Here is a 57,348-nt window from a genome sequence, read left to right as displayed (position 1 = left end):
GCTCGGTGGCGCCGTGCTCGTCACCATCGCCGCCTCCACCGTCGCGTCCACGACGGTCGGCTGGACGGCCCGGCAGATCGGTATCGACGAGGACGGCTGGGGCGGGGTCCTTCTGCAGGGCGCCGCGTTCGCCGTCGCCGTACTCGCCGACTTCCTGCTCCTGCTGTACGTCCTGACGCTGCTGCCCGGTGTCGAGCCGCCGCGGCGTCGGCTCGTCGTCGGAGCGGTGATCGGCGCCGCCGGTTTCGAGCTGCTCAAGCTGCTGCTCAGCAGCTATATGCAGGGGGTCGCGTCGAAGAGCATGTACGGGGCCTTCGGGGTGCCCATCGCGCTGCTGCTGTGGATCAACTTCACCGCGAAGCTTCTGCTGTTCTGCGCCGCCTGGACGGCGACGCAGAGCGCGGAGGACGAGCCCGATGCGGGGGAGGAGGGGGCCGAGGTGGAGGCCGAGGAAGGGGTCAGCGGCGCCGGCGCATCAGGTCCGGCAGCGGCCAGCGGCGGTTGACCAGGAAGCCGCCTGCCGCGATCAGTACGAGGAGGCCGCCCGTGATGGCCAGGGCGATCCCCATGCCGCTCGAACCGTCGCTCGCGTCCGCCGACGCCGCCACCGGCTTCGTGGACGCCTCGCCCGAGCTCTTCGCGCCCGGAGTGGTCGCGTTCGCGCCCGGCTGCGCGCTCGAGTCGACGCCCTGCGGCGGCACCAGCTCGCCCACCGGCTCGACCTTGCCCGCCGCATTGAAACCCCAGTCGAGGAGGGCGGCCGCCTCCTTGTAGACCTCGTTGTGCTCGTCCTTCTCCGGGTTCATGACCGTGACCAGCAGCACCTTGCCGTCGCGTTCGGCGACGCCGGTGAAGGTGGCGCCCGCGTTCGTGGTGTTGCCGTTCTTCACACCTGCGATGCCCTGGTACTGCGAGATGTCGCTGTCACCGGTGAGCAGCCGGTTGGTGTTCTGGATCTCGAAGGACTCGCGGGTCGTCTTGCCCTTCTCCTTCGTCGTCTCGCCCGGGAACTTCGCCGACACCGTCGACGCGTACTCGCGGAAGTCCTTCTTCTGCAGCCCGGAGCGGGCGAACAGCGTCAGGTCGTACGCCGATGACACCTGGCCCTTCGCGTCGTAGCCGTCGGGGCTGACCACGTGCGTGTCGAGGGCCTGGAGCTCCTCGGCGTGCGCCTGCATGTCCTTGACCGTCTGGTCGACGCCCTTGTTCATCGCCGACAGGACGTGCACGGCGTCGTTGCCCGAGCGAAGGAAGACGCCGAGCCACAGGTCGTGGACCGTGTACGTCTCGTCCTCCTTTATCCCCACCATGCTGGAGCCGGAACCGATGCCGGCCAGGTCGGAGGGCACGACCTTGTGCTCCGTCGTCTTCGGGAACATCGGCAGCAGCGTGTCGGCGAACAGCATCTTCAGGGTGCTCGCCGGGGGCAGTCGCCAGTGCGCGTTGTGCGAGGCCAGGACCTCGCCGGACTCCGCGTCGGAGACGATCCAGGAGCGGGCGCTGAGGTCCTTGGGGAGCACGGGGGCGCCGGTGCCCAGATTCACCTGGGTTCCGGCCTGGCCGAGCTGCTCGCCGCCCACCGTCGACATGTTCGCCGGGGGTGTGGCCGACGGCGAGGTGGTGGCCGACGGGGTGGCCGACGGGCTCGCATCCGCGAAGGCGGGGGCCGTGAGCGAAAGGGACAACAGGGTGGCGGAAGTGACCAGCAAGGATCGCGTGACGGTCTTATTGGTGGCGGGCACGGTCGAGAAAGTACAGGGCGCCGGGCGCGAAGTCCCAACCCCCTCCCCACCCCGGCGCCGGGTACCGGCCGGCGACGGCGATACTGAACCCATGAAGCTCACCCGCCCCGTCTCCTGGTTCCTGCTCGCCTTCGGGGTGTGGAGCTGGGTCATCTGGATCACTTTCATCAAGAATCTGTTCAAGGACGGCAGCGGGCTCGCGTTCGACGACGCGGGGGATCCGACGGCGTACCTCTGGGTGCACCTGACGCTCGCCGTCGTCTCCTTTGTGTTGGGGACGGTTGTCGGGGGCATCGGGTTGCGCGGGGTCCGCGCCTTGCGCGAGACGGCGTCGTCTCAGACGTCGTCGTCATAACCGGGGGTACGAGACCGTGGTCGTCGTCTTTGTGATCATCCTGGTGGCTGTGGTGGCCGCCATCGTGGCACTGCACTGGTACGAGTGGCGCCGCCTGGTGCGCGACACGACCCGCGGGCCGGGGCTTGCCCGCCGTGCGGGTGCCGTCGTGTTCGTCGCCGGGCCCGTGCTGATGGTCACGGCTCTCGTCGCCGAGCGCGGCGGTGCGCCGTTCTGGCTCCAGCAAACCTTGGCCTGGCCCGGGTTCCTGTGGCTGGCGCTGTTCATCTACCTCGGTCTTGCCCTGTTCGTGGGGGAGGTCGTACGGCCGTTGCTGCGGCGGTTCCTGGAGCGGCGGGGGACTGCTGCCGAGCCTGACGTGTCTGCCCCGCCCGCGGTTGTCGTCGGGTCGGGGCCGCACCGGAGCATCCGTCCTCGGTCTGGCGCGGAATCGGTTGCTCAAGAGGGGGGCGGTGTTGACGCGCCAGCCGCTGCGGGCGGACGTTCCGGTACGTCCCCTTCTGGCGGTTTTGCGGGGGGCGGGCCGTCTCGGCGTCTCTTCGTCTCCCGGGTGGTGGGGGGTGTCGCGGCTGCTGCGGCGGTAGGGACTGTTGGGTACGGGACGTACGGCGTTCTGCGTGGGCCCTCGGTCAAGCGGGTGACCGTGCCGCTGGCCAAGCTGCCTCGGTCCGCGCACGGGTTCCGGATCGCGGTGGTGAGCGACATCCATCTGGGGCCGGTTCTTGGGCGTGGCTTCGCGCAGCGTGTTGTCGACACCATCAACTCCACCCAGCCCGATCTCATCGCGGTGGTCGGTGACCTGGTCGACGGCAGTGTGAAGGATCTCGGGCCCGCGGCTGCTCCTCTCGCCCAGCTCAAGGCCCGGCACGGGGCGTTCTTCGTCACCGGCAATCATGAGTACTTCTCCGGTGCCGAGCAGTGGGTCGAGGAGGTACGACGGCTCGGTCTGCGCCCGTTGGAGAACGCTCGCGTGGAACTGCCCGCCTTCGACCTCGCCGGGGTGAACGACGTGGCTGGCGAGAGCGAGGGCCAGGGCCCCGACTTCACCAAGGCGCTCGGCGACCGGGACACGTCACGGACGAGCGTCCTACTGGCCCACCAGCCGGTCCAGATCCACGACGCCGTCGAACACGGCGTCGACCTCCAGCTCTCCGGCCACACCCACGGAGGCCAGCTGTGGCCGGGCAACTTCATCGCGGACCTCGCGAATCCGACTCTGGCCGGGCTGGAGCGGTACGGGGACACGCAGTTGTACGTGAGCCGGGGTGCGGGGGCGTGGGGGCCGCCTACGCGGGTCGGGGCGCCGTCGGACATCACGGTGGTGGAGCTGGCTTCGCGGCAGGCCTGAGGCTCTGCCCTTTCATAGGGTCCTGGTCTTTGATTGCGCCTTGTGACCAAGCCCAGAAGGATCATGCTCTCGTCCGCAGCGGGAAGGCTGAGCCTCGGCTGGCTGCTGGCGGCGCTATTCGTAGTGTTCTGGACGTTCTACAGGGTGTGGCATCTCCCAGGCGGACAGTCGTCCACGGAACAGCACCTTCGTGACTACGGGGATGCGGCCCGGCTCGCCCCCATCGCAATGTCGATTCTGCTTGTCGTCCACGCAAGCGGGACCCTGCGCCGCGCGACCTCCGGGTGGGACAGGGTGATCAGGACCTGCTGCCTGTCGGGTGGGGTGATGTGGGCCGGGTCCTTCGTATGGATGTGGACGTCCTGGCAGCAGGCGGGATCCGGTCCGAGGGCGCTGGCCATCGTCGCGCTTTGCCTGTGCCTGGCCGGTGCCGCGCTCTGGTACGCCCATGAAGCCCGGGCTCGGGGTGAGGAGGGGCAGCCTCCGCTGCTCGACGTGCGAGAGGTGTACAGCAGCCTGCTTGCCCTGCGTACTTCGGGTGAGGGCCGGTTCGCCGTCGTACTGGCCCCTTTGGCTCTGGTCGGTTGGATCTACTCCCTCATCCTGCGGTGGACGGGGTGGACCGGTCTGCTGGGACTGCGGGACGGGATGGAGAAGGATCTGTTCGAGCTCGTCAGCCGCTCTGTCGGGGCTCTCGCGGTGCTGCTTGCCTTGGTTCACTTTGTGAACCGCGAGCGCCGGCGCTGAGTCGCAGCGACGCCGTCCTCTCCTGTCCGGAGGGGAAACCCTCATGACTCTCCGCGGTAACTCGCTTGCCCACAAGCCTATTTGAGCCATCCGATACCTCTTCCCTCGGTTGAAACTCCTGTGGTTAGGTGACCCGCGTCACTGGGGAGTGACGCGGGGGTGGGGCCTGGGGAGGCAACCGATGCGATCCGTTCGCATACGGATTCTTGCGACGTTGTTGGTGTTGGCGGGCGCGGGAGTCGGCGGCTGGCAGTTGTTGCCGTCGCAGGGGGACAGGAACAGGACGATCACGGTCGGGACGACGGATGTGGTGACGTCGCTCGACCCGGCGGGGGCGTACGACGCCGGATCCTGGGCGTTGTTCAGCAATGTGTTCCAGACGCTGCTGACGTTCGAGCCGGGCGGTGCCACCCCCGTGCCGGACGCGGCGGAGAGCTGTGGCTTCGTGGGGAGTGGGCTGCGGACGTACCGCTGCACGCTGCGCGACGACCTGACGTTTCCGAGCGGGCTCAAGATGACCGGCGAGGACGTGAAGTTCTCCTTCGACCGGGTGAAGGACATCAACTCCGAGGTGGGTCCCGCCAGTCTCTTCGGCACGCTCGGTTCGGTGGAGGCCAGTGGGCAGACGGTGACCTTTCATCTGTCCTCGCCCGACGCGACCTTTCCGTTCAAGGTGGCCACCGGCGCCGGGTCGATCGTCGACCACACCCGCTATCCGAAGGACGGCCTGCGCACGGACACCGGCGCGGACGGTACCGGGCTGTATGTGCTGAAGAGGTATACGAAGAACTGGCGCGCCGTTCTGAATCCCAACCCGCGTTACAAGGGCGCCGTCAAGGACACCGGCCGGCCCATCGAGCTGCGCTACTACGCCGACTCGCAGGCGCTGAACAGGGCCTGGAAGGCGGAGGAGTTCGATGTCGTCACCCGTCAGTTGCCCCCCGAGGTGCTCTCCGAACTCACGGCGAGCGATCCCAATCAGCGGGTCACGGAAGCCGACAGCCCCGAGAGCCGCAATCTCGTGCTGAATGTCCGCGCGGATTCGCCACTGCACGACCGCCGCGTACGTCAGGCCATCGCCGCGCTGATCAACCGCGAGCAACTGGTCAGCGAGACGTACAAAGGGACCACCGATCCGCTGTACGGGCTCGTCCCCACCGGCATCACCGGCCACTCGACCTCGTTCTTCGACGCCAATCCCAAGCCCGACGCGAACAAGGCGCGGGCGCTGCTGGAGGAGGCCGGGGTGCAGCTGCCGGTCCGCTTCACCTACGGGTACGCCGAGGGGCGGGGCGTCGCGAAGGAAGAGGCCGCCGAGCTGAAACGGCAGCTCGAGGCGGGCGGGCTCTTCGCAGTGGAGACCAAGGGGTACGAGTGGACCGACTTCCAGAAGCGTTACGCGGACGGGGAGTTGGACGCATGGGCGGTCGGCTGGGTCGCCGACTTCCCGGACGCGGACACCTTCAGCGCCCCGCTCGTCGGTACCGGCAACAGCATGAAGAACGGGTACAGCAGCAAGGACGTCGACCGGCTGATTCTGGCCACTCAGAAGAACGAGGACCGGAGCGTCACCACCGCCGACTTCCGGGAGTTGCAGGACGTCGTGGCCCGCGATGTTCCGCTGATTCCCCTGTGGCAGCGCAAGGAGTACGTGCTCAGCAGTGAGGACGTCGGCGGTGGCCAGTATCTGTCGGACGGGACCGGTGTATTCCGCCTCTGGCGGCTGAGCTGGATATGACAAGCGGCGCGATCTCCCGAGTATGACAAGTGTCGTGATCCCGTGGGTCGGTACTCACCCGAGTGACAGCGCACCCTCGCTCAACGCAGCATCATGTGTCGGAGATGTGTGCGGGGTGAGGAGTCGATGTGCTGAGACGCAACTCGTTCCGGCTGCCCCGGCATCCGGCATCCGTCGGTCTCGCCCGGCACCGGGTGCGGGACCATCTGGCCGACTGGGGCCACAGCATCGACGACCCGGTCCTCGCGGACGCCGTCCTGCTCGTCTCCGAGCTGGCGACCAACGTGGTGCGCCACGGCCCGCTCCTCGAGCGGGAGTTCGAGGTCGCTGTGACCGCCCTCGCCGACGGCTCCTGCTTCATCGAGGTCTCCGACGAAGGCTTCACCGAACCCCGGCTGCGGACGGTCGCCGAGTGGGAGGAGACCGGCCGCGGGCTCCACATCGTCGAGAGCATCGCCGAGGCGTGGGGGGTGTGGAGCCGGGGGCGCTACGGGAAGACGGTGTGGGTGGTCGTGGCCGCGTCGTCCGCGTGACGGCCCTCATCCGACCTTTCACCAGGGCGCGTGGCGACGACAACCACGTGATCCGTATTTAGTCAGGCGAACTCGCGCAGGCCGAGCAAGGGCCCGACAAGCGCGCTCAAGCCCGCTGCCGCGCCGGCAGCGACACCGTCACCGCCAGCCCCGCACCCGGCGACGTCCGCACCGCCACCTCGCCCCCGTGCGCCGTCACCACACCCTGCACGATCGCCATGCCGAGCCCGCTGCCCGCCCCGCCGCCCGCCCGGAAGAACCGGTCGAAGATACGCGCCGCGTCGTCCGCCGCGAGACCGGGACCCTCGTCCGCGACACACAGTCGTACGACACCGTCCTCGCGCTCCAGACCGAGCCGCACCGGCACCTCCGCGGGCGTATGGGTGCGTACGTTGCCCACGAGGTTGCCGAGCACCTGCCGCAGCCCCGACTCGTCGGCGTGCACGAGGAGCGTGCCGTCGGCGCCGACGGTCACCGGGCGGCCCGGCTGCTGGGCCCGCAGATCCTCCGCTGCGTCCCGGACCAGACGGCTCAAGTCGACGTTCTTGAAGCGCAGTTCGGGCCGCTGGTCGAGCCGGGCCAGGGTGAGCAGCTCGTCCACGAGGCGCCCCATGCGGTCGGCCTCCGCGTGCATCCGGTCCCAGGCCCGCCTGCGCTCGGCCGGATCGGGCAGCATGCCCTTCTCGATCAGCTGGAGATAGCCGCGTATCGCCGACAGCGGTGTGCGCAGCTCGTGCGAGGCGTCCCCGACGAACCGGCGCAGCTGGGCCGCGCTCTGCTCACGCGTCCGGTGCGCCGACTCGACCTGGTGGAGCATGGAGTTGAGGGCGATCCGCAGCTGCTCGACCTCCTGGGTCGGATGGCGGTTGGAGGGCACCCGCCGGGTCAGATCCCCCTCGGCGATCGCCGACGAGGTCTCCACCATGTCCTCCAGCGGCCGCATCCGGCGGCGCACGCTGAACATCGTCAGGCATCCGAGCAGCGCCAACAGCAGTGTCCCGAAGGCCACATCGAGTTTGAGCGCCTTCGCGATGCCCGTGTGCAGTCCGTCTGTGGAGTTGGCGAGCAGGACGTACGTGCCGTCCGCGAGCCGCGTCCCGGTCGCCCGGTAGTCGGCGCTGTTCACGTTGATGTCCTGCGGTTCGGTGTCGTCGGCGAGTGCGCGCGGGTTGTCCACGGCAGCGGCCAGTGCGCGTTGGGCGTTGGTCGGCTTGATGCCGCCTATCGCGATGACCGCCCCGTGCGTGTCGACCGCCGCGTAGATCGAGTCGGGCTTCGGCGACTCGTCCGTCTGCGGTACGAGCCGGTCGCGTATGAACGCCAGCGCGCTCAGCGAGTCGATCTGCCGCATTGTGAGCTGCGAACTGCCCAGCGAGTCGCGTGTCTTGACCAGCTCGGCGTCGACCTGGTCGAGCAGATAGTGCCGCATGCCCATCAGGCTCACGGCGGTCGCCATGATGATGCCCAGGGCCAGCAGCGCCACGTTCGCGAGCGTCAGTCCGCCGCGCAGCGAGTGGATCCCGTGGTGGCTGTGCGGACGGCGGATCCGCACGGGCGGTATCACCACGCGCCAGACACTCATGCGAGCCCGTATCCGACGCCCCGCCGGGTCTGTATCACCGGCGGCCCCAGCGGTTCCAGCTTGCGGCGCAGATAACTGATGTACGTCTCCACGACGGTCGACTCGGCCGAGTGCTCGTACTGCCATACGTGGCGCAGGAGTTGCTCCTTGGGGACGATCCGCCCGCCGTTGCGGACCAGGAAGCGCAGCAGGGCGTACTCGGTGGGGGTGAGCTCCACCGTGCGGTCCCCGCGGTGCACGCGGTACGTCGTCTCGTCCAACTCGAGATCGCCGTACCGCAGGGGCGGCCGCTCCGGCAGGATGTCCGCCGGGCGCGTGCGGCGCAGTACGGCGGTGATCCGGGCGACGACCTCGTCGATGTTGAACGGCTTGGTGATGTAGTCGTCGCCGAAGCCGAGCGCGCCCACGATCTCGGCCGGCGCGTCCCGCGCGGTGAGGAACACGATCGCCAGGTCCGGCTGCCGCAGGCGCAGTTCACGGCCCAGCGCCCGCCCGTCGCCGTCCGGCAGCATCACGTCGAGCAGCGCCGCGTCGGGGCGGGTGCGCTCGGCGAGCGTGAGCGCCTGGCGGACGGTGCTCGCCACCATCACCTCGAAGCGGTGGTAGCGCAGGGCGATGGTCAGGACGTCGGCGATGCTCGGCTCGTCCTCGACGACGAGGACGGTGGCCCCCTCCAGAGCGGTCATGCCCCCAGTATCCGCGCCCCCACTGACAACGGGCCCGTTCCCTCTCCTTGGAGTTCCTTGAGAGTCATGGGCGGGCGGTGCCCTGCGGAGGGAGCTGCGGAGATCCTGAGGGCTCAGGACCCGGGGGACCCGACGAAGGAGCGTTGAGCGTGGCGACATTGGCACGGTGGTGCTATCGGCACCGGCTGGTGGTCCTGTTGCTGTGGGTGGGGGCGCTGTTCGGACTCGGCTTCGCGGGTTCGGCCGCGGGCACGAACTATGCGGACACCTTCTCTCTTCCCAACACGGACTCCAAGAGCGCGTACGACCTGATGGAGAAGGCCTTCCCGGAGCGGGCGGGCGACACCGACACGGTGGTGTGGAAGGTCGACAGCGGATCGGTACGGGACGAGTCCGTACGGTCCCGGATCGAGCCCGCGCTCGTCGAGATCGGCAAGATGAAGGGCGTCGGCGACGTCACGAACCCGTACGCGGCCGGGGGCGCCGCGCAGATCAGTGAGGACGGGCGGATCGCCTACGCCCAGGTCACCTTCGCCGAGCAGGCGAACGCGGTGCCCAAGGAGCTCGTCCAGGACGTCGTCGACACCTCGCAGGACGCCGAACGCGCGGGCCTCGAGGTGGAGTTGGGCGGTCAGGCGATCCAGCGGGTCCAGGAGCCGCCGACCGGCCTCGCCGAGCTGGTGGGCGTCGCCGCGGCCGCGATCGTCCTGTACCTGGCCTTCGGCTCGTTCCTCGCGATGCTGCTGCCGATCGGCATCGCCATCTTCGGCGTGGGCACCGGCATGTTCTCGACCCAGCTCCTCAGCCATGTCACGAACGTGCCCGAACTCGCCTCGCTCCTCGCCACGTTGATCGGTCTCGGCGTCGGCATCGACTACGCGCTGTTCATCGTCACCCGGCACCGGCGCGGCATCATGCGCGGCGAGAAGCCGGAGGACGCGGCGGTCACTGCCCTCAACACCTCCGGCCGGGCAGTGCTGTTCGCGGGCGGCACGGTGGTCATCGCGCTCGCCGGAATGCTCGTGATGAACATGCGCTTCCTGGACGGCGTGGTCGTCGGCACGGCGGTCACCGTCGTGCTGAGCGTCCTCGCGGCCATCACCCTGCTGCCCGCACTGCTCGGCCTGCTCGGCACCCGGGTGCTCAGCCGCCGCCAGCGGCGCAAGCTCGCCGCCGAGGGACCGCAGCCCGACCGTACGAGCGGCCTGGCGGTGCGCTGGTCCGCGAACGTCGAGCGGCACCCGCGAAAGGTCGCCGCGCTGGCCGTGGTCGTCATGGCGGTCCTCGCGCTGCCTCTGCTGTCGCTCCGGCTCGGCACGACCGACCAGGGCAACGACGACGCGTCGTCGACGACCCGGCAGGCGTACGACCTGCTGGCCGAGGGCTTCGGCCCCGGCTTCAACGGCCCCCTCCAGGTGGTCACGGAGAGCCCCGACACCACCGCCCTGGTCACCGGCATCCGCGAGACCGAGGGCGTCGCCCAGGTGGTCGCCCTGCCGCCCGGCCAGGGCGTCACGGTGATCCAGGTGGTGCCGGCCACGTCACCGCAGTCCGTCGAGACGGACGAGCTCATCGACACTCTGCGCGACCAGGTGATCCCGGACGCGGGCGTCACCGCCCATGTCGGCGGCGTGACAGCGGTCTCCAAGGACTTCTCGTCCGTGACCGCGGACCGGCTGCCGTACTTCGTCCTGGCGATCATCGGCCTGGGCTTCCTGCTCCTGATGGTCGCCTTCCGCTCGATCGTCGTACCGCTGACGGCGGCGGTGATGAACCTGATCGCGGCCGCCGCGTCCTTCGGCGTACTCGTCGCGGTCTTCCAGTACGGCTGGGGCCTGGATCTGCTGGGCCTCGGCAAGGAAGGCCCGATCAACTCCTTCCTGCCCGTCATCATGCTCTCGCTCCTCTTCGGCCTCTCGATGGACTACCAGGTGTTCCTGGTGAGCCGGATGCACGAGGAATGGGTGCACACGAAGGACAACGCACGGGCGGTCCGCGTCGGCCTGGCGGAGACCAGCCGCGTCATCAACTCCGCCGCCCTGATCATGGTTTGCGTCTTCCTGGCCTTCGTACTGAGCGGCGACACGGGCGCCGCGATGGCGGGAGTCGGCCTGGCGGCGGCGGTCGCCCTGGACGCCTTCATCCTCCGTACGGCCCTGGTGCCGGCCGCGATGCATCTGCTCGGCAAGTCCAACTGGTGGCTGCCCGCCGGTCTGGAGAAGCGGCTGCCGCATCTGGCCGTGGAGCCGAAGGAGGACGGTTCGGGGCCCGCCCCTGCAGCGGCCTCGTCCGGCGCGACGGTGGTCCACGGCTTCGTCCGCGACGGGGAGGGCGCCCCGGTCGACGGCGCAGTCATCCTGCTGCTCTCCAAGGGCGGCCGCCAGCTCGACCGCGTGACGTCCCTGGCGGACGGCTCGTACATCGTCTCGGTCCCTGTCCCGGGCACCTATCTGGTGGCCGCGACGGCTCCTTCGTACGCGCCCCGTGCACGGCATGTGGTCGTGACCGATGAACCGCTGGTGCACGACGTGGAGTTGGCGGACGGGGAGGTCGACGCCGTCAACTGAGGGGGTTGGCCGAAGTGCAGGGGCGTGCTCCGGAGGGTTGTTCTCCGGAGCACGCCCCTCAGCGCTTCTTCGCGGGGTCCGGCAGCGCGTTCGTCATCCCCGGCAGGAAGTCAGTGAACAGCTCGTGCACCTCGTGGACGAGCGGCCGCAGGATGCGGAAACGGGCGAGGGAGACACCGCGTGCGGTGAGGCGGGCGCCACGCTCGGCGAGCCGGTAGCTGCGCTCGCGTCCCTCGGTCCGGTCGAAGACCCAGTACAGGACGAGTCCCATCTGGGAGAGCCACATCAACTCGGGGAGCGCGTCGCGGAGTTCCTCCGGCACCTTGGTCTTGGCCCCGGCGAGCGCCTCCCGGTGAACGCTGATGGCCTCCTCGCGCGCGTGCTCCGACTCGGGGGAGAAGGGGCTGAGCGGGCTGTCCGGGTCGGCGGCGTTCTTGAAGAACTGCACCGCGAACTCGTGGTACGGCGTGGCGATGTCCAGCCACGCCTTCAGTACCCCGCCGAGCCGGGCCTCCAGATCGGTCTCCCGATCCAGCACCTCCCGGACCGCCGCCTGATGCTCCTTGGCGATCCGGTCGTAGAAGCCCTGGATCAGGTGTTCCTTGCCGGCGAAGTAGTAGTACGCGTTGCCGACGGAGACCCCGGCCTCCTGGGCGATGGCCCGCATGGTCGTCTTGTCGTACCCCCGTTCCTGGAACAGCCGCATCGCCGTCTCCAGGATCAGGGCGCGGGTCTGCTCGCTCTTGGCGGGGCCCTTTTCAGGGCCCTTCTCCGGAGGGAGCGTTTTGTCGGAGCCGGGGCTGTCTGTCGGTACTGGCACGAGAAGGAGCCTAACGAGTGGAACAGGTGCCGCTGTCGCAGCCGGGAGGGTTGTCGGTCCGGCCTGCGGGAGGTGTGTTGGTCCGGTCTGCGGGAGGGTTGTCGGTCCGGACTGCCGGAGGACTGTTGGTCCAGTCGGTCGGAGGGCTGTAGGTCCAGCCCGACTGAGGGTGGTAGACCCATCCGTCACCGCTGTAGTAGGCACTCCCGCCCCAGCCGCTGCCGTTCCAGCCGCCGCTTCCCGCCTTTCGGCTGTCCCTCCACTTGGCGGCGGCGAGCATCGCGCCCTTCGCGAGGTGCGCACCCGCCGGCGTGCTCAGCCGGTGGGCGAGCGGCCGGTGCTCGCGCAGTGCCCACAGGCATACGACCCAGGCGGCGGGCCCCCGGTAGACCTGCCCGCCGTCCCCGACGACGGTGATCTCCTCGAGGGCGGCCCGCTGGTCCAGCGTCGGGAACCGCTGCCCGGCCTCGGCGGACCCGGCCGGAACGAACCGGAGCGGCACCAGCTGCGGCTGCTTGCCCAGCCAGTCGCGCAGGAAGGTACAGAGCGAGCACTGGGCGTCGTACAGGACGGTGAGCCCGAGGACCGGGACGCGCGCGGCGTCCCGGTCCCGGGTGGCTGGGATGCCGGCCATCGGGGTCACGCCCCGGCCGACGGAGCGATCCAGTCGGTCGGCGCGACGGGCGGCAGCTGCTCCCGCTCCATGACGCCCCGGCGCCGGATCTTGTTGAGCACGTACACGTTGCCGAGGTGCATGACTCCGAGCACGAGGAGCACCACGCCGAGCTTGGTCGACAGGGCCTCGAAGACTTCGCGGGCGTTCGCGATCTCGTCGTCCCCGTTCAGATAGAGCGCGACGAAGCCCAGGTTGACCAGGTAGAAGCCCACCACCAGCAGGTGGTTGACGGCATCGGCGAGCTTCTCGTTCCCGTGCAGCACGTCGGCCAGGAAGATCCGCCCGTTGTGGCTGAGCGTGCGCGCCACCCAGACGGTCAGCGCGATGCTGACCAGCAGATAGATGACGTACGAGACGACCGTGAGGTCCATGTCCCCACCCCTCCATGCTTTCTTGAACGCGTTCAAAACGCTGTCGAGAAAGAATGTAGACCCGCTTTTGAACATGTTCAAGTCGAGGGAGATGGTGGGGCGGGGTGTGGGTGGTCACGCCTGCCGGCAGAACTCTGGGCCGAGGGGGGCTATGCCTGTCGGCAGAACTCTGGCCGGAGGGCGGCTATGCCTGCCGGCTGAGCTCGGGCCGGAGGGCGGCTATGCCTGCCGGCTGAGCTCGGGCCGCTTGCTGTAGTCGGTGAGGCCGATGACGTTCCCCCAGGGGTCGGCGAACTCGACGGTCCACCCGGTGGCGCCGCGGAAGGGCGCGTCGAGGGTCTGGATACCCGCCGCGGCCAGCACCCCGGCCACGGCCCGCGCATCCCGCACCTCCAGCCACACCCGCACCGAGGCCCACACCGGCGCCCGCCGACTCAGCTCCTCGTCCAGCCGCAGCAACACCCCCGGCGTCTCCTTCCCCACCTTCAGCAGGGCGATCCCGGCCTCGTCGAGCCGGAACGCGACGGGAAAGCCGGCCCGCTCATAGAAGTCCACGGCCTCGTCGAGGTTCCCGACGGGCAGGAGCGCGTTGTCGAAACCGAGCAGCTCGTACGACTCATCATCTGACATGTCGTCAGATTAGGTGGATGTGCTTCGGGGGCTCGGGGGCTGACCGTGGGGGTCACCCGTTGGGGGGAGGCAGGTGACATCCCGCTGGGCGCGCTGCCTCGGCAGGCGAGACTCCGTCACATGGGAGCCATCACGAGCACCGCATCCGGGAACGGACGCGACGACGAGCCGCCGTACTACTGGCCGATCCCGCCCCCAGAGGGTTGGGCCGCGGACGACCTCGATCGCATCCCGGGCCTCCCGCCGCATACGGAACTGATCGACGGGAGCCTCGTCTTCGTGAGTCCGCGGACCGCTTTCCACGGACGCTGTGTGCGCCTGCTGGAGAACAGCCTTCTGGAGCAGGCCCCGGATCATCTTGATGTCATGCGGGAGATGACCATCAAACTGGACATCAAGAACCGTCCGGAGCCGGATGTTCTCGTCTTTCCCGTGGAGGCGAACACAGGGCCGAAGCAGACCTGGTACAAGCCCGAGGACATCGTCCTGGCCGCCGAAGTGGTTTCGCCGGACTCACGTGAGCGCGACCGAGAGGTGAAGCTCCGGAAGTACGCCGCCGCAGAGGTCCCCCACTTCTGGCGGGTGGAGGACGACGACAACGGCCTGCCCGTCGTCTACGTCTACGAACTCGACTCGGCAACCAAGTCCTACGCCCTCACCGGAATCTTCCACGACCGCCTCAAGCTCACCGTCCCGTTCGAGGTCGAGATCGACTTGACGGCGATCAACCAGAGACGTGGCGGTTCGGCGTCGCCTGGGGACTGACCGGCGCCAGGGGGCGTTCGCGGGTGCCGCGAACGCCCCCTGTATGCCCTCACCTGTATGCCCTCACCCGATGGCGATACGAGCCAGCCATGCGGGATTCGCGCCGACGACCTGCGCTTCGGCTCCCGAAACCACGGTGGCCTTACCGCCCGGATAGAACACCACGGACCCGTCGGACCGCACCCCCCACATGTCGGGGATCAAGTCACCGTTGACGTCGGGCGTGCCCATCAGATGCGGCACGCTGCTGCTGGACCAGCCTGTCGCGCCGTACACGGTGTCCGCCCCGCCGCCGGAGTTGCCCGAGAGCGCCAGCGAGTTCACATCGAGTCCGCCGCCGCTCGCGGCGACGCCCTTGCGGAGTACCAAACTGCCCGAGGGGTCGGTGCGGAAGACGAGATCGGTGACACCGTCGCCGCTGACGTCCTGGAGGGTGACGATGTCACGGTCCAGCCAGGCGGCGGAGGTGATCAGGCGGGTCGCCTGGTCGATGGTCGCGCCGTGGTAGCCGGTGAGGGCCCACAGTTCCTGGGTGGTGCCGGTGGCGACCGTGGCGAAGAAGTCGGTTCGACCGTCACCGGTGGCGTCCCCGGCACTGACGATCTGGGTCATGGCCGCGGGGCTGGGCGCTCCTTCGGGCATGAGGATCTCCACGCGCTTGTCGAGATTGACGGCGCCGTAGCCGTCCCCGGGGTACACCCACAGCTTGCCCCCGACACGGACGACGAGGTCCTGGAGGCCGTCGCCGCCGTAGATGTCACCGTTGTGGGTGATCAGCGAGCCGTTGAAGTGGCCGTTTGGCGCGGCGACGTATGGCGGCAGGTCGTCGCCGTTGGGGTCCTTGGCGGGGTTGGCCCGGTAGGCGCCCGCCATCGCGTAGTCCAGGTCGCCGGTGCCCTTGGTGAAGTCGTCGATGACGGCCTGCGAAGGATAGAGGGCCAGATTGCCCGCTTCGGTGACGACCATCATGTCGGGCAGCTTGTCGCCGGTGAAGTCGCCGGGTGAGTCGGCCTGGTCGCGGGGGGTGACGTAGAAGAGATACTTGGTCGGCTCCGATACGTTGCCCGCGCTGTCAACCGCTCTGACGAAGAGCACGTTGGGGCCGGCCGTCGGTGGCTTGGCATTGGAAATAGTGGTGCTGGCGTTTGTGCGGAGAAGGCTGCCGGTGTAAGAGGGCGAGTTGAAGCCGTACTCGTAGCGCACGACGTCGGAGCTGGTCGCGCGGATTATGAACGACCCGGCTGTGCCGAACTTCTTTACGCTCCATTTGGCGTCCTCGGCGCCACTTCCGAAACCGTTCTCGCTGCCGTCGGCGTTCGGGAAGTCGGTGGAGAGGACCTTGGGCGGCCGGGGCGCGGCGGTGTCGAGGACGAAGCGGCACGGCGTTTTGGCGGGGTAGTAGCCGGAGCTGGTACCGGCGTCGTCGAAGGCACGCACCCGCCAGGAGTAGGTGGTGCCATTGGTGAGCCTGTCGGTGGAGAAACCGTTCGTGGTCAGCAGCGCGGTGTCCTTGTCGATGCCGACAGGGACCTTGCCCGTGGCGCCGAGCAGATCACCCGTCGTTTTCCACTTGTCCTTGGGCCAGAGGTCGAAGTCCAGATAGTTGAGGTTCTTGTCCTTGTCCGATGCCCGGGCGGTGAACGTCAGGTCGGACGATGCCATGCGGACGTACGGCGTGGTCGTGGTGCACTTGCCTTCGGGACCGAGGTCGAGCGACGTGGAGTCGATGACCGGCTTGCGGTTGTAGACGAGTTCCAGGACAGGCGCGTTGTCCCCGTTGGCCTGGAACTTCTTCCACGCGTACTGCGAGTGCTCGTCACGTGCGCGCATGCCGAACGTGATCGTGTCCTCGCCCTGGTCGGCCCGCTTCTGCGCGGCCGTCCGCACGTCGAAGGTCTCGTACGCGTCCCGGCACCCGGACTTGTACCCGTGCGCGAAGCTCTTGGTCGCGAACTTGTTGCCGTCGTGCAGCCCTGGCGCGTTCTTCCAGTTGGTGTGGGAGTTGATCTCCCCCGTGAGGTGCACGCTCATCGAACGGGCACTGCACGACCAGGCGTACGTCTCCAGCACGCGCAGCTTCGCGCTGGTGATCTTCGTGCCCCTGAGGTCCTTGTCGAAGCTGATGTTGAAGTAGGAGCGTGAGGTGCCCCAGGTGTCGGACTCGAAGCCGACGCGGGCCTCGTGCGTACCGCCCTTGTTGAAGCCCTTGCCGTTGTAGAAGGTGGCGTTGGGGTGGCGACTGTAGGCGGTGGTCCAGTTCTGGGTGTGCTTCTTGACCGACGGGTCGATGAAGACCGGGTACGTGGTGGCCGGATCGGCGAGGAAGTCCTGGTCGGGCGTGAGCGTCCAGGTCCCAGCGGACAGGTCGGCCTCGACGACATTGCCGCGGGAGTCGGGGGAGGGCCCGTCGAGGGAGGGCAGGCTGAGCGTGGACGAGGAACCGGTCTGTGAGGGGGAGGGGGTCGGCTCCGGCGGAGCCGACGGCAACGGGGACTCCGACACCGTGGGTTCGGGTCCGTCGCTGGCCGAGGGCAGATCTTCGGGACTCGGATCAGCCTGCTCGTCCGACTCGACTTCCTCTTCTTCGGTTGCAGTCGGACTCGCACTGTCGCTCGGCGTGGCGCTGGCCGAGTCCGTCGGGCCGGGAGCCTCGGACGCGGTCGGCTGGGCGGAGGCTCCCACGCTGCCGTCGGTGACCGCCGGGGTGCCGCTGCTGTCCCACATCAGCGGGGTCGGCGACATTGCGACCTCGTCCGCGTAGGCGTCCTCGGCGGTGACGATGCCGGAGACCGGGTCGAGGCGGAAGGTGAGGCTTGTGGAGCTGATCCCGTACGCGAGTTGCTGGGCCTGCGGATCGGCCGCTGCCTGACGGTTCTTCAGGACGAGCAGCTGGGCGAACCCGTCGTCGTCCGCGGTGAGTACCAGGTCGGCGCCCGGAAAGATCTCCGGGTACAGGGCCCGGGAGCCGTCGATGATCGGTGTAGGGACCGGGCCGGGCCAGGTTAGTTGGATGTCGTGATCCCCAACGTGCAGAGTCACCAGAGGAGTTGCGGTGGCATCCGCTGCGGCGGCGACGCCCTTGACCAGGGGGGCGCGCTGTACCGTGGAGCGCGAAGCCCGCTGGTCACCGTGTCCCTCGTCGGATTCGTTTCCCTTGGAACCTGCCGAGAACACCATCCGGGTGTTGGTCGCCGTGGGTTCCCAACCATCCTTGGTCCGCCGCAGGTTGTAGTCGATGGGCTTCCACTCGCCGCCCACCTTGGCGCGGATTGAGGAGGAGTACAGCTGCTTCGCCATTTGACCGTCGGGCCGGGCCCAGGTGGTGGAGCGCGCCGTGCGCAGCGCGGTGACCTCGACGGGCTTCCCCGTCTTGGCGGCCTGGCTGATGGCCGCGCCTTCGGTGACCGAATTGGCGTTGCGCTCTCGGTTCACTTCGTTGCGCGGGGCGGAGTCGCCCAGTTGCAGGCCGGCGTAGGTGATGCCTGTCGCCGCGACCGCTGCGGCCAGTATCGCCGTGCCGGTACGACGGCCAGGTCTCCGGCGCCAGTTGCGCGTGTTGCGCGTCATCGGGCGAGTCCCCTTCTCCCCTTGGAACCGGCGCGTGGCAGGGCGCGACCGGGCCCGCCGATGATGACCTATGAGTGGCCTGTCGTCACCCTTTGCGAGTCGGGGAGGAAGCTGAGTTGTTCAACCATTGGGGCCGTACTGATGGTTGGACATGTGGGGTGGTAACTGCCGTGCGGCACAGTGGACTTGAGGGCAAATCCCCATGAAGTATTCCTCAAGTCCCGCATTTCGAGGGTAATTCGTAAGGAGAATTGACGAATCGCTCGTTAGGTCGCGGAGAGGTGGAAACTCCCCTTACTCCGAGATGGTATGGACCTAAACGGTTACTGACCGCTACGTGACGCTACGTACCGTGTCGATCATCACATGCGTACAGGTGATCTAGCGGAATTCCACAAGAGCCACACAGAATCTGCGTCATCTGAAACGCAGTCACGCGTGGTCCGAACCTGGTCCCGCTTCAAGTGGTCCGGGGGGACTCCGCCGTGTTCGGTCGCTTCTCGCATGTCCGCCGTCGCCGTCTGCGTCGTCTGCGCACGGCCCTCGTGCCCACCATCGGGGCGGCTCTGCTGGTGGCCCTCCTACCCGCTCAGTCGCTGGCGGTGCCGCCCGACCCCGCGGCAGCCGAGACGGGTCGCGAGACGCTCGACCTGGAAACGCTCGACCAGGACGAGCCGGTCTCGGGCGAGGTCTTCGAACCGGCCTTGGAGACCCTGAAGGCCGAAGTCCCCGCCGACCAGCAACAGGCCCCGGCGGGTACGGCGACGGCGTTGCCCGCAGACATCGGGACGGTCAGCTTCGGCTCGGCCGCGAGCGCGACAACGACCCTGACACGCATGGGGACCAGCGCCCAGCAGGTCGCCCTGACGCCCGTCGACGACCTGCCTGTCAGCCTCGGCCAGGCCCCCGACCAGTCCGCACCCACAGGGACCTGGCAGGTCAAGGTCTTCGACCGTGCCGAGCCCGTCTCCCAGGGCGTCGACGGCGCTGTCGTGACCGTCCAGGCCCCGGCCACCGGATCCGTTCCGATTTCGGTCAAGCTCGACTATGCCAAGTTCAAGAACCTCTACGGCGCAGACTGGGCCTCCCGTCTGCGCTTCGTCCAGTTCCCCGAGTGCTACCTGACCACGCCGGACGCCGAGGCGTGCCAGGAGTACGAGGAACTGGACACGACCAACGACACGAAGACCCAGTCCATCACAGCCACGGTCGACACGGCGGCCGACGGAACCGTCACTCCGGCAGCGGCGAGCATGACGGAGTCCGACGGACCGTCCATCGCTCAGGCGTCCTACCGGAGTTCGGTGACGCCGGTTGCGGCCACCGGCGACACCGCGGTTCTCGGTGCGGTCGACTCCGGTGGTGGCGGAGGAGGTTCCTTCAAAGCCACGCCACTCGCCTCTGACGGCAAGTGGGAGGCGGGCGGCTCGTCCGGAGCGTTCACCTGGTCCTATCCGCTGACGGTTCCGGCCGCTCCCGCAGGCCCGGCCCCCGGCATCTCCCTCAACTACAACTCCCAGACAGTGGACGGCCGTACGGCGGTCTCCTCTCCCCAGGCATCCTGGATCGGTGAGGGCTGGGACTACGACCCCGGCCACATCGAGCGCCGTTACCGAGCCTGTCAGGACGACCGCAAGACACTGAACCCCGGCACCCCCAACAACACGGCCAAGAAGGACAAGACGTCCGACCTGTGCTGGGTGTCGTACAACGCGGTGATGTCCCTGGGCGGCAAGACCACGGAGCTGGTGCGGGACGCGCCCGCCGGCAGCAACCCGGAGACCGACACCGAGGTCTACCGCCCCCAGCAGGACGACGGCACCCGCGTCGAGCGCCGGACGGGCGGCAGCAATGGCGACAACAACGGCGAGTACTGGATCGTCACCACCACGGACGGCACCAAGTACTACTACGGACTCAACCAGGTCGGCGGCGGCCACGCCGACACCAACTCCGTCTCCACGGTCCCCGTCTTCGGCAACCACCCCGAAGAACCCTGCCATGCCACGGCCTTCGCCGACTCCCGCTGCGGCGCGGGCAAGAAACAGGCCTGGCGCTGGGGCCTGGACAAGGTCGTCGACGTCCACGGCAACGCAATGGTCGTCAACTGGAAGCAGGAGACGAACTATTACGCCGTAAAGAAGAAGTTCAAGTCTCCCGAGCAGTACGACCGCTTCGCGTACCCGGCGACGATCGAGTACGGCATGCGCGCGGACCTGACGAAGCCGTCCGCCACCGTCGAGTTCGGAGTCAAGGAGCGCTGCCTCAAGTCGGAGACGGCCTGTGTGGCCGACAACTTCGCCAAGACCGACGACCCGGGCGCATACCGCCCCTGGTGGGACACCCCCGGCAACCTCAACTGCAAGTCCACGTCCAAGCTCTGCCCGCCGTTCCCGTCCTTCTGGTCGCAGAAGCGCCTGGACACGGTGACGACGAAGGCGGCCCGAGCCGGCCAGACGGGTCTGGGCAAGGTGGACACCTACGCACTCCACCAGTCCTTCCCGGAGGACTGGTACGACACGTCCCCCGGCCTTTGGCTGAACTCGATCACCCGCCGAGGCTTCGCCCCGGGCGACACCACCGGCACCCTCCAGTCGGCGAGCGGCATCAGTTTCGGCGAGTACACGGTCGGCTCGGACGCGGCATCGCCCCTGCACGGCCGCCTGGCGGACCGTCAGCTCCCGAACTTGGTCTCCAGCGGCCCGAACGACCAGCGCCCCGGCTTCACCCGCCCCCGCATCGGCACGGTTGCCACCGAATACGGCGGTGACATCGAAGTCGAGTACAAGGGCGGCTGCGCGAGCGAACCGTCCGAGGACAAGGGCAAGAACAACGGCACCTGCTACCCGGTCCGCTGGTCACCCGACGGCGACGAGAAGACGCCCGCGAAGGCGTGGTTCAACAAGTACGTGGTCCACTCCGTGACGGAGAGGGACAAGGTCACGTCCCACGGCGAGCCGGTCCACACCAGGTACACCTACACGGGCCCGGCCTGGTCCAAGTCGGACGACGAGTTCACACGCCCGGCCCTGCGGACGTTCAGCGACTGGCGCGGATACCGGCAGGTCGCCGTTGCCAAGGGGAGCAGCTCGACCTCCGGGATCGGAGATGCGCCGTCCCAGTCGTACGGGGTGACCAGGTACTTCCTGGGCGTCGGCGGTGAGGTCAAGGACTCCACGGGCACGTACACGCTCCTCGCGGACGACGCGCGGCAGTACGCGGGCGTGGCGGCGGAGAGCATCACGTACCTGAACTCCGGCAAGCGGGTGCAGAAGCGGACGCTGAACTATCCGTGGTCGAAGCAGACCGCCTCCCGTACGCGCGAGGCCGAGACCGGCGTGGACATGGACCCGCTGCTCGCCCATCGCAGCGGCATCAGGCGCACGGACGAGATACAGACGGTCGGAGACAAGGCGCTGCCGACCGCCACGGACTGGCAGGCCGTCCGGACGCTCACGACGGTCGAGGACACTTACGGCCTGCCGATCCAGGTCGAGACGGCAGTGGTCAAGCCGAACGGGACCGCTGAGTCACTCTCCAACCAGACCTGCACCAAGACGTCCTATGTCCACAACACGTCGGCGTGGCTGATCGGGCGGCTCAAGGAGCAGCGGAGCACGGGCACTTCGTGCGCGGGGTACGACACGGCGGATCCGGCGACCAAGTTGATCGGCGCGACACAGAACAGCTACGACGGTCTGGGTTACGGCGCGACTCCGACCAAGGGGCTGGTCACCTCCGCGGCCGGGGTGGACGGAGCCGGAACCTCGTACTCGGTCGTCACGAAGACGACGTACGACCCGCTCGGCCGCGTCCGCATCGTCACGAAGCCGGGTGCGCAGAAGACCGAGACGAGATACACCCCCGCGGACGAGGGCGGACCGGTCACAGAGGTAAAGACGCTCAACGCCAAGGAACATGCGGTCACGACGACCTTCGACCCGGGCCGGAGCCTGCCGCTGACGGTCACCGACGCCAACAGCCGCGTCACGCGCATCGAGTACGACGCACTCGGGCGGCTCGTGAAGGGCTGGTCGCCGTCACATTCCTCGGGCAGTCAGTTGCCGGACACGAAGATCGAGTACCAGCCGGCGATCGCCACGTCCGAGAAGACCCGTCCCGCCGCGGTCACGACCAGCACGCTGAAGGACGACGGCTCCTACAGCCGCCAAGTGACGATCTACGACGGGCTGATGCGTCAGGTCCAGACCCAGTCCGAGGCCCACGGCCCAGGCCGGATCATCACCGACGTCACCTACAACGACCGTGGCCTGCCCTACGAGCAGACGGGCGCCTACCTCGCGAAGAGCGAGCCCGCCACCGAGCTCTTCGCCCCCAAGTCCAAGACTCTGATCCCCAGTTCGGTCAAGCTGCGCTACGACGGGCTGGAGCGGCAGGTTCGCCAATCGACCTACCACGATGGCGACTACGTGTACGCGACGTACACGTACTACAGCGACACCAGCGCGTATGTGGATCCTGCGGGTGCGACCGCCCCACGGACCCGGACCTTCACAGACGCCCTCGGCCGTGTCACCTCGATCCGCCACTACAAGGACGCGGCAAGTACGGCTGACGGACGTGTGACCGCCTACGAATACGACGCCCGGGGCAACCGCACAAAGGTCACGGACCCGGCGGGCAACGTCTGGACGTCCGTGTACGACGCTCGTGGCCGGTTGACGTCGACGACGGACCCGGACGTCGGTAAGACGGACACCTGGTACGACGACGCCGACCGGCCCAACAAGGTGACGGACGCGAAGTCGCGGACGACGTACACGGAGTACGACGAACTCAGCCGGGTCAAGTACGTCCGCGAGGGTTCGGCCACCGCCACCCCGGTCAAGTCGTTCACGTACGACAGCCTGCCCGGCGCGCTCGGTCAGCCGGTCGCTTCGACCCGGCACACCTCGGGCGGCGACTACATCGACCGCGTCACCGGCTATGACACCGGCTACCAGCCCACCGGAACCGAGACGGTGGTCCCGGCCAACACGTCGACCACAGGGTTCGCCGGCACGTACGCCTACGCGTACTCCTACACCCCGACGGGGAAGCCCCTGTCGGTCACGCTGCCCGCCGTCGGCGGTCTGGCGAAGGAGAAGGTCGTCACCCGCTACAACGGCGACGGCCTCCCCGAGTCGACTTCGGGCCAGGCCTGGTACACGTCCGACGTGACCTACTCGCCGTACGGCGAGGCCCTACGGGCGGTTTCCGGCGCGCAGCAGGGACGGGTGTGGACGACGAACTTCGTCGACCCGCACACCGGCCGCCTCCAGCGCACGGTCACGGACCGGGAGACCGCCGGCCCGCACCGCATCACGGACGCCGCCTACTCCTACGACACCTCCGGCATGATCACGTCCAACGCCCGTCTGATGGAGGACGCTTCGGGCCAGACGTGGGACAACCAGTGCTACACGTACGACGTGATGGGCGAGCTGGTGAACGCCTGGACGTCGAAGGTCACGCCTGACGGAAACGGCACCGGCTGCAAGTCATCAGGTGGAACCACGTGGGGCCACCGCAACGACTACGCGACCTCGTTCGGCCCGGTGGCAGACGCTCCGGACGCGTCGACGGACGTGTCGAGCCCGGACGCAGCACTGACGTCCACTCTGGCCGCGACCGCCCCTGACCCGACCACAGTCGCCACTGGCACGACGGCCTACCGCCAGTCGTTCACCTTCGACTGGGTCGGCAACCGCGCCACGATGACGGAGCACGACCCGGCTGACGCGACGAAGAACGTCAGCTTCAACTACAGCTACGGCACTACACAGCCGCACACCGTCGACTGGATCAGTTCCACCCCGTCCGGCAAGGGCAGCAGCTACGCGTACGACGCGGTGGGCAACACCGAGGTCCGCGACCTGTCTACGACGACGCAGAACCTGACGTGGACGCCTGAGAACAAGCTCGACACGATCACGGACGACGGCAAGAAGACGACGTACATCTACGCCGCCGCCGGCAACCGCATCGTGGAGAACTCACCGACGGGCTCAACCCTCTACCTGGGCGAGACCGAGGTGACGACGGACGCCACCGGTGCGATCACCCAAGCCTCCCGCTCCTATGGACAATCCGGCGCCCCGACGGTCGTCCGTACGACGAGCAACGGCGCGTCGACGGGGCACAAGCTCAGCGTTCTGATCTCCGACCAATTGGGCACGGCGAACACGTCGGTGGAGCTGTCGAGTGGGCAGCCGGTCACGCGCCGGACGTTCAAGCCGTACGGCGAAGTCCGCGGCCCCAAGCCGACGGCATGGCCGAACAAGCGGAGCTACCTGGGCGTCGGGATCGACGACGCGGCAACGGGCCTGACCCACATTGGCGCCCGCGAGTACGACCAGAGCACGGGCCGATTCCTCTCGGCGGATCCGGTCATCGACATCGCGGACCCGCTGCAGATGAACGGGTACTCGTACGCCAACAACAGCCCGGTCTCCAACTCCGACCCAAGCGGTCTCATGATCGACGGTGCTGGCGACTGCGGAGTCCTGGGAACCTGCAATGTCGGCAGCAAGCCTGAGCACATCGTTAACAATCCTGACGGCGTGATCCGTGGAGGTAGTACCGACGGGAATAGCGGGAAAGAGGGACTTGAGCAGGAGCTCCTCGGCCTCGTGACGGATACAAATGACTCGCACCGGCTGCTCGCCATTTGGAATTACTGGGCCTCTTCTGGGATGGATTTCTGGAACACGCCGGCTCCGAAATCTGATGGAAGCACCGGAATCGCTTGCTTTGGAAGAACTGCCTGCATCAAGGCGTGGCAATATCTGTCAGATAATCCCGGAAATGTCGCCGAGGCGAAAATAATTGCTGCCACGTATTGTGTCCGCAACGACTGCGGTATCGATGCTGGTCAATTCGAAGCGCTAACCGAAAAGGCTTCCCAACTCCCCCTAATGATAGGAACCATGGGGATGGGCGGCGGGCTCAGGGCCGCGGCCGCGTCCTCGGGCTGCAATAGGTGCTTCCTGGCGGGCACGGACGTGCTTATGGCCGACGGGTCGACCAAGGACATCGAGGACGTCAAGCTGGGGGACAAGGTCCTGGCGACCGACCCGGAAACCGGCGAGACGGCCTCTAGAAAGGTCACCCGTCTCATCCGGACCGAGGGCGACAAGCACTTCAACGAGCTGTCCATCGCCACCGAGGACGGCATCGAGAAGCTCACGGCGACGCACGAACATCCCTTCTGGTCCCCGTCCTTGAAGGACTGGGTCCCGGCGGGCGAGCTCGAACCCGGCATGACTCTGCGCACGGACGAGGGCAGCACGGTCGTCGTCACCGGCAACCGGGCTTTCACTAAACAGGCGCGCACGTACAACCTGACGATTGACGACCTGCATACGTACTATGTGCTGGCCGGGGCCACGCCGGTCCTGGTTCATAATTCAAATTGCGGACCCGCCAGTACATTTAGCGTGCCTGAGAAGCCGGGCGTTTACACCATTCACCTCAACGACGGCACCAAGTATGTGGGAATGTCTACGACGAACATCAACAGCCGCGTCGCAGCCTCTATGAGCTCTAAGCATGCAGTCGGATCGCGTGGCTATGGTCCGGCTGATGTTGAGAACGTCACCTTCTTGACCCTGCCAAGTGGCGTGAAAGCGACCACCGCTCGCCGTATCGAGCAAACGGTAATGGAGGGGTTGAAGAGCAGAGGTGTCACGCTCTTGAATCGAAGGGACCCAGAAATAGACATACCGACCGGCGGCTATCTTCGGTGATGCCGAGGCCCTGGTAGTAGATTTCTGCTGCCAGGGCCTTGATCGGAGGGCCTCCAGATCGGGAAGTGCTTATCTCGAGGTGGACGTGACTTCCAAATGCGCGTAGCCAGGTAATGATGCCAGGGCTTCAGTCTGGTCGGCGACGAGTCCGAGAGAGCGGACGCCTTCTACCCTTTCGATGTGGAGAGCTACCGTACGAGATGCCGTCCCTTGATATCCTTCCTGGTGAACGCCTGGTGAGGGTGGGTTCGAGATCGGGGTACGCAGTGGGTACGTGGGGTGTAGAACCTTTCGACAGTGACACCGCGCTTGACTTCCTAGATGGACTCGGGGCGCTAACAGTCGCGGGGCGGCTGGAACTTGTGGTACGAACGCTGGAATCGGTCCTGGCGAGTGCGCGGCCAGAATCATCGGAAACGCTTCCAGAGGAAGTTATTTCCGCTGCGGCAGTGATTGCCGCAAACCTCCCCTCTGGGGAGGGATTCTCGTGGAATGAAGAGGCTCCGGGGATCACTGAATGGCTGCGGAAGCCAGTGCCGCTTCAGGTGCGAACCTTGGCGATCGATGCACTTGAAGCCACTCTTCCTGTCGATGGCTGGTGGTGGCGTAGCTGGGTCGATGATGCGGAGAGGGTGCAAGCGAAGGCAGCGCTTGATGAAGTCAAAAGGGCTTTGCTGGAAGGGTGATTTTATTCGTAGACTCACCTATTTTCGTGCGCGTGTGCGAGATGACTCGCGAATTGGTTCACTCGGAGTTAAAGAATCCGCTCGCCGTGTGAATGGAAATGCCAACGGGGCCCGGCCGAGACACAGTCTCGGCCGGGCCCCGTTGGCTCTTGACGGCAACGTCAGCGGACGGTCGCTGTGGCGGGTGGGCTGTTGGGGTCCTCGTAGCCGAGGATGAAGGTATCGATGGCATAGCCTTGGAGGTGGAGTCGGACGTGGGCGAGGAGTTCTTTGATCACGACGACGTCGACGCCTCGTCCCACGTGCAGGGTGGCGATTGAGTTCCGGAGGTCGTGGAAGCGGATGCGGCGGAGACCGGCCTTGTGGAGGGGCGAGTGCGGTTGGTCCGGTCGGTGGGGCTGCCCTGCGGAGAGGTGAATGCGTGTCCGCTGAGCTGCCATTCGGTGCGTGCGCTGTCGCCTCCTGGCCTCCCAGTCTCTTGACCCCGCACACCCGGATTTGCGATGTGTTCCAGAAGATGCCTGTCCGTTCGGGCGGGGGCCCGGGTGACTCTAGACCTCGCGAGTCGTGCGTATGCCTGGGCGGGTAGCGGTCAGGAGCGAGGTGAGGCCCGGGGTGCGCAGGGCGAGGGTGGTCGTCGGGTCGTCGGCCCCGCGAAGGCGGATCGTTCTGTCAGGAGCGGTGGCCAGTTCGAGGCAGTTGTTGCCTTCGCTGCTGTACGAGGACTTCTGCCAGTGGAGGGCGGACACTTGAGTCCTTTCACAGGTCGCGGATGATCTCGCGGATCAGGTCTCGGGAAGCGGACTCCTTGAGGGCTACCGCTTCGAAGTGGGTCATGAACGTGCGGTACTTCTCCAGCTGGAGGTCGGCGTGGAGGAATACGAACCCATGTTCGGCGTCGAGCTGCACGGTGTCCAGACGGGGGACGGGATCTCCGCGTACAGGACGGTCTGCCCGGCGCCGGGGAAGATGCCCGCTTCGTAGGGGATGACGAGGACTGTCACATGGTCGCGCTCGCTCATCTCGACGATGTGCTCCAGCTGTTCGCGCGTGACGTCCCGGCCGTCGAAGCGTATGCGCAGGGCGGCCACATGGATGACCGCCGTGTATGGGATCGGGTTCTTCGCGAAGAGGATTCCCTGCCGCTTGATGCGGTGTGTGACGCGGTACTCGATCTCGGGCGGAGACAGCTTGGGGATGGACTGCCTGAGATCAGACGCGCGTAGTCGACGGTGTGGAACAGCCCGGGGACGTGGGCGACTTGGGCTGTGCGAATCGCCGTCGCGTGGTGTTCCAGCTCGGCCAGATCGAGTAGTCCGGAGGGCAGGGTCTCGCGGTACTCGTCCCACTAGCCGCGCCCTCGCCCTGCGGTCATGGTCGCGAGCGCCTCGATGTACGGCTGGTCCGAGCAGCCGTAGTTGTGGGCGAACATGCGGACCCGGTCCGCGCTGACGCTGAAGCGTCCGGCTTCGATGGAGCTGATGCGCGCCGCGTTGACGCCGAGAGCGGGCGGGGGCTCCGGCTCCTGCGGGCCTGCGCCGACGAGTGGGGGCACTATCTGCTCGTCAACGGGCGTCGTGGGAGCGGCGGGAAGGAGGTATGGGCCGAGTGGCGAGCTCCGTACGCGTAAGGCGACCTTCACGCCATCCGGACACCAGGAGAGACGGGGTCGGGCAGGTGACTCGCACGCGCCGCGACCGGTGGTCGGCGACCATCATTGCCACGGCGCGCGCAAGGGGCCGTTACTGCGGGAAGTTTGCTCGCAGGTCCGGCTCCGTGGCGGCATCGGTCGTGATGCCCGTCGTGCCGCCCCGGAGCAGGACGCTCGGGGTGTTGTTGTCCGAGATAAGGAGGTCCGCGTCGCCGTCGCGGTCGAGGTCGCGGAGGCGGACGTACAGGCCGAACATTGAGTACTGGGTGGCGCTACCCGGGACGCCCGCGGTCGTGCGCGTGAACCACTGCGAACCCGTGCCGGTCAGGCCCTTCTTGCCACCCCGCAGGACGTGCACGCCGCCCGCGTACATGACGGAGCCGACCTTCTCCTCCGGAACGCCGACCGCGAGGTCAGGGTAGCCGTCGCGGTTGGTGTCGCCGGCGGAGAGCGCGTAACCGAAGCCGTCGTTCTTGGTGGCGGCGGTGGCGACACCCGAAGTGGACTGGGCGAGGCGGTAGTTGGTGGTGGGGCCACTCGCACCGCCGCGGAGAACCACGACCGCGCCCGCGCCCTTGTTGTACGGGGTGTCGCTGACGGCCAGGTCGCCGTAGCCGTTCTTGTCGAAGTCCGCGATGACGCCGGTGGGGCTGTAGTCCGGTGAAGAGGCGTTGTACGTCGTGAACTTGCCCGACTTGACCGTGGTGCCGCCGCGCAGGAACCACGCGGCCTGCGTCATCTTGTCGTTCTTGTAACCCTGGCCGAGGACGTACAGGTCCGTGGCCTTGTCCTTGGTGACCTTCCCGGCGACGAGCGCGGTCGGTTCGAGGATGTCGGCAACGCTCGGGCTCGGGACGTGCTTGGTCACCTTGCCCGTCGTACCGGACTTGGCGAAGCCGCCGCGATAGATGTACGTAGTCCCGGTGCTGTCGGCGACCGCCAGGTCAGCCTTGCCGTCGCCGTTGAAGTCACCGGTGGCGAGGGAGTCGCCGAACCCGTAGTACGAGTGGGTCGTGACGGAGAGACGGGTCGCCGACGAACCCAGGCCGGACGACGATCCCCAGACGATGGTGACCGCGCCCGCCGCGACTTTCGTCCCCACCTTCTCGGAGTGGTCGCCGACGGCGAGGTCGGCGTATCCGTCGCGGTTGAAGTCGGCGTTCGCGAGGGAGTCGCCGAATCCGTCGCCGTACCCTCCGGCGTCACCGGCCGTACCGGGGATGCCCGCGCTCCGCTGGCTGAACGTCTTCACCACGGTGCCGGGGCCCGTCGCGGTCCCGTACGTCACGGTGACCGATCCGCCGTCGCCGACCGCGTAGTCGCGGTAACCGTCGCCGTTGAAGTCGTCCGCGTACTTGGCGGGGGTGGCGGCGGTCGCGGGGCCCGTCGCGAGGGTGAGCAGGCCGCCGGTCAGCGAGGCGGCTGTGGCCGTCGCGAGGACCAGGCGATGGGTCATGCGCGTGGCGCTTCTTATCAAGTGAGTGCGTCTCCTGCGGTGCGCGGGGCCTTTCGGCTGCCCGCGGTGATCTGGGACGCCCGTCCGGCGGGGTCATGGCTGACACGGCCGGGACGGGAGTACACAGAAGACGTGTTGTGAGGCGTAAGGGTTGTACGAGATCTGGTGCCATCTCTGAACGCTGCGATCAACATCCACAGCGACGGACGGGAAGTCCAGAAGCCCCTAGGGCCTCAGCCCTCAGGAGCAAGTCAAGCCACGACCACCCTGGTTCCGTTGAAGTTGGCGACGATCTCCAACTCGCCGCCCAGCGCGGCGACATACGCCGCTACGGTCCCCACCTCCGCGGATGTCGCCTTGCCGCGCTCGATCGCGGACACCCGCTCCTGCCTCACATGCATGCGGTCCGCCACTTCGCGCTGCGTGAGCCCGAGTTGCCTGCGCATCTCGGCGAGCCGGTGTGCGCGTGCCTCGGCCACCATGCGCCGGGCTCCCGCGGAGATCTCGTCGAGGTCCTCGGCGTCGAAGACCTCGTGCTTGACCTCGTCCCAGGAGTGGAAGCTGGTCATTTCTGCGCCTCCTTCTTCTGCCGCTGAGCCAGGTACTCCAGCCACTCGGCATAGCGTGCCTCGGCCAGCGGGATCGAGCGGCGATACCACCCGGCCCACTGCCTTGATTTGTCTCCGGCTACGAGCAGAACGGCGCTGCGTGCCGAGTCGAAGGCGAACAGGATCCGGATCTCGCTGTTCCCTGTTGAGCCAGGCCGTAGTTCCTTGAGATTGTGCAGCGCGGAACCTTTGATTCGATCCACCAGCGGGCGCCCCAGGTCGGGGCCCTCGTTGACGAGAGCCTGGATGGCTTGGCCCACGAGCTGTGCTGTGGTGCGGTCGCTCTTCCGTAGTTCGTGTAGCCAGTCGCGAACCTCCCCGGCCATTTCAAGATGCCAGGCCACGAGCCCTCACTGGGTAGTATGTAAACATACTAGTACCCTGACGTACTTCCTGCTGGCGGCGACGGATACCGGTGAGGGTCACCCGATCGAGTGCCGGGCCGCGCGGGGTTCGTCCTGCGGTTCCTCGCTGGACGAAGGCCCCGCCTCGCGCGTGCAAACCGGGGTGCTGACTTCTCTCCAGGCCCCTCGCTCCTGCAAGATGACCGACAGTCCTGTTCGGCCATTTGATCGACAGGCGTGCCCAGCGTCCCTCGCGTGGAGATCAGGAGCGATCACCTTGACCGAGCAGCCCCAGCAGCCCTCGGACCAGCCGCCCGGCTACGGCTATCCGAACCCCGGTCCCGTCCCGCCCGACGGTGCGAACCCGTACGGGGCAGACCAGGCGGGCGCCTACCAGCAGCCGGGTCCGGGGGCGTACCAGCAGCCGGGCGGGTACCAGCAGCCCGGGCCGTACGGCTACCCGCAGCAGGGTTACCCCATGGGTGCCGTGCCGCCCGGCATGTACACCGGCGACCCCAACGCCCCGTACGGCTACGACCCGTACGGCCGCCCGTACTCCGACAAGTCGAAGATCGTCGCGGGGATTCTCCAGCTCACCCTCGGCAGCCTCGGCATCGGGCGTTTCTACATAGGCAGCGTCGGTATCGGCATCGCCCAGCTCTTCACCTGCGGTGGTCTGGGCGTCTGGGCCCTGATCGACGGGATCCTCCTGCTGACCGGCAACACCGCCACGGACTCCCAGGGGCGGATCCTGCGTGGCTGAACCCGGGTCCGGGCGAGGGACCGTCCTGCGGCACCCGGCGACGGCACCCCTCGCGGTGTTCGTCGCCGGGGTCGCGGGCGCCGGCTATCTCTACGGCACCGATCCGCACGAGCCGGGGCATCTGCTGCCCCAGTGCCCGTTCCGCTACCTCACCGGGCTGCTCTGCCCGGCCTGCGGCGGCACCCGCATGGTGTACGACCTGATGCATGGCCAGTTCACCGCGGCCTGGCACGACAACAGGATGCTCCTGCTGGCTTCACCGTTCGCGCTGGTGCTGTTGGGGCGCTGGTTTGTGGAAGGGGTGCGAGGGCGTCGCTGGCGGCCGACGCTGAGCCCGCGGGCCCAGGCGTTGGTGCTGGTGGTGGCCGTGGCGTGGACCGTGGCCCGCAACGTCGTGTGAGCAGGGTGAGCCGGATGAGTCGCCCTGAGGGCACCCGTGTTGAGGCAAGGGCCCTTGCCTGTCTGTCGGCCATGACTTCACTGAGAATTGGCCAGAATTTGATCACGGATCAGGAACGATCCAGATCGATCTAGCGTTCTCTCTCCCACCCTCCCCTGCAGTTTCTCTATGCTTCCGACGTCACAGGGGGGATGGCGCGGTTCGTCATACGTCATCGCAAGTAGGCGTTTTTTGCCATGGGTTCCCTCCTGGATTCCCCCGGAGCACTCCGCTTCGGTCTCTCATCGGTCATCCCAGGAGCAACTTCCATGTCTGTCCCCACCCCTGACGCACCGTTCGGCGTCGACCACCAGGGCCGCCCCCTGTCCGACAAGTCCAAGATCACCGCGGGCCTCCTCCAGCTCTTCCTGGGTGGCCTCGGTGCCGGCCGCTTCTACGTCGGCTCCACGGGCGTGGCCATCGCCCAGCTCTTCACCTGCGGTGGTCTGGGCATATGGGCCCTGATCGACGCGATCCTGTTCTTCACGAGCAACGACCGCACGGACAAGCAGGGTCGTGTGCTGCGCGGCTGATGCTGCCCCAGACGACGGGGGCCCGCACCCGGCACGGCGATGATGCCGATGGCCGATGCGGGCCCCGGCTCACGTCGGTTCCCAGGGACCACAACCAGGTCCTGGGAACCGACGTTTTGTCGTGCGCGGCCGGTCGTTGTCAGTGGTGCGTACTAGCGTTCGGGGAATGGATCTCGTGATGTCGCCCTGGGAGGCCGGGGAGCGGGTGGAGTACGTCCAAGAGCTGGTCGGCAAGGGTGACTTGGACAAGCTCGCGCAGGTGCTGCTCTTCTCGTCGGCGGAGCACGAGGGGGTCGGCGTGGGTGCCGTGCTGCGGGCGATGCCCCAGGGTGATCGCGACGCGCTCGCCCAGGCCTTCGGCGAGTACGTCGGCACTACGCGTGGCGTGGGCGACGGCCGGGAGCGGGGACTTGTGCTGCTGGCCCTGGTCACGAGGACGTCGGCCACCGGCGCCTGGTGCGATGCCTGGAACGCGTTGCTGGAGAAGTGGGCCGAGCGGTACTGGTACGCGCAGACGATGGACGAGCTGTGGGTCCTGAGCGGGGCACTTCTGGACGCGGGGCGGTCCCTCTCGGGTGAAGTCGTGGGCCTGCTCCGCCGGTCCGAGCTGGAGGGCTTCTGGGATCACGTTCCGACCGCGTCGATCCTGGAGCGTCTCACCGAGCCCGTGCTCAACCCCGGTGAGCCTTGGGCCGACTCGGTGCTTGCCGAGTTGTCCACGCTCGGGGCGGGATGGATCGTCCTCGTACGACATCTGCTGGCCGTGCCCGGTGGTGCCCACACTCGGGCCTGGGACCGGCGCGCCGCCGAGTTGGCCGACGCCCTCGGCCCGGAGAGGGTTCGGCGCACCGCCGAGGTGTGGCTGGAGCGGGCCGCGGAGGGCGCCGGCGGCTCCGATGGCGCGTATGACCGGTACAACCGTCCCGCCATGCGGGGACTCGCCCTGCTGCTCTCTCTGTTGCCGGCTCACCCGCGCACCGTGCGTGTCCTCGGCGCCTTGGTCGAGCGGCCGCCGGTGAAGGCGACGGTCGCGGGCTCCGGTGTGCAGGCACTCGCCCGTCTTGCGGGTGGGGCCGGGCGCCCGGAGCTGGAGCGGCTCGCCGACTGCGTCACGCACAAGGTGACCCTCAAGCAGATACGGGCGGCGTTGGCCGTGTGAGGTGCCGGCAAGCGCGAAGCCCCGCCCCCGGCTTGCAAACCGGGAACGGGGCCCACAGCGACGTACGACCAAAAACCTCAGAACCGCCGAGTGATCAACGCCCGCTTAACTTCCTGGATCGCCTTGGTGACCTCGATCCCCCGAGGGCAGGCGTCCGTGCAGTTGAACGTCGTGCGGCAGCGCCAGACGCCGTCCTTGTCGTTCAGGATCTCCAGGCGCTGTTCGCCGGCTTCGTCGCGCGAGTCGAAGATGAAGCGGTGCGCGTTGACGATGGCGGCCGGGCCGAAGTACTGGCCGTCGTTCCAGAAGACCGGGCACGAGGACGTGCACGCCGCGCACAGGATGCACTTCGTGGTGTCGTCGAAGCGCTCGCGGTCCTCGGCGGACTGGAGGCGTTCCCGGGTCGGCTCGTTGGTGTCCTTCGTGATGAGGAAGGGCATCACGTCGCGGTACGCCTGGAAGAACGGCTCCATGTCGACGATCAGGTCCTTGAGGACCGTCAGGCCCTTGATGGGCTCGACCGTGATCGGCTTGTCCGGGTTGAGGTCCTTGATCAGCGTCTTGCAGGCAAGGCGGTTCTTGCCGTTGATCCGCATGGCGTCCGAGCCGCAGATGCCGTGCGCGCAGGAGCGGCGGAAGGTGAGCGTTCCGTCCTGGTCCCACTTGATCTTGTGGAGGGCGTCGAGGACGCGCTCCTTCGGGTCGATCTCCAGCTGGAAGTCTTCCCAGGCCGCCTCCGCCGAGACTTCGGAGTTGAAGCGGCGGATGCGGAACGTGGCGGTGATGTACGGGGAGTCGGCGAAGCCTGCCTCAGGCTTGTCGGCGGGCTCCGCCTTGTCCAGGGTCGGTGTTGCCATTAGTACTTACGCTCCATCGGCTGGTAGCGGGTCTGGACGACCGGCTTGTAGTCGAGACGGATGGACTCGGTGCCGTCGTCGCCGACCTCGCGGTACGCCATGGTGTGGCGCATGAAGTTGACGTCGTCGCGGTTCGGGTAGTCCTCGCGGTAGTGACCGCCGCGGGACTCCTTGCGCGCCAGTGCGGAGGTCGCCATGACCTCGGCCAGGTCGAGCAGGTTGCCCAGCTCGATGGCCTCCAGGAGGTCCGTGTTGAAGCGGCGGCCCTTGTCCTGGATCGAGACGTTCCGGTAGCGCTCGCGCAGCTCCGCGATCTTCTCGACCGCCGTCTTGATCGTCTGCTCGGTGCGGAACACCATCACGTTGGCGTCCATGCACTCCTGCAGCTCGTTGCGCAGGACTGCGACGCGCTCCGTGCCCGTGGAGTTGCGCAGGTGCTCGACCTGCGACACGACCTGGGAGGACGGGTCCTCGGGCAGCTCGACGTAGTCGGCCTTCGCCGAGTACTCGGCGGCGGCGATACCCGCGCGCTTCCCGAACACGTTGATGTCGAGGAGGGAGTTCGTGCCGAGGCGGTTCGCGCCGTGCACCGACACGCACGCGACCTCGCCGGCGGCGTACAGACCGGGAACCACGGTCGTGTTGTCGCTCAGCACCTCACCCTGGACGTTCGTCGGGATGCCGCCCATCGCGTAGTGCGCGGTGGGCTGGATCGGGATCGGGTCCGTGTACGGCTCGATGCCCAGGTAGGTGCGCGCGAACTCGGTGATGTCCGGGAGCTTGGCGTCCAGCTGCTCCGGGGGAAGGTGCGTCAGGTCGAGGTAGACGTGGTCACCCTCGGGGCCGCAGCCGCGGCCCTCACGGATCTCCGTGTAGATCGAGCGGGAGACCACGTCTCGCGACGCGAGGTCCTTCATGACCGGCGCGTACTTCTCCATGAAGCGCTCGCCGTCCTTGTTGCGGAGGATGCCGCCCTCACCGCGGGCGCCCTCCGTCAGCAGGATGCCCATGCGCCAGATGCCGGTCGGGTGGAACTGGAAGAACTCCATGTCCTCCAGGGGGAGGCCGCGACGGTAGACCGCCGCCTGGCCGTCGCCCGTCAGGGTGTGCGCGTTGGACGTCACCTTGAAGAACTTGCCGGTGCCGCCGGACGCGTAGATCACGGCCTTCGCCTGGAAGACGTGGATCTCGCCGGTCGCCAGCTCGTACGCCACGACACCGGCCGACCGCTTGACGCCGTCGACCTCGACGATCAGCTGGTCGAGGACGTAGAACTCGTTGAAGAACTCCACGCCCTCCTTGACGCAGTTCTGGTACAGCGTCTGGAGGATCATGTGGCCGGTGCGGTCGGCCGCGTAGCAGGAGCGGCGCACCGGCGCCTCACCGTGGTTACGGCTGTGACCGCCGAAGCGGCGCTGGTCGATCGTCCCGTCGGGCGTCCGGTTGAAGGGAAGGCCCATCTTCTCCAGGTCGAGGACCGAGTCGATGGCCTCCTTCGCCAGGATCTCGGCGGCGTCCTGGTCGACCAGGTAGTCACCGCCCTTGACGGTGTCGAAGGTGTGCCACTCCCAGTTGTCCTCTTCCACGTTGGCGAGCGCGGCGGCCATGCCGCCCTGCGCGGCGCCCGTGTGGGAGCGGGTGGGGTAGAGCTTCGTCAGCACGGCGGTGCGGCTGCGCTTCGTCGACTCGATCGCGGCGCGCATACCGGCGCCGCCTGCGCCGACGATGACGGTGTCGTACTTGTGGATCTTCATGAGTGGTTGCCTCAGCCCCGTGCCTAGCGGATGTTCGGGTCGAAGGTGAAGATCACCAGCGTGCCCAGCAGAATCGTGAACACCGTGGCGGTGTACAGCAGGCCCTTCAGCCACAGGCGCGTGTTCGCGCGCTCCGCGTAGTCGTTGATGACCGTACGCAGGCCGTTGGCGCCGTGCAGCATCGCGAGCCACAGCATTGCGAGGTCCCAGACCTGCCACCAGGGGGACGCCCAGCGGCCGGCCACGAAGGCGAAGCCGATCTTGGAGACGCCGCCGTCGAGGACGAGCTGGATGAGCAGGTGGCCGAGGACCAGGACGACCAGGACGATGCCGGACAGGCGCATGAAGAGCCAGCCGTACATCTCGAAGTTGCCGCGGGTCGACTTCGGGGTCTTCTTGGTCCGCTTGCGCGGGGCCTCGATGAGCGGCGCCGGGTTGTCGACGCTGTACGTCGACAACTCGCCCGCGCCTTCGACGGGGCCGATGCCGGATGCGGCGGTTTCAGTGGTGGACATCTGCGTCAGCTCCCGAAGACTTCGCGGAATGCGTGACCGAGGACGGGGTAAAGGGCCCCCACCATCAGCACGACCCAGATACCGACGACGGACCACAGCATCTGCTTCTGGTAGCGCGGGCCCTTCGACCAGAAGTCGACGGCGATGACACGCAGGCCGTTGAGCGCGTGGAAAAGGATGGCGGCGACGAGGCCGTACTCCAGCAGCGCGACGAGCGGCGTCTTGTACGTGGCTACGACCTTGTCGTAGTCCTCGGGGGATACACGAACGAGAGCGGTGTCCAGCACGTGTACGAACAGGAAGAAGAAGATGAGGACGCCGGTGACTCGATGAGCCACCCAGGACCACATTCCTTCCCGGCCGCGGTACAGCGTTCCAGCCGGCACGGAAAACCCTCCGGGAGCGGGGATTGGGGCCGCGCCGGCTTCGGTGTCGGACGGGCCCGGCCGGGTACGGTCCACCGGCCCTGGCCATCGTAGCGACGCTTTGTCGGAACGCTTACAGCGGCCCCACTGGTGTGATCAAACAGGCAATCAAACAGGCACGTACGGGCTATCGGGCCGCCCGGAATCCATGCGTTTCGACGATTCCGGGTTCTTCGCCCATGTCGGCTCTGCTGCCGTCTCCGTCGCCATCCCTGTCCGTTTCGAACATGTTTGCAAGGCGGGTGAGCCTGCCCCGGGCGAGTCGCCGGAGCTCCTCGGCCGCGAGGACGCGCTCCTCCTCGGGGTCGTTGGCGAGGCGGGAGCGGATTCCGGCGAGCACCTGGTCGAGGGCCTCCTCCGGGGCGAAGTTGTCCAGGCAGATGACGAACACGTGCCCGAAGCGGCTCTCGTACGCGGCGTGCGCGGCGCTCAGTGCGGTGTGGGCGGCGGAGTATGCGCCGTCCGGGAGCAGCGTGAGCGACTCGCCGGCCAGCGCCTCGGCGAGGTCGGCGGGCGTCAGGTCGTACGCCGCCTCGTCGGCCGCGGCGAGCAGTGCGTCCAGGTCCGGATAGGGCCGGTGCTCGACCAGGCGGTGGGCCCAGCGCAGGCTGCGGCAGCAGGTGAGGAGGGCGCGCTCGACCGTGTCGGCGGGTGCGGTGTTGAACCGCTCCGGGCGGGCGGGCAGGGACTGCGCCGCGCTCTTCTGCTCGGGGAGGTGGGGGAGACGGTGCGGGGGCAGCGTGTGTCCTCGGCGGTGGGATTCGCGTGACATCCGGTGGGCATCACGTGCGGATGTCACGTGTGGTTCGGCAGGGGAAGGAGGGAAAGTTGTGATGCTCACGCTATCGAGGAGTGTCGGGAGCTGTCCGACGGATGCCCGAATTTCACCCGGACGGGAGTGTTTCGGAACGTGTGGTGGACGGTTGGGGTGGGGAAGGGGGCCTAGGTTCACTGAGGGGATGTAAAACCTGGCTCCGTAATGGGGGGTTGTACGGCACGGCTGTACGACTGGCTGTGCGACCTCGGTGGCGAAGTGAGCGGCGTGATGCGGATCGTGATGTGTGATGTGGCGGGGATCGGGTGTGCGGGTGCGGGTGGTTGGGGTTTTCGCCCCCTCCGCCCCTTCCCGTCCCGTTCCTGGGGATCCGCCCCAGACCCCGCTCCTCAAACGCCGGAGGGGCTATTTCTAGCCCGTCCGGCGTTTGAGGACGAGGCCGTTCAGGCCGATACGGGGGTCTGGGGGCGGAGCCCCCAGGAACAAGGGACGGGTAGGGGCGGAGGGGGCGAAAAACTCCCGGCCGTCGCCGGCGCCGGCGCCCTGCGGAGCGTCGCCCCGTGAGCCCCGGTCGGCGGCGGGCGCCGGTGCGGGGGACTGGGTGGGTTCTGGTGGCGGGCGGCGGAGTCGTCGTGGCCGGGGCCGCGGCGCTCACCGTCGCGTTCTGGCCCGCCGGGGACAGTGGCGAGCCGGCGGGGGCGCAGGTGCCGACGGGCGGTACGTCGGTGAGCGTGTCCAGTGTCGGGCCGACGGCGCCCACCAGCGCCTCTCCCTCGCCGACACGGACGTACCCCCTGTCCCAGACCCCCCGCACCATCCCCGCCGTACGCGAACACACCCCCGCCAGGGGCCCCGGCTGGCGCCCCGCCACCGGCGCCCGCGTGGTCGTCGCCGACAGTGACCTCGCCGACGAGGGCCGGCTGCTCGCCGGAGAGCTCAAGATGTCGTACGCGGGGGAGACGGAACCCCGGTCCGGGGACGTCGAGTTGGGCCTCGACGACGGAACCTCGGGCGTGGAGTCGTACACCCTGACCGTCAAGAACGGTCGGGTGACGATCACCGCCCCCGGCGACGCGGGCGTCTTCTACGGCACGCGCACGCTCAAGCAAGAGGTGAACGGCGGCGGCACGGCGCCCGAGGGCGTCGTACGCGACCGGCCCGCGAAGCCGCAGCGCGGGCTGATGCTGGACATCGCGCGCAAGCACTTCACGGCGGACTGGATCGAGGACCGGGTCCGGGAGCTGGGAGACCTGAAGTTCAACCAGCTCGGCCTGCACTTCTCCGACGACCAGGGCTTCCGCATCGAGTCCGACACGCACCCGGAGATCGTGTCGAAGGAGCACCTCACCAAGGCGCAGGTCCGTGAGATCCTCGACCTCGCCGCGAGCCGGCACATCACCGTCGTCCCCGAGATCGACTCGCCCGGTCACCTGGGCGCGGTCCTCGCCGCGCACCCCGACCTCCAGTTGCGCAACGCGCAGGGCGTCGCCTCGCAGGGCTCTCTCGACATCTCCCAGCAGGCGTCCGCGGACCTCGTCGACGAGCTGCTGAACGAGTACGCCGGTCTCTTCCCCGGCGCCTACTGGCACCTCGGCGGCGACGAGTACCGGGCGCTGACGGTCGCGAACCCCGCGGCCTCCTACCCGCAGCTGGCCACCGCGGCCGTGAACACCTACGGCGCGGGCGCCGGCATCGCCGACCTCGCGACCGGCTGGCTCAACGACCGCGCCGAGGTGATGCGCGGGCACGACCGGACGCTGCGGGCCTGGAACGACGGGTTCTTCCCCGGGGGTCAGGTGCAGGCCGACAGCGATCTGCAGGTGGCGTACTGGACGGGCAAGGAGATCGGTGCGCGCAAACCCGTCGAATACCTCAGCGCGGGGCGCGAGTTGATCAACTACAACGACGAGTACCTCTATTACGTCCTCGGCGAGCCGCAGACCTTCGTCTACCCCACCGGGCAGCGCATCTACGAGCAGTGGACCCCGCTCGTGGTGCGCGGAACGACGCCGGTCCCCGCGAAGTACGACGGGCAGATCCTCGGCGGGAGTTTCGCGGTGTGGTGCGATCTCGCGGGCTCGCAGACCCAGGACCAGGTGGCGGCGGGGATCAGGATGCCGTTGCGTGCGACGGTCCAGAAGCTGTGGGATCCCGGCAAACCCGCACTGTCCTGGGCGGACTTCAAGAAGCTGGCGGACCGGCTGGGCTGAATCGGCTGGACGTACGGGCAGGGCGAACCGTATCTTCCGCATGCGTATTCGATACATGCAGTCGATTGCCGGGTGTGCCCTTGGGAGGGGCACGCCCGCTTCTTGTGTCGGCAGGGCTGTCGGCACGGTCCTGTCGGCACGGTTCCTGTGCCGGTGATTCGGGGGATTCCCATGTTCTGCAAGAAGTGTTACTTCGCCACGGCGTCGACGTCAGAAGGCCTGTGCGCCGACTGCGCCGATGAGGCGGCGTCGGTGTCCGCCGGTGTGCCCGCGCCCGCCGGTGGTCCCGTGCCCGCGCCACTGCCCGCGGCGCCACCCCTGCCGACGGGTCCGATGACTCTGCCGCACGGCCCCGCCTGGCTGCGTTCGCCGGTCGGCCTCGGCAAGTCCGTCGCCATACTCCTCGGCCTTGTCATCGCCACGGACCTCTTCGCCGTCTGGGCGGACCTCAACATGTACGACGTGACGGGCTCCATCGCGGGCGGCGACTTCAGCGACGCCGTCCAGCGGGAGGCCGAACACGCGGACACGGTCTACGCCGTGGCCGGGTACACGCAGACGACCTCCCTCGTCGCGGCCATCGTCGTCTACCTCATCTGGTTCCAGCGGATGAGGGTCAACGCCGAGGTGTTCAACCCGTCCGGGCACAGCAAGAGGCGCGCCTGGGTGATCTGGGGCTGGTTCGTGCCGATCGCGAACCTGTGGTTCCCCCGCAGGGTCATGCTGGACATCTGGGACGCGAGCACCCCCGTGGGCTCCCGCGGTTCGCACGGGCTGGTCAACGCCTGGTGGACGCTGTGGATCATCTCGCTGATCGCGGACCGGGCCGGGTCCACCTCGTACCGCAACGCCGAGACGCCCCAGGAGATCCAGGACGCGACCAGCCAGATCATGCTGGCCGACGTCATGGACATCGCGGCGGCCGTGCTCGCGATCCTCGTCGTGCTGCGGCTGACGCGGATGCAGAACGAGAAGGCGTACCAGGGCCAGGGCCCCCTACCGGTCGGCATCTGACCGCGGGGCGGATTGCCCGATTAGGTAGCGAACTCCCGTACGCCTGTGGTGTATTCGGCCCGAGCCGAACCGAGACACCGGGGGGACGGGAATGGGCTACTGGGGGTACTACGTCGTGGGCAGGAGCGAGCAACCGCTCGCGGAGCTGGACGCGTTGGCGGGGGCGCCGGGCATGGTCCTGCAGGCCATGGCGCCCGGCGGCTGGCAGGTGTGGGAGTACCCGAGCGGTGACGGGGACGTCGGGAGCATGAACACGCTCGCCCGGGAGACCGGGGCGCCCGCGCTGTTCGGGTACGTCATGGACAGCGACTGCGTGGTCGTCGAGGCGGCCGCGCCGGAGAGCGGCGCGTGGACGACGTGCCTGGCGCGGGCCGCGATGGCCGGGTACCTGGGGGCGGGTGAGGAGGGGCTCACCGTCGACGACTACTTCCTGGAGCCGGCCGACGCCGCCGAACGGGCCGTCGCCTGGGCCGCCGAAGCCGGGCACACGGTGGTCGCCGGGCCGCTGCTCGACGTACTGACCGCGAATCCCGACCTGTTGGCCGAAAACCTGCTATTCAGGTTCCTGGACCGGCTCGGCGTCGTACCTCTGTGAGCTTCTTTCAGCTCCTGTGACACTCCCGGTCTGTCGCACGCAGTAAGGGGAGGTGCGGGCTCCGTTAGAAACAGGCGCCCTGTCCTGGTGTTCGCGGAGTTCGAGTAGGTCGAGGGAGGCGCGATGAGCCTGGTGGAACTGATTGCTCTGGCCGACGAGCGTGGGCTGGCGGCGAGCGGGCTGGCTTGTTTGGACCGGTGCGTTCCCTTGCTGGGCGGCGATGACGACGATGTGCTGCGGCCCCTGTGGACCAGCCTGGTGGACGGGGAGGCGTGGGGGGAGCGGGTCGAGAAGGCGCGGGCAGATCTGGGCGAGCCGGGGGACTCCGACGCCGACGTCGGCTCTACCTCCGGTGCCTCGCCCGACGACCAAGCCGCGTTCCTCGTCCGCCGCATGCTCGCGACCGTTCCGCTCGACTCCTCCCTCGATGCCCTGCGGGCGTGGGCCGACGCCTGTTCCGTGGCGGCCCTGCGGATACACGAGCTCCTCGACATCGCCGCCGACGGCACCTCCTCGGTAGAGGCCCGTCGCGAGGGTCGTACCGACGGCATGTCACCGCTCGTCGCCGCCGAACTCCGGCGCCAGATCGCCATCCTGGAGCTGCTCGCGGACCGGGGCGCGGGCGGCCTGCGGCTCGTCCTGGGCCAGTCGACGGAGGGGCGGCGGGTGCTGCGGGCGGTGGTGTCGCGCCGGGCACGGGGGCGGGCGTAGGCGGCCTGACCGGGTGGTCCGTACGACGCCCTCCGCCTCGTAAACCCGCTGGCTGCGAGAGTCCTGTGCCCGTCCTGCGGGCGCTGTGGGCACCGTGGGGCGATCCCGCGCCCGTGTCGGGGAGTCGCTGGATCCGCGTGACGAATTCCGTTCGGAGGGCGCTCTTCCGAGTGTGAACGCAACTCGAGCAACCCGGCCCCAAGCTGCGACGAAGCCCATCCGCTGGGCGGCGGACGCGGTCGCGACGATGCGCGAGGGGGCGCGGCTGCGCCTCGACTACTCCGCGCAGAGCCTGTGGCGCGTCGACCGGCTGATCGAGGAGATACGCAGGGAGGGAGCGCCGTACGCCGCCGTCGAGACGGCGCTGCGCGGCTTCGGGGCGTACGGCGGTGAAGTCGTCGCCCGGTGCACGGGGGCGGAGTGGTGGGAGACGGGCGGCGATCACTGGATCCGTACGCCCGACGGGCGGTTGTGGGACCCGATCGACGAGGCCCGCCGCTGTTACGCGGGCGACGGGTCGCTGCGGCTGCTGTGCCGGGAGGCCACGCGCTGAGCCCGCGAGCCGGCCTGCGATGGCCGATGACCGTCCGCGGCGGCGGAAGCGCCCGCCGCCGCGGAGGTCGGGTCTACGGTGCGACCACCTGGCCGAGGCGGGCGCCCGTGGGCGTACCCAGCGGGGTCCTGCTCAGGATCGCCGTCGTGGACAGGCCGAGGCCGGTGCTGTTGCTCGGGACGTACATGAGGATGCCGTTGTTCGCGTCCTCGCCCTCGGCGCCGAGTGTGAGGTCGGCGCGGCCGTACCCGGACAGGTCGGTGAGGGAGACGGCCGAGCCCAGCTTGTCGTTGGTCTCCGTGGCGCCGGGGACGCCGGTGGTGTCCTGCGAGACGGAGACCGAGCCGGAGCCGGTGAGGCCGGCGGAGGTGCCCTTGAGGAGGGTCACCGTGCCCGCGTTGGCGCGGTTGACGCCGTCGCGGGCGAGGTCCTCGCCGGGGGCGCCGGTGAGGACGTCCGCGTAGCCGTCGGCGTTGTAGTCGCCGGTCGAGACCGAGGTGCCGAAGGCGTCGCCGGACTCGTCGCCGCCCGGAACGCCGGTCGTGTCCTGGTGGATGACGGTCATTCCGGTGGTGGTGAAGCCGGTCGCGGTGCCCGGGACCATGGTGACCTGGCCGCCCGCCCTTCCGCCGGACTCGGTGGCGGACGGCTGGCCGATGACGATGTCGTCGTAGCCGTTGCCGTTCACGTCGCCCGCGGCGATCGAGCGGCCGCCCCTGACGCTGATGACGGACACCTTCGTCAGGCCGGACGCGCCGCCCTTGAACCAGGTGACGCGGCCGATGCCGCCCGCGTCACGGTAGTTGAGGGCCACGTCCGCGTAGCCGTCCCGGTTGAAGTCGCCGGTCGCGGCATCGGCGTACGCGATCGCGCTCGTCGAGGTGGTGAGGGTGCCGGTCTGTGTCGCGCCGCCGGTGAGGCGGGCGTTCCAGTTGCCGCCTCTGCCGGTGCCCGCGGCGAACACGTCCGCCTTGCCGTCCGCGTTGAAGTCGGCGACCGCGACGGCTGCTCCGAGCTTGGCGCCGGCCGCTGTCACCGTCGAAGTGGCGTACGAGAAACCGGAGTTGAGGGCGGGGCCGTACAGGACGGTGACCGAGCCGCGGTCTGCGTTGCCGCTGGTGTCGTCCTCGCCGGGGGAGCCGACCGCGAGGTCCGCGTAGCCGTCGCCGTTCACATCGCCCCAGGCGGTTGCGGCGCCGAAGCCGTCACCGGTCTCGGAGGTGCCGGGGACGCCGGCGCTGTTCTGCGTGAGCGTCCGCTTCGAGGCCGTGACCGGGCCGTCGAGGCCGCCGGGGACCACGGTGACGATGCCGCCGCCTGATGTCGGCGTACCGGCGACGAGGTCGCTCACGCCGTCGCGGTCGTAGTCGGTCGTGGCGAGGGCGTGCGAGACGCCGGGGAGCTTGGCCAGGGTGGCGATCTGGGAGAGCTTCTTGTAGAGGTTGGCGCCGGGGCAGGCCGTGGCGTTGGTGTCACGGTGGCCGAAGACGCGCGGCAGCGTGACCGACTGCCCCTTCGCGACCTTGTTGCCGTCGACCCCGGCGTCGACGCCGGACGTCAGCGTCACCTTGCCGGTCGGGTCGATGCCGTACATCCCGAACTTCCAGGCGACGACCCGGGCGATGGCGTCGAGCCCTGCGCGGCTCGGCTGGGCGCTCTCGTAGTTGCCGAGATACGAGATGCCGACCGTGTTCGTGTTGAAGCCGACGTCGTGCGCGCCGACCACGGGCAGGTCCATGCCGCCGCTGCGGCCCTCGAAGATCTGGCCGCACCTGTCGACGAGGAAGTTGTAGCCGATGTCGTAGTAGCCGCGGGCGAAGTGCTCCTGCTGGATGGTGCGCAGGCGGGCGCGGGACTGTGCGCAGGAGAGCTTGTTGTCGCTGTCCACGCCGGTGTGGTGGATGACGGCTGCCTTGATCTCGGTGCCGTAGGTGGGGGTGCCGTCGTAGGCGGTGGAGGCGCCCCACTGGGACTGGGTGATGATCGGGGGCTTGACGACCGTTGAGGGGCGGGGCGCCGGGACGGTGTTGGTGGGGGTGGGCGTGGGAGACGGCGTGGGGGAGATGGTGTCCGTCGGGGTCGTCGAGTCCGTGGGCGCAGGCGTATCCGTGTCCGTGGGCGTACCCGTACCCGTACCCGTACCCGTGTCCGTCGGGGTCGCCGAGTCGCTCGCCGCGGGTGTGGTCTCCTCCGCGGGGTAGGCGTACGCGGCGGGCTCGGCCTGCGTCGTGGACGCGCCCGTCGGACCGGTGCCCGGATCCGTACCCGGGTCGAGGAGCCGCACGTCCATCCCGGCCGGCTGCCCCTTCGCCTCGGTGCCGTCCGCGCCGACCACCCGCACCTCGACGCCGTCCGCGTCGCCGGTCCACAGGGACGCCGTGCCGCCGCGTGTCCCGGCGTGTTCGGCCTCTTCGCCGTCGGCGGAGAACGGGTCGTCCGGCAGCTTCTGCCACCCCGACCAGGCGCCGCTCTCCCGCTCGCGGTAACGCACCTCGGGGGTGCCCTTCGGCTCCGCCCCCGGGTCGCTCCAGGTCAGCATCACCGCGTTGAACCGGTCGGTGCCCTGCTTGTCCAGGCCCTTTCGGCCGGCGCCCTCGTCCTTGAGCTTCACGGTGTGCACGGCGGGCTTGCGGGAACCGGCGGTCTTGTCGTCGGCGGGCCCCGACGGATTCGCCGCGGCGTACGTGACGACTCCCGCCCCTCCCAGTACGACCGCACCTATCGTCAGCCATGCTCTCCGCTTCAGACTCAGCGGCTTGTACGCATGGGTCGTCCTGCGACTCAACTGCCCCACCCCTAGAAAACGTCAACAGAAACGTCAACGGAATACGTCAATGGAAAACGTCAACAACGGTCGACAACCCTGAACAGGGCCACGACAGGCCCACCCGTCACAGGGGTGGCCTGTTTACCCAGCGCACAGAGATCGCAAAGCGTCACCACAGGACCGCGACTCACCCCCCGGCGGTCTTGAGGGTGCCGGTGACGCGGAGGGCGTTCTCGGTGTCGAGGCCGAGGCGGGCCGCCCAGGCGAGCGCGTCGTCGAGGGAGGCTTCCGCGTCTGCCAGGCGGGCGGCGGCGAGAGCGGGGGGCGCGTGGCCCTCGTTCAGCAGGGCGGTCCACTGGCGTCCGGTGAGGGAGAGGTAGCGGAGGCCCGTCAGGCCGGCCAGGACGGCCGGGTCGGGGATGTCGGCTCCGGAGAGGTCGAGGCCGCGCAGGTGGGGGACCGTGTGCAGCGGGGTGAGGTCGGCCGGGGCGGTGGTGGTCAGGTCGAGGGAGGCGAGGTGGGCGTGGCCCCTGAGCGGGGTCAGGTCGCCGCCGTCGAGGGTGACGCGCAGGGATTCGACGGGCAGTTCGCGCACCGGCGTCAGATCGGCGGTGGTGGAGCGGTTGAGGTGCAGTCGGCGGAGACTGGGGGCCGCGGTGAGCGGGGCGAGGTCGACGAGGCCGGTGGCGTCGTTGATGTGGATTGCCTGGAGGGTGGGCGGGACCTCGTCGGGGATGGCCCCGATGATCTGCTGAGGTGCGGGATCGCGGGCGGGTTCCCGCAGGTGGATGTGGTCGCCGTTCTTCTCGTACGCGCCTTGGTCCAGCAGATCCAGGTAGTGGCCGAGGAGTGAGGTGATCGAGTCGGCGACGTAGGCGGGCCCGTCGTCGTAGTCGCGGCCGGTGCGGATGAGCTGGCCGGGGCGGCCGTTCCGGGCCGGGGTGGTGTCGACGGCCAGGTAGTTGCCGTCCTCGCTGGTGGCGAAGCGCAACCAGCCGGGGTGGCCTCCGCAGCGTCGCACGGTACCGGCCGGGGTGGCGTCGAAGACGACGGCGTCCCATTCCAGGTCCCAGCCGAACCAAGGCCGTTCGCCCGCGCTCCAGTCGGTGTGCTCGGCGACGATGCTCTTGAGCGGCAGCCAGGCGTTGCCCTGGAACAGATAGCGGTTCTCGTACTCGATGCCGTCGCCGTCGGCGATCAGGTGGAGCGCCCGCAGGTCGGCGGGCAGCGGGCGGCCCAGGCGGCGTTCGGCTTCCTCGATCGCGGCGACGGTGGCGGGCGGGGGCAGTTCGTCGGGGTGTCCCAGGATCGCGGCGCGTCGTTCGAGGTAGGCGCGGAAGCGGGCCACGGCCAGTTCGGGGTCGCCCGCCGGTGCGGCGGTGCCGGGTTCCTGGTGCAGGCCGGGCTGGGGCAGCCGGTGGTCGGGGTCCAGCACCACCTGGAATCCGCCGCCCGTCCCGGTCACCCGGCTGATGGCGTCGTTGAAGGCGACGAGCCAGTACTCACCCGACGGCCGGCACACGATCTCGAGGCTGACGGGTTCCCAGCCGTGCTCTGCGCGCAGCGTCTCCGCCAGCGCCATGAGCTCCATGTAGGGGTTGGGAACGCGGTCGTTCCAGTTGCCGCTCCGCGGGGCGTACTCGCCGGTCACCGAGGTGCCGCCGCGCCCTGCCCGGCCGTGCAGCACCGCGCGCGTCCAGCCGCTCGGGGCCTTCGCGACGATCGCCTCGACTATCGGTCGTACCGCCTGCTCCAGCATGTTCCGCTCCCGTGCCCGTTGATGTTGCCGGGCATCATGGCAGCGGCCACTGACAGCGTCGGCAGCACGTCAGGCGGGGGCGAGGCGCTCGGACCCGGACGAGGTGGCCCGGCTAGTCCTTGAGGTCGATCAGGCGGACCGGCTGCCCCGTCGTCCGGGCGATGGTCTCGAAGTCCCGGTCGTAGTGCAGGAGGGTGAGGCCGGCCTCCTCGGCGACCGCGGCGACCAGGAGGTCGATGGCTCCGGCGCTGCGGTGCTCGCCCTTGGTGGTGAGTTGTTCCTGTACGACGCGGGCTCGCCGGTAGATGCCGTCGGGCATGGGGCACCAGGCGAACTGGTTCAGCCTGTCCTGGATGACCTCACGGTCTTTGGCAGAGCGAGCGGAGTACAGCACCTCCAGTTCACTGATGTCGCACAGGGCGACCAGCCCGCCGCCAACGCGGCGCTCCCATTCCTCGGATGCCTGGCGCAGCAGGATTCGTGCCAATGCCGAGGTGTCGATGAGATAGTCCGGGACGGTCACGTGCTATTTCCCCCTCGGTAGTTGCGCTTGTCGAGGAGGAGTTCGACGTCAAGGGCACCTTCTGCCGCGAGGTCCTGCAACTCGTGCAAGGCGCGCAGGCGACGGTTGCGAGCGACGATCTCCCGCAATGCGGTGTTGATCGTGTCGCGCTTCGTCGTCGTGCCGAGCTCTATGGCGGCTGCTTCCAGGGCTTCGTCGTCGAGGTCGATGACGGTGCGGCTCATGAGCGCCTCCTCGTGATACACGGCTTTGTGTATCAATATACATGATCCACTGTATATTCACTGGTCGCGTGTGACGTTCGGCGCCCGCGTTCCGCTTGGTCAGGTGGACCGGTGCGTGACCACGCCCCGGGTGCGGTGGGGATGAGGGGGCGGGGGCTCGTGACGGAGCGGATGTCGGTCGATGTGTCGATGCGGCAGCATGCGGGGCAGTTCGTGCGGCAGATCACGGCGCGGAACCGGGTGCCGCTGGACTACTCCGTGAACAGTCTGCGGGTCGTCGACTTCATCGTGGACGGCTTGCGGAAGGGGGAGCCCGAGCGTGGCAGGGTCGAGCATGTGCTGTTCGGGCTCGGCGCGTACACGGGTGAGGTGCTGGTTCGGCGGGCCGGGGCCCGGTGGGTCGAATTCGATGCCGGGCAGCGGGAGTTGTTCGGGCAGCCCGTCGGGGTGCGGATGTCCGACGGGCGGGTGTGGAACCCGCTCGGCAAGGTCGTGAAGCGGTTCGAGGTGGGGGAGCTGGAATCCGTACGGACGTTCTATCTGCAGCTGCATGGGCGGGCGTCCCGGCAGATCGCCTGAGGCGGGGCAGGGGCGGGAGGGGTGGAAGGGGCGGCTGATGTGCTGTGACATTTATGTGGGGGCCGACGCTGATGACCATGAGGGCGTCGACACGGCCCGACTGTGTCGAACGGCGTGAAATTCGGGCGAATTCGGTACGAACGAGGACAGTGTTGGGCCAGCGAGGGGAACCCCGCCGCGCGCAGGCGTACGACGGGGAACTGGGCGTCGCCGTCGCGCGGGCGCAGGACGGTGACGAGGCTGCCTTCGCGGTCGCGTACCGGCTTGTGCAGCCCGGACTGCTCGGGTATCTGCGGGGGATCGTCGGTGACGACGCGGAGGATGTCGCGTCCGACGCCTGGCTGGAGATCGCCCGGGATCTGGGCCGGTTCAAGGGGGACGGGGCCGGCTTCCGGGGCTGGACCGCGACCATCGCCCGGCACCGGGCGCTCGACCATCTGCGACGCCTGAAGGTGCGGCCGCGGGCGACCACGCTCGAGCAGGACGTACTGGAACTGCCGGGTACGCACTCCACGGACGACCAGGCGCTGGAGGCCCTCTCCACCCAGGACGCCCTGGAACTGGTCGCCGGGCTGCCTCGCGACCAGGCCGAGGCCGTACTGCTGCGGGTGGTCGTCGGCCTGGACGGGCCCGCCGCCGCGCGCGTCCTCGGCAAGCGCCCGGGCGCGGTACGCACCGCCGCCCACCGCGGCCTGAAGCGCCTCGCGCGCCAACTCGGCGTCGAGGGTGTGACGGATGAGGAACCCCGGACGCTGGGGGAGTCGGGATGAGCGGCAGGAAGCCGGCGGGCAGGCCGAGTGGGCCGGGCACGTCCAGTGGATCGGGCAGGTCGAGCAAGCCGATTAGGTCGGGCAGTCTCAGGGATGGATCCAGACATGGGTGAGCGGCAGAGCGGTGGCGGGACCCCCGACCGTCGGGTCGCGCACCCCGCAGGCGACGAGCCTGCCGTCGGGGCCCGCCCCGCAGGCGATGAGCCTGTCGTCGGGGCGCGCCCCACGGACGACGAGCCAGGAGCAGCGGCGGTGCGCCCGGCGGGCGACGATCCCGCCTCCGCGAGGCCACCTGCGGACGGCGGTCCTGCCTCTGCCGGGCCGCCTGCGGGCGACGAGTCAGGCGGCGCGATGCACCCCGCGGGCGACGAGCCAGCAGCAGCGGTGCGTCAGGCGGGCGACGATCCTGCCTTCGTGGCGCCGCCTGTGGGCGACGATCCTGCCTCCGTCGAACCGCCTGCGGACGGCGACCCGGCCTCCGTCGAACCGCCTGCGGACGGCGCCCGCGCCCCCGTCGAACCACCCGCGAACAACGACCCCACCCTCCCGAAACCGCTTGCGGGCGACCCCCCTGTCGGCGAGATGCACCCCCCGGGTGGTGAAGACCCCGCCGTCGAGGTGCTGCTCGCTGCCGTGCGCCGGCGTGTGGTGAGTGATGCCGGTGCGGAGGCGCGGGCGGTGGCCGCGTTTCGCGCCGCGCGTGACGCGGGCGCGCACGCCGTGCGACCCGCGCGCTCCCGGCGGCGCGACGACTGGCGGCCGCGGGAGCAGCGGAAGGTGGGCCGCTCGCTGCGGACCACGTTGGCCGTGCTGCTGGCGAGCCTGACGCTGGGCGGGGTCGCCGTCGCGGGCATCGGTTCGGTGTCGGACGACGGCGGTGCCGACCGGGACGACACCCGGCCGCCGTCGAGCAGCGCCGCCCCGGAGCGGTCCGGGCCCGGGCCCGCGAACCCGACGCCGCCCGGCCCCGAGCAGACCGCACCGTCCGGCCACCCGTCCCAGGCGAAGGACACCGAGGCCCACTGTCGCGCGTACGACGCGGTCAAGGGCCGGGGCAAGGCACTGAGTTCGACGGCCTGGCAGCGGCTGATCGACGCCGCGGGTGGCGAGGGCAACGTAGAGGCGTACTGCGCCGGGCAGTTGGACCACGAGGCCACCAGATCCCCCGGCAAGGCGAACAGCACGCCCAAGGCAACGCCGAAACCCAAGAAGTCCAAGGACAAGGGCTGAGGGCAAGTAGTCGACCCGGTTCCGGTACAGCCAGGGGAAGCAGCAGGTCCCGCCCTCGCCGATGGCAACGGCCGGGGCCGCCACCCCCCACAGGAGAGGCCCCGGCCGTCGCGCGGCACGGGCCGCGCGGCGGCCCGTACTTTCTACAGCGCCGCGACTGCGCTTTCTGTCACACCTCGCTCCGTCACCACGTCGTTGCACGTTGTACGAACATGGACGCACAGCGGTTTCACGCCGTAACGTGCCATTCGCGCCGGGCTGCGGAGGGCCGACAGCCGCAACCAGGCGGGGCATGAGACCGCAACCATCAATTGAGTAACCACGACGGCGAGTACCCGGTCCGCGAAAGCGGCGCCGGCTTAGGCGCAAAGAGGGGCGCGCGCGGTGCTGGGGGACGACGCGGAGCTGACTGCCGCGGTGCTTGCGGCACAGGACGGGGACGAGACCGCGTTCCGGACTGTGTACCGCGCGGTGCACCCACGGCTGCTCGGGTACGTCCGGACGCTGGTCGGCGACCCGGACGCGGAGGACGTCACGTCCGAGGCCTGGCTGCAGATCGCCCGTGACCTGGAGCGGTTCAGCGGGGATGCCGACCGCTTCCGCGGCTGGGCCGCCCGCATCGCCCGCAACCGCGCCCTCGACCACATACGGATGCGCGGGCGCCGCCCCGCCATAGGCGGCGACGAGACCGAACTGACCGGCAAGGCCGCCGAGTCCGACACCGCGGGCGAGGCCATCGAGGCCCTGGCCACCAACAGCACCCTCTCGCTCATAGCCCAGCTCCCGCAGGACCAGGCGGAGGCCGTCGTACTGCGCGTCGTCGTCGGCCTCGACGCCAAGACCGCGGCCGAGACACTCGGCAAGCGCCCCGGCGCGGTGCGCACAGCGGCGCACCGCGGTCTGAAACGGCTCGCGGAGTTGCTCGGCGACGATCCGGAATCCGCCGGCGCACTCGGCGCCGTACCGCCACAAAGAGAACCGCGTACACGCGCGGTGACGTCCGCCGGTGTGACGCATACGCGTTCGCGGACGCAGAAGGACATGTGATGGCCGACGAGCGCTGTGTCTTCCCGGGTGACAACCCACGGCCCCCGGGCCGGTGGCTGGACCGCGACGCCGCCGAGCGTCTGCTGCGCGGAGAACCCCTGGAAGCCGTCGACACCGAGGCCAGGAACCAGGTGGACAGGCTCGCCGGGGCACTTGCCGCGCTGGCCGCCGAACCCACGCTCAGCAGCGACGAACTCCCCGGCGAGGCTGCAGCGTTGGCAGCGTTCCGCAAGGTGCGCGCGGACCGGCACGGCGAGGTGGAACAGCTGGCCCCGCGTCCTCGTACGCACCCTGTCTCCCGCATCACCTCGCACCCCTCCGACGCCGGTCTCGTACGTCTGGGACGTCCCGACTCCGGTGGTCGCCGGGCCCGTTGGGGGCGCCCCACACGCCTCGGTCTCGCCGCCGCGCTGGCCGCCGGGATGATCGGCGGGGTCGCCGTCGCGGCCGGAACCGGAATGCTGCCGACTCCGTTCGGTGACGAGAAGCCGGGCCCTGCCGCCACGGTGACGGCCGCGGCTACGCCGGAGCGCCCGGTCGGCTCGCCGTCGCCGGGTGCCCCGGACGGCGACGACTCCCAGGTCCCGGCGCCCGGCGCCACCACGAACGGCCCGTCCGTCGGCGGCTCCTCGAAGGACGAGGCGGGCGGCGGCGCCACGAGCGGGCAGCAGGGCTCGGACGAGGCGGGGAAGTCCGGCCGTACCGGCGAGTGGTGGAGCCAGACACGTTCGTCCTGCCGCGACGTCCTCGACGGCAAGGACCTGGACGCCGGCCGCAAGAGCGTCCTGGAGGACGCCGCGGGCGGTGGCGGCAACGGGCAGCTGAAGACGTACTGCAACGGAATCCTGGACCGGACGGACACCGGCGGCGACGGCCGGAACGACGCCAAGGACTCGGCCGGGAGCACGAGCTCGGGCGCGGACACCCGCTCCGACCAGGGCTCCGTCCCGGAGGACGGGGGTGGTGACGACGACGGAAACCACATATTCCCGCTGCTCCCGGTGCTCCCGGGCGACAACGACGACAGCCGTGACGACGACGGCCGCAACAACGACGGCCGTAACGACGATCAGGGCAACGGCGATCGCGGCAACGATGACCTCGGTAGCGGAGACGCCGGTGACGGCGCCCGTGACAACGATGGCGTCGGCAGCGACGGAATCCTCACCCCGTCCCCATCGCCGTCGTCGCCCTCGCCCTCGCCGTCCTCCCCCTCCACCCCGGCCCAGCTCCTCCCGATCCCCGCAAACCCATCCTGACCTGCGGTTTCGTATCTCCCTGGATTTTCTTGGGCCCCAGGTGTGACATTTTCAGCCGCGGTGGCGCAGTAGTGGGTGAGCCGACTGGTCATCGGCCGTCGCACTGAGCCGGGGTTCCCCCCGTACCCATGGCTCGGTGCACACTGGCGCGGGCGGGACAGGTTCCCCCGGTCCCGCCCGCGCCCCACTCACCTTCCGCGGCACGTGTCACGCGCCGCGTGTCACCAGTAGACGACGACCTTGTCACCCGTGCGGACCTGCGCGAACAGTGAAGCGATCTTCCCCTCGTCCCGGACGTTGACGCAGCCGTGCGAGGCGCCGAAGTAGCCGCGGGCCGCGAAGTCGGTGGAGAAGTGCACGGCCTGGCCGCCGCTGAAGAACATGGCGTACGGCATGGACGAGTCGTAGAGCGTCGACACGTGGTAGCGCGACTTGAAGTAGACGCTGAACACACCTTCGCGGGTCGGCGTGTACTGCGAGCCGAATCGCACCTCCATCGTCGACACCGTCCGGCCGTCGACCATCCAGCGCAGCGTGCGGCTCGTCTTGCTGATGCACAGCACGCGCCCCGTCATACAGCGCGAGTCCGGCTCCGCGGCGGGCTGCCCGCCGTACGCGTACAGCTCCCATTTGCCGGGCTCGTGCGTCATCTTCCGCAGCCGCTGCCAGGTGACGGTGTCCATCGCGCCGGTCCTTGGCAGACCCCGCTTGCCCTGGAAGCCCTTCACGGCGGTGGCGGTCAGGTCGTCGTACGTCCCCGTCGGCCCGTCGAAGAGCCAGGCGACCTGCCGCAGCCGGGCCTGCACCTCGCGTACCTCGGTGCCCTCGTCGCCCCGGGACCAGAGGACCTCGGCGGCGACCGGGGTGGGCTTGGTGCTCGGCTTGGGGTCGTCGGGCGAGTCGGGCGAGTCGGTGGGGGAGCCAGAGGCGCTGGGCTTGGGAGTGGAGCCCGCCGTGCCGTCGATCCTCACCAGCGGCGGCTGCTTGCCGTCCGTGTCCACGGCCTGAGCGGTGCACGCGCCGACCGCGGCGAGTGCCACGAGCGCGGCCAGCGACCGCTTCACGTGCCTCGTCGGTCTCGTCATGGGTGGTGTCGTACGCATCGGACCCCCGTCGTGCCGTCGTGTGTCACCTGAGATGCTCCCCGCGCATGACCGGTTGCGAACTACGCGGCATGGTGGAGAGCGAAGCCCATCAAACAGGGCCGTGGGCCGGTCTGTGAGCAAGGTCCCAGCGTGGGCCACTCCACCGGGCGCACGGCCGCCACTACAGTCCGTCGCGAGGTCCGTTCCTACCAGTGGGTAACTTCAGCGGGAGGCACAGCAATGGCGCGCGAAACCGAGTCCGGTCTGCCCATCGAGCCGGTCTACGGGCCGGAGGCTCTGGCGGGCTGGGACCCCGCCGAGAAGCTGGGCGCGCCGGGTGAGTTCCCCTTCACACGTGGTGTGTATCCGTCGATGTACACCGGGCGTCCGTGGACGATGCGCCAGTACGCCGGTTTCGGCACGGCCGTGGAGTCCAACGCGCGCTACAAGCAGCTGATCGCCAACGGCACGATGGGGCTGTCTGTCGCCTTCGACCTGCCCACCCAGATGGGCCACGACTCCGACGCCCCGATCGCGTCCGGCGAGGTGGGCAAGGTCGGGGTCGCCATCGACTCGATCGACGACATGCGGATCCTGTTCGGCGGGATCCCGCTGGACAAGGTCTCCACGTCGATGACGATCAACGCTCCCGCCGCGCTCCTGCTGCTGATGTACCAGCTGGTGGGCGAGGAGCAGGGTGTGCCGGCCTCTCAGCTGACGGGCACGATCCAGAACGACGTCCTGAAGGAGTACATCGCGCGGGGCACGTACATCTTCCCGCCCAAGCCCTCCCTGCGTCTGATCGCGGACATCTTCAAGTACTGCAGGACCGAGATCCCGAAGTGGAACACGATCTCCATCTCCGGCTATCACATGGCCGAGGCGGGTGCTTCGCCCGCGCAGGAGATCGCGTTCACGCTGGCGGACGGCATCGAGTACGTGCGGACGGCGGTGGCGGCGGGGATGGACGTCGACGACTTCGCCCCGCGGCTGTCCTTCTTCTTCGTGGCCCGTACGACGATTCTCGAAGAGGTCGCCAAGTTCCGTGCCGCGCGCCGCATTTGGGCCCGGGTGATGCGCGAGGAGTTCGGTGCGAAGAACCCCAAGTCGCTGATGCTGCGCTTCCACACTCAGACGGCCGGTGTCCAACTCACCGCGCAGCAGCCGGAAGTGAACCTGGTGCGCGTCGCGGTGCAGGGCCTGGGCGCGGTGCTCGGCGGTACGCAGTCCCTGCACACCAACTCCTTCGACGAGGCGATCGCGCTGCCGACGGACAAGAGCGCGCGGCTCGCGCTCCGTACGCAGCAGGTGCTGGCGTACGAGACGGACGTGACGGCGACGGTCGACCCCTTCGCGGGCTCGTACGTCATCGAGAGGATGACCGACGACGTGGAGGCCATGGCCGTCGAACTCATGGCCAGGGTCGAGGAGTTGGGCGGCGCGGTGAACGCCATCGAGAACGGTTTCCAGAAGGGCGAGATCGAGCGTTCCGCGTACCGGATCGCCCAGGAGACCGACTCCGGCGAACGGGTCGTGGTCGGCGTCAACCGCTTCAAGCTGGACGAGGAGGAGCCCTACGAGCCGCTCCGCGTGGACCCGGCGATCGAGGCCCAGCAGGCGGAACGGCTCACGAAGCTGCGTGCGGAGCGGGACCGGGCCGCGGTCGACGCGGCCCTCGCCGACCTCAAGAAGGCAGCCGAGGGCACGGACAACGTCCTGTACCCGATGAAGGACGCCCTACGCGCCCGCGCGACGGTCGGCGAGGTGTGCAACGCGTTGCGGGGGGTCTGGGGGACTTACGTGCCTACGGATGCGTTCTGACCGGCCCTCGAAACACGAAGGCGGAGTGTCGTACCCCCGTGCGACACTCCGTTCCATGCTTGGTGTCACTGACCTCCCCACTTACCTCGCAGGCCTCGTCCTGATCGTTCTCCTCCCCGGCCCGAACTCGCTGTATGTGCTGTCGGTCGCCGCGCGCAGCGGCATACGTACCGGCTACAAGGCCGCGGCGGGTGTCTGGTGCGGAGACGCCGTCCTGATGACTCTCTCCGCTGCCGGGGTCGCCTCGCTGCTGCAGGGGAACGCGCTGCTGTTCGGGATCGTGAAGTACGCCGGTGCGGGGTATCTGACGTGGCTGGCGGTCGGGATGCTGCGGGCCGCGTGGGGGATATGGCGGACCCGGCGGGTTCGGGCGGAGGCTCCGGCCTCGGTGGCGGCCGCCGAGGAGCGGCCCTTCCGGCGGGCGCTGGTCATCAGCCTGTTCAACCCGAAGGCGATCCTGTTCTTCGTCGCCTTCTTCGTGCAGTTCGTGGACCCGGGGTACGCCTACCCGGCGCTCTCCTTCGTCGTCCTGGGCGCCTTCGCCCAACTGGCGAGCTTCCTCTACCTCTCCGCCCTGATCTTCAGCGGTACGAAGCTGGCGGCGGCCTTCCGCAGTCGCAGGCGGCTGTCCGCGGGGGTCACGACCGCCGCTGGCGCGCTGTTCCTGGGCTTCGCGGTCAAGCTCACGCTCGCCAGCGCATAGCGGGGCAGACCCGAGCCGCGTACTCCGCCAGCCCCTCCGCCGTAGCGCCCGCCCAGCCGACGTAACCGTCGGGACGGATGAGGAACACCCCGGTCCCGTACGCCTCGTACGCCGGGATCCGGACCGTACGGGCCCCGGCGAGGTCCGGCAGGTCCACGTCCGTGCCGACCGCGAGCAGGGTCCAGTGCGGGCCCCGGAACGCGTCGAAGAGGCGTACGCCGCCGCGGATGCCGTCCGGTGCGCGGTCGCCCGCGTGCAGGGCTTCGGACGGCAGGCCCTGCCGGGTCTCCACCGCGAGTGAGCAACCCCGGTAGCCGAGGCCGAGCTGCTGGGTCGCCTCGCCGCGCCGGACCTCGCCGCGGTGGACCTGGGTGGAAAGCCCGAGCATGTCCGCGGCGTTGGGCAGCCGCTCCTCCTCGTAGGAGTCGAGGAGGGACTCGGGAGCGTCGCCGCTCAGCACCGCGCCCAGCTTCCAGCCCAGGTTGTACGCGTCCTGGACGCTGGTGTTGAGGCCCTGCCCGCCCGCGGGCGAGTGGACGTGCGCGGCGTCGCCCGCGAGGAAGACACGGCCCTCGCGGAACCGGTCGGCCATCGCGGCCCGGGGCCGGAAGTCGGAGGCCCAGCGCACCTCGGTCACGTCATCGGGGGAGAGGTGCGA

51 protein-coding genes and 2 pseudogenes (2 of these 53 running past the window's edge) are annotated in these 57,348 nt (G+C 68.8%); 26 read left to right on the top strand and 27 right to left on the bottom strand.

The genetic code is table 11. The features are described from left to right. Window positions 1–505 carry the 3' portion of a YihY/virulence factor BrkB family protein gene (locus OG266_RS16810; RefSeq protein ID WP_371546544.1) on the top strand. The gene continues 443 nt to the left of window position 1, outside the view, so 505 of the gene's 948 nt are visible here — the last part of the coding sequence; its start codon lies beyond the left edge, outside the window; it ends in the stop codon at window positions 503–505. Here the strand turns inward: OG266_RS16810 and OG266_RS16805 are convergent. Next, window positions 459–1,742, bottom strand: coding sequence for a D-alanyl-D-alanine carboxypeptidase family protein (locus OG266_RS16805; RefSeq protein WP_371546542.1), 1,284 nt, complete (start codon window positions 1,740–1,742; stop codon window positions 459–461). The two genes, OG266_RS16810 and OG266_RS16805, sit on opposite strands and share 47 nt — an antisense overlap. 91 nt (window positions 1,743–1,833) lie before the next feature. On the opposite strand from OG266_RS16805, the gene OG266_RS16800 reads away from it, so the two are divergent. The 5 genes from OG266_RS16800 to OG266_RS16780 all read left to right on the top strand — a co-directional run bounded on the left by OG266_RS16800 (window position 1,834) and on the right by OG266_RS16780 (window position 6,463). Then, window positions 1,834–2,097: an SCO4848 family membrane protein gene (locus tag OG266_RS16800; RefSeq protein ID WP_266455595.1), complete on the top strand. Its 264-nt coding sequence runs from the start codon at window positions 1,834–1,836 to the stop codon at window positions 2,095–2,097. A gap of 16 nt (window positions 2,098–2,113) precedes the next feature. Beyond that, the gene (locus tag OG266_RS16795; RefSeq protein WP_371546540.1) at window positions 2,114–3,445 is read left to right on the top strand and encodes a metallophosphoesterase; all 1,332 of its coding nucleotides are present in this window, start codon (window positions 2,114–2,116) and stop codon (window positions 3,443–3,445) included. Window positions 3,446–3,508: 63 nt separating this feature from the next. Beyond that, the gene (locus OG266_RS16790; protein WP_371546538.1) at window positions 3,509–4,192 is read left to right on the top strand and encodes a hypothetical protein; all 684 of its coding nucleotides are present in this window, start codon (window positions 3,509–3,511) and stop codon (window positions 4,190–4,192) included. A 181-nt stretch (window positions 4,193–4,373) separates the two neighbouring features. Next, window positions 4,374–5,930 (top strand): ABC transporter substrate-binding protein, encoded by a 1,557-nt coding sequence (locus tag OG266_RS16785; protein WP_371546536.1) that lies wholly within the window; start codon window positions 4,374–4,376, stop codon window positions 5,928–5,930. A 128-nt stretch (window positions 5,931–6,058) separates the two neighbouring features. Next, complete coding sequence (locus OG266_RS16780; protein WP_266455585.1) at window positions 6,059–6,463, top strand: ATP-binding protein; 405 nt, start codon at window positions 6,059–6,061, stop codon at window positions 6,461–6,463. A 106-nt stretch (window positions 6,464–6,569) separates the two neighbouring features. Here the strand turns inward: OG266_RS16780 and OG266_RS16775 are convergent, their stop codons facing one another. After that, on the bottom strand, window positions 6,570–8,045 hold the full coding sequence (locus OG266_RS16775) for an ATP-binding protein (RefSeq protein WP_371546535.1): 1,476 nt from the start codon (window positions 8,043–8,045) through the stop codon (window positions 6,570–6,572). Beyond that, the gene (locus tag OG266_RS16770; protein WP_329545894.1) at window positions 8,042–8,731 is read right to left on the bottom strand and encodes a response regulator transcription factor; all 690 of its coding nucleotides are present in this window, start codon (window positions 8,729–8,731) and stop codon (window positions 8,042–8,044) included. The genes OG266_RS16775 and OG266_RS16770 overlap by 4 nt, the downstream gene beginning before the upstream one ends. Window positions 8,732–8,889: 158 nt before the next feature. Between OG266_RS16770 and OG266_RS16765 the strand changes: the two genes are divergently transcribed. Beyond that, window positions 8,890–11,298, top strand: coding sequence for an MMPL family transporter (locus OG266_RS16765; RefSeq protein ID WP_371552817.1), 2,409 nt, complete (start codon window positions 8,890–8,892; stop codon window positions 11,296–11,298). Window positions 11,299–11,356: 58 nt separating this feature from the next. On the opposite strand, the gene OG266_RS16760 is transcribed toward OG266_RS16765, so the two are convergent. The 4 genes and pseudogenes from OG266_RS16760 to OG266_RS16745 all read right to left on the bottom strand — a co-directional run bounded on the left by OG266_RS16760 (window position 11,357) and on the right by OG266_RS16745 (window position 13,795). Next, window positions 11,357–12,004 carry a TetR family transcriptional regulator gene (locus tag OG266_RS16760; RefSeq protein ID WP_371552815.1) on the bottom strand — a complete coding sequence of 216 codons (648 nt, stop codon included), beginning with the start codon at window positions 12,002–12,004 and terminating at the stop codon, window positions 11,357–11,359. A gap of 253 nt (window positions 12,005–12,257) precedes the next feature. Continuing rightward, window positions 12,258–12,752: pseudogene (locus OG266_RS16755) on the bottom strand (thiol-disulfide oxidoreductase DCC family protein); the annotation flags it as partial. Window positions 12,753–12,757: 5 nt separating this feature from the next. Continuing rightward, a complete protein-coding gene (locus OG266_RS16750) occupies window positions 12,758–13,165 on the bottom strand; it encodes a hypothetical protein (RefSeq protein ID WP_326721075.1) in 408 nt (135 codons plus the stop codon). Between the two features lie 219 nt (window positions 13,166–13,384). After that, window positions 13,385–13,795 (bottom strand): VOC family protein, encoded by a 411-nt coding sequence (locus OG266_RS16745; RefSeq protein WP_371546532.1) that lies wholly within the window; start codon window positions 13,793–13,795, stop codon window positions 13,385–13,387. A 120-nt stretch (window positions 13,796–13,915) separates the two neighbouring features. Between OG266_RS16745 and OG266_RS16740 the strand changes: the two genes are divergently transcribed. After that, the gene (locus tag OG266_RS16740; protein ID WP_371546531.1) at window positions 13,916–14,560 is read left to right on the top strand and encodes a Uma2 family endonuclease; all 645 of its coding nucleotides are present in this window, start codon (window positions 13,916–13,918) and stop codon (window positions 14,558–14,560) included. A 63-nt stretch (window positions 14,561–14,623) separates the two neighbouring features. Here OG266_RS16740 and OG266_RS16735 read toward each other — a convergent pair whose 3' ends face one another. Then, entirely contained in the window at window positions 14,624–18,127 is a 3,504-nt protein-coding gene (locus OG266_RS16735; RefSeq protein ID WP_371546529.1) for a DNRLRE domain-containing protein, read from the bottom strand. A gap of 485 nt (window positions 18,128–18,612) precedes the next feature. Between OG266_RS16735 and OG266_RS16730 the strand changes: the two genes are divergently transcribed. Then, complete coding sequence (locus tag OG266_RS16730; protein WP_371546527.1) at window positions 18,613–25,875, top strand: polymorphic toxin-type HINT domain-containing protein; 7,263 nt, start codon at window positions 18,613–18,615, stop codon at window positions 25,873–25,875. Window positions 25,876–25,988: 113 nt separating this feature from the next. Next, the gene (locus tag OG266_RS16725; protein WP_371546525.1) at window positions 25,989–26,561 is read left to right on the top strand and encodes a DUF4259 domain-containing protein; all 573 of its coding nucleotides are present in this window, start codon (window positions 25,989–25,991) and stop codon (window positions 26,559–26,561) included. Between the two features lie 161 nt (window positions 26,562–26,722). Here the strand turns inward: OG266_RS16725 and OG266_RS16720 are convergent, their stop codons facing one another. From OG266_RS16720 to OG266_RS16685, 8 genes and pseudogenes are all read right to left on the bottom strand, one after another. Continuing rightward, window positions 26,723–26,863, bottom strand: a complete 141-nt coding sequence (locus OG266_RS16720) for a hypothetical protein (protein WP_371546524.1) — start codon at window positions 26,861–26,863, stop codon at window positions 26,723–26,725. Window positions 26,864–27,112: 249 nt separating this feature from the next. Beyond that, complete coding sequence (locus tag OG266_RS16715; protein WP_371546522.1) at window positions 27,113–27,310, bottom strand: DUF397 domain-containing protein; 198 nt, start codon at window positions 27,308–27,310, stop codon at window positions 27,113–27,115. Between the two features lie 10 nt (window positions 27,311–27,320). Beyond that, a complete protein-coding gene (locus OG266_RS16710; RefSeq protein ID WP_371546520.1) occupies window positions 27,321–27,470 on the bottom strand; it encodes a hypothetical protein in 150 nt (49 codons plus the stop codon). Window positions 27,471–27,565: 95 nt separating this feature from the next. Then, window positions 27,566–27,837: pseudogene (locus OG266_RS16705) on the bottom strand (Scr1 family TA system antitoxin-like transcriptional regulator); the annotation flags it as partial. Between the two features lie 72 nt (window positions 27,838–27,909). After that, window positions 27,910–28,116, bottom strand: a complete 207-nt coding sequence (locus OG266_RS16700; protein WP_371546518.1) for a helix-turn-helix domain-containing protein — start codon at window positions 28,114–28,116, stop codon at window positions 27,910–27,912. 187 nt (window positions 28,117–28,303) lie between these two features. Continuing rightward, entirely contained in the window at window positions 28,304–29,668 is a 1,365-nt protein-coding gene (locus OG266_RS16695) for an FG-GAP and VCBS repeat-containing protein (protein WP_371546516.1), read from the bottom strand. A 251-nt stretch (window positions 29,669–29,919) separates the two neighbouring features. After that, window positions 29,920–30,237, bottom strand: coding sequence for a helix-turn-helix domain-containing protein (locus OG266_RS16690; protein WP_371546514.1), 318 nt, complete (start codon window positions 30,235–30,237; stop codon window positions 29,920–29,922). Further along, window positions 30,234–30,602 (bottom strand): type II toxin-antitoxin system RelE/ParE family toxin, encoded by a 369-nt coding sequence (locus OG266_RS16685; protein ID WP_371552813.1) that lies wholly within the window; start codon window positions 30,600–30,602, stop codon window positions 30,234–30,236. The genes OG266_RS16690 and OG266_RS16685 overlap by 4 nt, the downstream gene beginning before the upstream one ends. 295 nt (window positions 30,603–30,897) lie before the next feature. On the opposite strand from OG266_RS16685, the gene OG266_RS16680 reads away from it, so the two are divergent. The 4 genes from OG266_RS16680 (at window position 30,898) to OG266_RS16665 (ending at window position 33,514) form a co-directional block, all read left to right on the top strand. Continuing rightward, window positions 30,898–31,383: an NINE protein gene (locus tag OG266_RS16680; RefSeq protein ID WP_371546512.1), complete on the top strand. Its 486-nt coding sequence runs from the start codon at window positions 30,898–30,900 to the stop codon at window positions 31,381–31,383. After that, the gene (locus OG266_RS16675) at window positions 31,376–31,783 is read left to right on the top strand and encodes a DUF2752 domain-containing protein (RefSeq protein WP_371546510.1); all 408 of its coding nucleotides are present in this window, start codon (window positions 31,376–31,378) and stop codon (window positions 31,781–31,783) included. The genes OG266_RS16680 and OG266_RS16675 overlap by 8 nt, the downstream gene beginning before the upstream one ends. Before the next feature lie 308 nt (window positions 31,784–32,091). Continuing rightward, window positions 32,092–32,355: a TM2 domain-containing protein gene (locus OG266_RS16670; protein WP_266455555.1), complete on the top strand. Its 264-nt coding sequence runs from the start codon at window positions 32,092–32,094 to the stop codon at window positions 32,353–32,355. Between the two features lie 166 nt (window positions 32,356–32,521). Next, window positions 32,522–33,514, top strand: coding sequence for a hypothetical protein (locus tag OG266_RS16665; RefSeq protein WP_371546508.1), 993 nt, complete (start codon window positions 32,522–32,524; stop codon window positions 33,512–33,514). 77 nt (window positions 33,515–33,591) lie between these two features. On the opposite strand, the gene OG266_RS16660 is transcribed toward OG266_RS16665, so the two are convergent. The 5 genes from OG266_RS16660 to OG266_RS16640 all read right to left on the bottom strand — a co-directional run bounded on the left by OG266_RS16660 (window position 33,592) and on the right by OG266_RS16640 (window position 37,837). Further along, window positions 33,592–34,371, bottom strand: coding sequence for a succinate dehydrogenase iron-sulfur subunit (locus tag OG266_RS16660; protein ID WP_371546506.1), 780 nt, complete (start codon window positions 34,369–34,371; stop codon window positions 33,592–33,594). Beyond that, on the bottom strand, window positions 34,371–36,125 hold the full coding sequence (gene sdhA / locus OG266_RS16655) for a succinate dehydrogenase flavoprotein subunit (RefSeq protein WP_266455549.1): 1,755 nt from the start codon (window positions 36,123–36,125) through the stop codon (window positions 34,371–34,373). The genes OG266_RS16660 and sdhA overlap by 1 nt, the downstream gene beginning before the upstream one ends. Window positions 36,126–36,148: 23 nt before the next feature. Further along, on the bottom strand, window positions 36,149–36,640 hold the full coding sequence (locus tag OG266_RS16650; protein WP_266455547.1) for a succinate dehydrogenase hydrophobic membrane anchor subunit: 492 nt from the start codon (window positions 36,638–36,640) through the stop codon (window positions 36,149–36,151). Between the two features lie 5 nt (window positions 36,641–36,645). Next, window positions 36,646–37,026, bottom strand: coding sequence for a succinate dehydrogenase, cytochrome b556 subunit (sdhC, locus tag OG266_RS16645; RefSeq protein ID WP_266455538.1), 381 nt, complete (start codon window positions 37,024–37,026; stop codon window positions 36,646–36,648). A gap of 166 nt (window positions 37,027–37,192) precedes the next feature. After that, window positions 37,193–37,837: a 2-oxo-4-hydroxy-4-carboxy-5-ureidoimidazoline decarboxylase gene (locus OG266_RS16640; RefSeq protein ID WP_371546505.1), complete on the bottom strand. Its 645-nt coding sequence runs from the start codon at window positions 37,835–37,837 to the stop codon at window positions 37,193–37,195. A gap of 563 nt (window positions 37,838–38,400) precedes the next feature. On the opposite strand from OG266_RS16640, the gene OG266_RS16635 reads away from it, so the two are divergent. The 5 genes from OG266_RS16635 to OG266_RS16615 all read left to right on the top strand — a co-directional run bounded on the left by OG266_RS16635 (window position 38,401) and on the right by OG266_RS16615 (window position 42,923). After that, the gene (locus tag OG266_RS16635) at window positions 38,401–40,050 is read left to right on the top strand and encodes a glycoside hydrolase family 20 protein (RefSeq protein ID WP_371546503.1); all 1,650 of its coding nucleotides are present in this window, start codon (window positions 38,401–38,403) and stop codon (window positions 40,048–40,050) included. 171 nt (window positions 40,051–40,221) lie between these two features. Beyond that, complete coding sequence (locus tag OG266_RS16630; RefSeq protein ID WP_371546502.1) at window positions 40,222–41,064, top strand: DUF4328 domain-containing protein; 843 nt, start codon at window positions 40,222–40,224, stop codon at window positions 41,062–41,064. Between the two features lie 91 nt (window positions 41,065–41,155). Beyond that, on the top strand, window positions 41,156–41,659 hold the full coding sequence (locus tag OG266_RS16625; protein WP_266455530.1) for a hypothetical protein: 504 nt from the start codon (window positions 41,156–41,158) through the stop codon (window positions 41,657–41,659). Between the two features lie 123 nt (window positions 41,660–41,782). Continuing rightward, window positions 41,783–42,370 (top strand): hypothetical protein, encoded by a 588-nt coding sequence (locus OG266_RS16620; RefSeq protein WP_266455528.1) that lies wholly within the window; start codon window positions 41,783–41,785, stop codon window positions 42,368–42,370. Between the two features lie 172 nt (window positions 42,371–42,542). Continuing rightward, window positions 42,543–42,923, top strand: coding sequence for a hypothetical protein (locus tag OG266_RS16615; RefSeq protein WP_371546500.1), 381 nt, complete (start codon window positions 42,543–42,545; stop codon window positions 42,921–42,923). Window positions 42,924–42,996: 73 nt separating this feature from the next. Here the strand turns inward: OG266_RS16615 and OG266_RS16610 are convergent, their stop codons facing one another. The 4 genes from OG266_RS16610 to OG266_RS16595 form a co-directional block, all read right to left on the bottom strand. Then, window positions 42,997–45,708, bottom strand: a complete 2,712-nt coding sequence (locus tag OG266_RS16610; protein WP_371546498.1) for an FG-GAP-like repeat-containing protein — start codon at window positions 45,706–45,708, stop codon at window positions 42,997–42,999. A gap of 169 nt (window positions 45,709–45,877) precedes the next feature. Beyond that, the gene (locus tag OG266_RS16605) at window positions 45,878–47,449 is read right to left on the bottom strand and encodes an SMI1/KNR4 family protein (RefSeq protein ID WP_371546496.1); all 1,572 of its coding nucleotides are present in this window, start codon (window positions 47,447–47,449) and stop codon (window positions 45,878–45,880) included. Window positions 47,450–47,561: 112 nt separating this feature from the next. Beyond that, entirely contained in the window at window positions 47,562–47,972 is a 411-nt protein-coding gene (locus OG266_RS16600; RefSeq protein WP_371546494.1) for a PIN domain nuclease, read from the bottom strand. Beyond that, the gene (locus OG266_RS16595) at window positions 47,969–48,196 is read right to left on the bottom strand and encodes a type II toxin-antitoxin system VapB family antitoxin (protein ID WP_266455517.1); all 228 of its coding nucleotides are present in this window, start codon (window positions 48,194–48,196) and stop codon (window positions 47,969–47,971) included. The genes OG266_RS16600 and OG266_RS16595 overlap by 4 nt, the downstream gene beginning before the upstream one ends. 189 nt (window positions 48,197–48,385) lie before the next feature. Here OG266_RS16595 and OG266_RS16590 point away from each other — a divergent pair, with 189 nt between their 5' ends. The 5 genes from OG266_RS16590 to OG266_RS16570 all read left to right on the top strand — a co-directional run bounded on the left by OG266_RS16590 (window position 48,386) and on the right by OG266_RS16570 (window position 53,081). Beyond that, window positions 48,386–48,775 (top strand): hypothetical protein, encoded by a 390-nt coding sequence (locus tag OG266_RS16590; RefSeq protein WP_371552811.1) that lies wholly within the window; start codon window positions 48,386–48,388, stop codon window positions 48,773–48,775. A 152-nt stretch (window positions 48,776–48,927) separates the two neighbouring features. After that, window positions 48,928–49,545: an RNA polymerase sigma factor gene (locus OG266_RS16585; protein WP_266455515.1), complete on the top strand. Its 618-nt coding sequence runs from the start codon at window positions 48,928–48,930 to the stop codon at window positions 49,543–49,545. A 105-nt stretch (window positions 49,546–49,650) separates the two neighbouring features. Beyond that, the gene (locus tag OG266_RS16580) at window positions 49,651–50,775 is read left to right on the top strand and encodes a hypothetical protein (RefSeq protein ID WP_371546493.1); all 1,125 of its coding nucleotides are present in this window, start codon (window positions 49,651–49,653) and stop codon (window positions 50,773–50,775) included. Window positions 50,776–51,159: 384 nt separating this feature from the next. Further along, window positions 51,160–51,822, top strand: coding sequence for an RNA polymerase sigma factor (locus tag OG266_RS16575; RefSeq protein WP_266455509.1), 663 nt, complete (start codon window positions 51,160–51,162; stop codon window positions 51,820–51,822). Then, window positions 51,822–53,081, top strand: coding sequence for a hypothetical protein (locus tag OG266_RS16570; RefSeq protein ID WP_371546491.1), 1,260 nt, complete (start codon window positions 51,822–51,824; stop codon window positions 53,079–53,081). The genes OG266_RS16575 and OG266_RS16570 overlap by 1 nt, the downstream gene beginning before the upstream one ends. A gap of 221 nt (window positions 53,082–53,302) precedes the next feature. Here OG266_RS16570 and OG266_RS16565 read toward each other — a convergent pair whose 3' ends face one another. Continuing rightward, the gene (locus OG266_RS16565) at window positions 53,303–54,166 is read right to left on the bottom strand and encodes a L,D-transpeptidase family protein (RefSeq protein ID WP_371546489.1); all 864 of its coding nucleotides are present in this window, start codon (window positions 54,164–54,166) and stop codon (window positions 53,303–53,305) included. Window positions 54,167–54,406: 240 nt separating this feature from the next. Here OG266_RS16565 and OG266_RS16560 point away from each other — a divergent pair, with 240 nt between their 5' ends. Continuing rightward, window positions 54,407–55,987, top strand: coding sequence for a methylmalonyl-CoA mutase (locus tag OG266_RS16560; RefSeq protein ID WP_266455501.1), 1,581 nt, complete (start codon window positions 54,407–54,409; stop codon window positions 55,985–55,987). Between the two features lie 55 nt (window positions 55,988–56,042). Next, entirely contained in the window at window positions 56,043–56,690 is a 648-nt protein-coding gene (leuE, locus tag OG266_RS16555) for a leucine efflux protein LeuE (RefSeq protein ID WP_371546487.1), read from the top strand. Here leuE and OG266_RS16550 read toward each other — a convergent pair. Then, a protein-coding gene (locus tag OG266_RS16550) for an FAD-dependent oxidoreductase (RefSeq protein WP_371546486.1) crosses the window boundary here: on the bottom strand, window positions 56,671–57,348 show its 3' end. It continues 753 nt past the right edge of the window; the window shows 678 of its 1,431 coding nt (coding positions 754–1,431); the start codon falls outside the window, past its right edge; its stop codon occupies window positions 56,671–56,673. The two genes, leuE and OG266_RS16550, sit on opposite strands and share 20 nt — an antisense overlap.

Source organism: Streptomyces sp. NBC_00554 (assembly GCF_041431135.1).
In the GTDB taxonomy this organism is placed as follows: Bacteria; Actinomycetota; Actinomycetes; order Streptomycetales; family Streptomycetaceae; genus Streptomyces.
This window is presented reverse-complemented; position numbering and strand designations above follow the sequence as displayed.

Bases quoted from the DNA above. Each gene is read 5' to 3' on its own strand.
- OG266_RS16620 (WP_266455528.1), top strand. From the start codon at position 41,783: ATGAGCCTGGTGGAACTGATTGCTCTGGCCGACGAGCGTGGGCTGGCG.
- OG266_RS16770 (WP_329545894.1), bottom strand. From the start codon at position 8,731: ATGACCGCTCTGGAGGGGGCCACCGTCCTCGTCGTCGAGGACGAGCCG.
- OG266_RS16800 (WP_266455595.1), top strand. From the start codon at position 1,834: ATGAAGCTCACCCGCCCCGTCTCCTGGTTCCTGCTCGCCTTCGGGGTG.
- OG266_RS16595 (WP_266455517.1), bottom strand. From the start codon at position 48,196: ATGAGCCGCACCGTCATCGACCTCGACGACGAAGCCCTGGAAGCAGCC.
- OG266_RS16775 (WP_371546535.1), bottom strand. From the start codon at position 8,045: ATGAGTGTCTGGCGCGTGGTGATACCGCCCGTGCGGATCCGCCGTCCG.
- OG266_RS16740 (WP_371546531.1), top strand. From the start codon at position 13,916: ATGGGAGCCATCACGAGCACCGCATCCGGGAACGGACGCGACGACGAG.
- OG266_RS16725 (WP_371546525.1), top strand. From the start codon at position 25,989: ATGATGCCAGGGCTTCAGTCTGGTCGGCGACGAGTCCGAGAGAGCGGA.
- OG266_RS16625 (WP_266455530.1), top strand. From the start codon at position 41,156: ATGGGCTACTGGGGGTACTACGTCGTGGGCAGGAGCGAGCAACCGCTC.
- OG266_RS16560 (WP_266455501.1), top strand. From the start codon at position 54,407: ATGGCGCGCGAAACCGAGTCCGGTCTGCCCATCGAGCCGGTCTACGGG.
- OG266_RS16570 (WP_371546491.1), top strand. From the start codon at position 51,822: ATGGCCGACGAGCGCTGTGTCTTCCCGGGTGACAACCCACGGCCCCCG.
- OG266_RS16630 (WP_371546502.1), top strand. From the start codon at position 40,222: ATGTTCTGCAAGAAGTGTTACTTCGCCACGGCGTCGACGTCAGAAGGC.
- OG266_RS16690 (WP_371546514.1), bottom strand. From the start codon at position 30,237: ATGACCAGCTTCCACTCCTGGGACGAGGTCAAGCACGAGGTCTTCGAC.
- OG266_RS16685 (WP_371552813.1), bottom strand. From the start codon at position 30,602: ATGGCCGGGGAGGTTCGCGACTGGCTACACGAACTACGGAAGAGCGAC.
- OG266_RS16750 (WP_326721075.1), bottom strand. From the start codon at position 13,165: ATGGACCTCACGGTCGTCTCGTACGTCATCTATCTGCTGGTCAGCATC.
- OG266_RS16605 (WP_371546496.1), bottom strand. From the start codon at position 47,449: ATGCTGGAGCAGGCGGTACGACCGATAGTCGAGGCGATCGTCGCGAAG.
- OG266_RS16735 (WP_371546529.1), bottom strand. From the start codon at position 18,127: ATGACGCGCAACACGCGCAACTGGCGCCGGAGACCTGGCCGTCGTACC.
- OG266_RS16640 (WP_371546505.1), bottom strand. From the start codon at position 37,837: ATGTCACGCGAATCCCACCGCCGAGGACACACGCTGCCCCCGCACCGT.
- OG266_RS16580 (WP_371546493.1), top strand. From the start codon at position 49,651: ATGGGTGAGCGGCAGAGCGGTGGCGGGACCCCCGACCGTCGGGTCGCG.
- leuE (WP_371546487.1), top strand. From the start codon at position 56,043: ATGCTTGGTGTCACTGACCTCCCCACTTACCTCGCAGGCCTCGTCCTG.
- OG266_RS16660 (WP_371546506.1), bottom strand. From the start codon at position 34,371: ATGGCAACACCGACCCTGGACAAGGCGGAGCCCGCCGACAAGCCTGAG.
- OG266_RS16785 (WP_371546536.1), top strand. From the start codon at position 4,374: ATGCGATCCGTTCGCATACGGATTCTTGCGACGTTGTTGGTGTTGGCG.
- OG266_RS16565 (WP_371546489.1), bottom strand. From the start codon at position 54,166: ATGACGAGACCGACGAGGCACGTGAAGCGGTCGCTGGCCGCGCTCGTG.
- OG266_RS16760 (WP_371552815.1), bottom strand. From the start codon at position 12,004: ATGCGGCTGTTCCAGGAACGGGGGTACGACAAGACGACCATGCGGGCC.
- OG266_RS16650 (WP_266455547.1), bottom strand. From the start codon at position 36,640: ATGTCCACCACTGAAACCGCCGCATCCGGCATCGGCCCCGTCGAAGGC.
- OG266_RS16695 (WP_371546516.1), bottom strand. From the start codon at position 29,668: ATGACCCATCGCCTGGTCCTCGCGACGGCCACAGCCGCCTCGCTGACC.
- OG266_RS16790 (WP_371546538.1), top strand. From the start codon at position 3,509: ATGCTCTCGTCCGCAGCGGGAAGGCTGAGCCTCGGCTGGCTGCTGGCG.
- OG266_RS16670 (WP_266455555.1), top strand. From the start codon at position 32,092: ATGTCTGTCCCCACCCCTGACGCACCGTTCGGCGTCGACCACCAGGGC.
- sdhA (WP_266455549.1), bottom strand. From the start codon at position 36,125: ATGAAGATCCACAAGTACGACACCGTCATCGTCGGCGCAGGCGGCGCC.
- OG266_RS16590 (WP_371552811.1), top strand. From the start codon at position 48,386: ATGCGGCAGCATGCGGGGCAGTTCGTGCGGCAGATCACGGCGCGGAAC.
- OG266_RS16665 (WP_371546508.1), top strand. From the start codon at position 32,522: ATGGATCTCGTGATGTCGCCCTGGGAGGCCGGGGAGCGGGTGGAGTAC.
- OG266_RS16745 (WP_371546532.1), bottom strand. From the start codon at position 13,795: ATGTCAGATGATGAGTCGTACGAGCTGCTCGGTTTCGACAACGCGCTC.